The following is a 57,671-nucleotide window of genomic DNA, read 5'->3' on the forward strand; positions in this document are numbered from 1 at the left end:
TTCCAGATCATCTGCCTGCAGCAGGGATTTTAGAATCTGAAAATATTTTCGTCATGTCCGAAACTCGGGCTGCAAATCAAGATATCAGGCCAATGAAGGTACTGATTTTGAATTTGATGCCCAATAAAATCGAGACCGAAACCCAGCTTCTACGCCTCTTGGGCAACACGCCCTTGCAGGTAGATGTGGATTTACTGCGTATCCACGATAAAGAGTCGAAACACACCTCAATCGATCATATGAACACCTTCTACCGTGATTTTGAGGATGTGCGCCATAAAAACTACGACGGCCTGATCATCACGGGCGCGCCGTTAGGGCAAATTGATTTTGAGGATGTGACTTACTGGGACCATATTCGTGAAATCATCGATTGGTCACAGCAGCATGTAACCTCAGTGCTCTTTCTTTGCTGGGCAGCCCATGCGGGGCTTTACCATCTCTATGGATTAAATCGTAAAATCCTGCAGCAAAAGCGTTCTGGCGTATTTGTCCACCGCCGTACCTGCCAGCATTTCCCGCTGCTGCGCGGATTCGATGATGAGTTCTTTGCGCCGCATTCGCGCTTTGCCGAGATGGATATCGAGGAGCTTAAGCGACACCCTGAACTACAGGTGCTGGCAGAGTCTGAGGAAGCAGGAGCCTATTTAGTCCTCAGTCGCAATAATCGCAACCTATTTGTAATGGGCCACCCTGAGTATCAAAAATCCACCCTAAACGATGAATATCATCGGGATTTGGCGCAGGGATTAAATCCAAATGTGCCGCAAAACTATTATCGTAATGACGATCCCAAGGCCGATGCCATTGCCCGTTGGCACAGCCATGGCAGTTTGTTGGTCAGTAATTGGCTTAACTATTACGTTTACCAATTAACGCCTTACGACCTGAGTGATATGACGGCGATGACACCATGGGAATCGCAGTAGGGACGTTGTTTTAGTTTGTCAGGCATTGACGGTTTCTTAAGCTCAATGCCTGTCGAATCACCTTGCTAAGCTGTTTCTATTTGCTTGAATCATTTGAACTGACTAGGGCGTGGTGACGTTTCAGGGGTATTTTTGCAGCAATGTGGCTGGCGTTTATGCAAGGCAAAGTCAGTGCTGTGTAGTTATTCTACATAAACGGACGATAACGCAGCAGAAACGCCAGCTAAATGCTGCCCGAAGGGTTCGTCTGGCAAGCCCTTGCGCTTACTTTCTGTCGTAAGCGCCGCTCGTCATTTGAGTCGAATAACGATACATCATTCCTCGTTCCGCGAGCACTAGCTTGCCAGAACGAACAAAATTCAATCTCGAAACGTCAACACGCCCTAATAAATTTACCATTCGTTTAGCTACTGTTTGCTCGCCTGTTTACCTCATTTGTCTTTAGTGTTGTTCATCATCTGCTGGTAAGGTTTTGTTCCCGCTGCAAGGCTAGCGCTTTTAGTAGGTCACTTCCTCCTCGTTACCATTTCAAATGCCGTTAAAGTCTCTCGACTGTAAATTCTGACTGACAATTCTTGTGTGTTTTTCTCGACACATTAGACCAAGGAATACTTGCTTTACGTTCGCGTAAACGTCAGAGTGGTTTCATTGTCATTATTTATCCGCCGCTGGCGAGTGTTACCGCCAAGGCACCTTTAGCTTGGAGTCCCCATGAGTACTGAACAATTTAACCAAGAGATCGTTATTGTTGCCGCTAAACGCACCCCAATGGGTGGCTTTCAAGGCAGTTTGTCTGGCGTAACGTCTCCGAGCTTAGCGGCCACCGCCATCAAAGCCCTGTTAGCCGATACCCAAGTTGCGCCTGACAAGGTCGATGAAGTGTTAATGGGCTGCGTATTACCCGCGGGTTTAGGCCAAGCGCCAGCACGCCAAGCAACCTTAGGTGCCGGTTTACCCCTGTCTGTAGGCACAACGACCGTAAACAAAGTCTGTGGCTCTGGGATGAAAACCGTGATGCTTGCCCACGATTTACTTAAAGCGGGTAGTGCAAAGCTGGTAATTGCCGGTGGCATGGAAAGCATGAGCCAAGCGCCTTACTTGCTAGATAAAGCCCGCGGCGGCATGCGTATGGGCCATGGCAAGGTATTAGATCATATGTTCCTCGACGGTTTAGAAGATGCCTACACCGGCGGCGCCATGGGCACATTCGCCCAAAAAACCGCCGATGAATTTGGTATCACTCGCGATCAAATGGATGCGTTTGCTTTAAGCTCACTGGAAAAAGCCAACGCGGCCATTCAATCTGGCGCCTTCAAAGCGGAGATTGTGCCCGTAACGGTAAGCGATCGCCGTGGTGATGTGACTATCGATACCGATGAGCAGCCAGGTAACGCTCGCCCTGAAAAAATCCCTGCACTGCGCCCCGCCTTTGCTAGAGACGGCACTATTACAGCGGCAAACTCCAGCTCGATTTCCGATGGTGCAGCGGTGCTGATGCTAACTACGCGCGCCAACGCCGAGCAGTTAGGCTTAGCAGTGCTCGCCACCATCAAGGGCCACACAACCCATGCGCAGGAGCCTGCACTCTTTACCACCGCACCCGTTGGCGCGATGGCAAAACTGTTAAGCAATGTGGGCTGGTCAAAGGATCAGGTTGATCTGTTCGAAATCAACGAAGCCTTTGCCATGGTGACTATGCTGGCCGTTTCTGAATTAGGTTTAGACATGGCAAAAGTGAACGTGAACGGTGGCGCCTGCGCCTTAGGTCATCCTATCGGTTGCTCGGGCGCGCGTTTACTGGTGACTTTAATTCATGCACTTAAGGCCCGTGGGCTTAAGCGCGGCGTAGCTTCACTCTGTATCGGTGGCGGTGAAGCGACAGCTATGGCTATCGAAGTCTAAGCAAAGGCTTAATCGCTAATAACGGCTAAATCAACAAGACCAAGACTGAGCTGGCAAGGGCAAACATCCCATCGAGGATACTCATAATATCGCACCGCCAGCTCGACCCTAAACAAGGAAAGGATTGCAACATGACCACACAAGTTAAGCATTACATTGATGGCGAATTCACCACAGGCACTGGTACATCACAAATCGTGGTGACCAATCCTGCCAATAACGCGCCGATTGCCGTTATTAATAGCGCCACGGCCGATGAAGTCCATGCGGCCATCGCCAGTGCCAAGGCGGCATTTAAAACGTGGAAAGAAGTACCTGTGTCTGAGCGTGCCCGTGTCATGTTGCGCTACCAACACCTACTTAAAGAACATCACGATGAGTTAGCGACCATCCTTGCCCATGAAACCGGTAAAACCTTTGAAGATGCCAAGGGCGATGTCTGGCGCGGAATTGAAGTGGCAGAACATGCCTGCAACATTGCCTCATTACTGATGGGTGAAACCGTTGAAAACGTTGCGCGCTCTATCGATACCTACAGCTACACTCAGCCTCTTGGTGTGTGTGCGGGCATCACGCCGTTTAACTTCCCTGCGATGATCCCGTTGTGGATGTTCCCACTGGCGATTGCCTGCGGTAATACTTTTATCCTTAAGCCATCTGAGCAAGACCCAATGACGCCGCAGCGTTTAGTTGAGCTATTTGTCGAAGCGGGCGCGCCAAAGGGCGTATTGCAACTGATCCATGGTGATAAAACGGCGGTAGATATTCTGCTGGCAGACCCTGCGGTAAAAGCCATTTCCTTCGTCGGCTCTGTGGCTGTAGGTCAATACATCTACAAAACCGGTACCGATAACTTAAAACGCGTACAAGCCTTTGCTGGGGCGAAAAACCACTGCGTGATTATGCCTGATGCGAATAAGCAGCAAGTGATCAACAACCTAGTGGGCGCATCTGTCGGCGCGGCGGGTCAACGCTGTATGGCGATTTCAGTCGCGGTATTTGTCGGCGCGGCTAAAGAGTGGATCCCTGAGCTCAAAGAAGCGCTGGCGAAGGTTCGCCCAGGTTTATGGCACGATAAAGAAGCCGGTTACGGTCCGCTGATCAGCCCAGCCGCCAAAGCGCGCGTGCTCAAACTTATCGCCCAAGGTAAGGAAGAGGGCGCAGAGTGTTTACTCGATGGCAGCGATTTTACTGTGGCAGGTTTCGAGTCAGGCAACTGGGTAGGACCGACCATGTTCACTAAGGTCACGACCGATATGAGCATCTACAAAGAAGAAATCTTTGGCCCAGTGCTCTGCTGTATGGAGTCTGATTCATTAGAAGATGCCATCGAACTCGTTAACGCCAGCCCCTACGGTAACGGTACCTCTATCTTTACCGCCAGCGGCGCCGCGGCGCGTAAATATCAACACGAAATCGAAGTCGGCCAAGTCGGTATCAACGTGCCAATCCCTGTGCCATTACCTTTCTTCTCGTTCACGGGTTGGAAGGGCAGTTTCTACGGCGACCAACACGCTTACGGTAAGCAAGCGGTACGTTTCTACACTGAAACTAAGACCATTACCTCTCGCTGGTTCGAGTCGGACATTGCGGTGGCAGCTGGCCCTAATATGAGCATTAACTTGCGCTAAGCGGTTTAAAAAACAGTTTAAACGCATTGTGAAACAGCAGGTTATTCAGTCTAAACGTGGCGCAGTTGGCGCCCATTGATGATAAGCCTGCTGATAAATTCACTGTGTATCACGCCAAGATATTTACGAAAGAAATGGCCAAAGAGTCATAGGAGAGCCAAATGGATTTTAATTTCAACGAAGACCAACGCCAATTTGCCGATCTGGCTCGCCAGTTCGCGGCGGATGAACTCGCCCCCTTTGCCGCCAAATGGGACGAAGAACATCATTTCCCTAAGGATGTGATCCAAAAAGCCGGTGAGCTGGGCTTCTGCTCCCTGTATTCCCCCGAATCGGAAGGCGGTATGGGGTTATCGCGCTTAGATGCCTCGATTATTTTCGAAGAGCTGGCAAAGGGCTGTACAGCCACCACCGCCATGCTGACCATTCATAATATGGCTACTTGGATGGTCACCACTTGGGGTACAGAGACTTTGCGTCAAGCTTGGTCTGAGCCTTTGACAACGGGCCAAATGTTAGCGTCTTACTGCTTAACAGAACCTGGCGCTGGCTCGGATGCGGCATCTTTGCAAACCAAAGCGGTGCGTGATGGTGATGAATACGTGGTATCTGGCTCGAAGATGTTTATCTCGGGCGCGGGCGCAACTGAATTGCTGGTGGTGATGTGCCGCACGGGTCAAGCTGGGCCAAAGGGGATTTCGGCGATTGCCATTCCTGCCGACAGTGAAGGCATTATCTATGGTAAGGCCGAAGATAAGATGGGCTGGAACGCGCAGCCGACGCGCTTAGTTACCTTTGATAACGTGCGTGTGCCGGTTGCAAATCTGCTTGGTGAAGAAGGCCAAGGCTTTACCTTTGCGATGAAAGGCTTAGACGGTGGCCGTATCAATATCGCTACTTGCTCTGTCGGTACGGCGCAGGCGGCTCTAGAGCGTGCAACCCAGTATATGAACGAACGCCAGCAATTTGGTAAGCCACTGGCCGCTTTCCAAGCGCTGCAATTTAAGCTGGCCGATATGGCGACCGAATTAGTGGCCGCGCGTCAAATGGTGCGTCTGGCCGCCTTTAAACTCGACAGTGGTGACCCAGAAGCCACCGCCTATTGTGCGATGGCGAAGCGCTTTGCTACTGATGTGGGTTTTCAAGTTTGCGATGCGGCGCTGCAAATTCATGGCGGATATGGTTATATCAGGGAGTATCCGTTAGAGCGTCACTTCCGTGATGTTCGTGTACACCAGATTTTAGAGGGCACTAACGAAATTATGCGCCTCATTATCGCCCGTCGTTTACTCGACGAAAATGCCGGACAAATCCTTTAAGCTGCCCTAATAGGACTGTAGGATTTGGCGATAATCGATTGGAAATATAAGGGAGCCGAAACAGATGGACTATTTAGTTGAGCGAATTGAAGGCCATACGGCCATTCTGACCATGAACAATCCGCCGGCCAATACTTGGACCGCCCAGAGTTTGCAGGCGCTTAAAGCCAAAGTGCTGGAACTCAATGCCAACAATGACATTTACGCGCTGGTGTTAACTGGCGAGGGCAACAAGTTTTTCTCCGCGGGTGCCGATTTAAAACTGTTTAGCGACGGTGATAAGGGCAATGCGGCGAGCATGGCAAAACACTTTGGCGAAGCATTTGAAACCCTAAGCCAGTTCCGCGGCGTGTCGATTGCCGCCATTAACGGTTATGCCATGGGCGGCGGCTTAGAAGTCGCACTGGCCTGTGATATTCGTATTGCCGAAACCCAAGCCGTGATGGCGCTGCCTGAGGCCACCGTTGGCCTGTTGCCCTGTGCGGGTGGTACCCAAAACCTCACTGCTTTGGTGGGCGAAGGTTGGGCGAAGCGGATGATCCTCTGCGGTGAGCGGGTGAATGCCGCCCAAGCGCTGAATTTGCGTCTAGTCGAGGAAGTGGTTGAAACGGGTGAAGCCTTAAATGCGGCGATAGCGCTAGCTGCCAAAGTGGCCAATCAGAGCCCAAGCAGTGTCACTGCCTGTAAGACACTTATCCAAGCGGGGCGTCAAATGCCGCGTAGCCAAGCCTTACCAATAGAGCGTGAACTGTTTGTCGGTTTGTTCGATACTGAAGATCAGGCCGAAGGCGTAAACGCGTTTTTGGAAAAACGTAAAGCTGATTGGAAGAACCGCTAATGACAAACTTAGTAGATAAGGCTGCACACTCGTTCGCCACTCAACATGTGGTTTTTCAAACTTTAGCCACCGCCTCGGGCAAATTAGTTGGGGTGGTGACGCTCAATGTTGAAAAAGCCCTCAACGCCTTGGATCTTGATATGGTTCGGGCCATGACGGTGCAGCTCAATTTGTGGAAAAAAGATCCGTTAATCGCCTGTGTGGTACTGGATGGCAGCGGAGAAAAGGCGTTTTGTGCGGGTGGCGATGTGCGGGCGTTATATCACGCCTCTGTTGCCGCTCAGGGACAAGTGACTGAGGTCGCTAAAGTATTCTTTGAAGAAGAATATCGTCTCGATTATCTACTGCATACCTTTGGTAAACCTGTGCTGGTATGGGGTGATGGCATAGTGATGGGCGGTGGTCTGGGCCTGATGGCTGGTGCCAGCCACAAAGTAGTGACAGAAACCTCCCGAATCGCCATGCCTGAAGTCACCATCGGGCTTTATCCCGATGTGGGCGGCAGCTATTTCCTCAACCGCATGCCGGGCAAAATGGGGCTGTTTTTAGGCTTAACCGCCTATCAAATGAACGCCGCCGATGCCTGTTACGTTGGCCTTGCCGATCATTATCTAAATCGTGACGACAAAGAGCTGATGTTCGATGCCATGGCGACCCTCGATTGGAGTGACTCGCCTGCACTTAATCATCAACGACTCGATTCGATGATCAACGAACTGTCGAACCAAGTGGACATCCCTAAGGGCGATAGTTTACTTGCCGAGAGCCAAGAGATTATCGATAGGCTGATGGCGGGCAGTTTGACGGATATTGTCAGCCGTATGTCGAGCTTACGCACTGAAGAAGCGTGGTTAAATAAAGCCTGCGCGACTATGCTCGCGGGCAGCCCGATCAGTTGGCATTTGGCGTATATCCAAAGCCAGCTAGGTACCAAACTTAGTCTAGCGCAATGTTTTAAATGGGAATTAACCGTTAGCGTCAATGTTTGTGCTAAGGGCGATTTCAGTGAAGGCGTACGGGCACTGTTGATTGATAAAGACAAACAGCCCAAATGGCAATTTGCCGATGTGCAATCCGTGCCAAACCGCGTTATCGAGGACATGCTGACCTCACCTTGGGGAGAAGAACATCCCTTAAGCCAATTAAGCTAAGCCAATCGATGGCAGGTAAAGCAAGCGCTTTGCCTGCCATTTTTATCTGGAATAACAACTATCTGGAATAATAAAAGACACCAGAACACAGGAGTGATGGCATGAGTACAGTAGCATTTATCGGTTTAGGTAATATGGGCGGCCCAATGGCGGCCAATTTATTAAAAGCGGGCATGACGGTACGTGTCTTCGACTTAGTGCCAGCCGCCATGCAAGCCTTGGCCGACCAAGGCGCATTAGTGTCGAGCACGGCATGCGGCGCAGCGGCAGGCGCCAATGTGGTGATCACTATGCTGCCTGCGGGTAAGCATGTCAGAAACTTATACTTAGGAAATAAAAGTGCAGGAAATGGTAGCGAGAAAGGTCTACTCGACGTCGTCGCTGGTGATACCTTGCTGATTGATTGCTCGACCATTGATGCCCAAAGCGCTCAATTGGTGGCGGCCGAAGCGGCTAAGAGTGGTATCGAATTTATCGATGCGCCAGTATCCGGTGGTACCGCAGGCGCGGCGGCAGGCACCTTGACCTTTATCTGTGGTGGCTCGGACATCGCCTTTGAGCGCGCGCAACCTGTACTCAATGCCATGGGTAAGAATATCTTCCATGCGGGCGGTCCAGGCGCTGGGCAAATTGCTAAAATCTGCAATAACATGCTGTTATCTGTGCTGATGGTCGGTACATCTGAAGCCCTGCAAATGGGGATAGACCATGGTCTCGACCCTAAAGTGCTGTCGGACATTATGAAGGTCAGCAGCGGCGGTAACTGGACGCTTGAAAAGTACAACCCTTGCCCGGGTGTGATGGAGAATGTGCCTTCTTCTAAGGGCTATCAGGGCGGCTTTATGGTAGATTTGATGGTTAAAGATCTCGGCCTCTCCCAAGAAGCCGCATTATTGAGCAATTCGAGTACACCCATGGGCTCACTCGCGCGCAGCTTGTATGTGAATCATGCACGACAAGGCAATGGTCGCCGAGATTTCTCCAGTATTTTTGAACAATTTGCACCACTTAAGAAATAGACATTAAAAACAAGGGATAACCAGATGGATTTAAAAGATAAGGTTGTCGTCATCACTGGCGGCGCGGGTGGTTTAGGCTTAGCGATGGCGCATAATTTTGCGCAGGCGGGTGCTAAGTTGGCACTTATCGATGTGGATCAAGAAAAGTTAGAACGCGCCTGTGCCGATTTAGGCTCATCCACCGAAGTCCAAGGTTATGCGTTAGATATTACCGATGAAGAAGACGTGGTCGCGGGTTTTGCCTATATATTGGAAGACTTTGGCAAAATCAACGTGTTAGTCAATAATGCCGGCATTCTACGTGATGGCATGTTAGTCAAAGCCAAAGACGGTAAGGTGACAGATCGTATGTCATTCGACCAATTCCAATCGGTGATCAATGTTAACCTTACTGGTACATTCCTCTGTGGCCGTGAAGCGGCTGCCGCAATGATTGAATCGGGACAAGCTGGGGTGATTGTTAACATTTCTAGTCTTGCCAAAGCAGGCAACGTGGGACAATCCAACTATGCGGCCTCCAAAGCGGGTGTGGCGGCGATGTCTGTCGGTTGGGCAAAAGAGCTGGCCCGTTACAATATCCGTAGCGCAGCGGTAGCACCGGGGGTGATTGCGACCGAAATGACGGCGGCGATGAAGCCAGAAGCATTAGAGCGTTTAGAGAAGCTCGTACCCGTTGGTCGTTTAGGTCAAGCGGAGGAAATAGCCTCCACCGTACGCTTTATTATTGAAAACGATTATGTAAATGGTCGTGTCTTTGAAGTGGATGGCGGTATTCGCTTGTAAGAGATTATCTTATTGATAATCAACAAAACCGAGCGTTTGCTCGGTTTTTTGTTGGAGAAAGACAGCACTAGTTTTGACACATTTAGTTCAATGGAATGATCGATGGGAGTTGACATTTAAGGGCTATCCTTCAACAATCGCACTCCTCTTTTTTTACATAACTTTACATGGGCGTGTTGACGTTTCGAGATTAGATTTTGTTCGCTCTGGCAAGCACGTGCTCGCGAAACGAGGAATGATGTGTAGTTATTCTACTCAAATGACGAGTGACAAAGAGCAAGTGCTTGCCAGACGAACCCTTCGGACAGCATTTGGCTGACGTTTCTGCTGCGTTATCGTCCGTTTATGTAGAATAACTACACTGCACGGACTTTGTCTTGCATAAACGCCAGCCAAATTGCTGCAAAAATAACCCTGAAACGTCAACACGCCCATATAGGGTTGACATTATGGTGTTGGAGTTGAATATCTGAATGTCATGGCAGGATAAGGCTCTATGGCTTGAAAAAATCACCAAACGCATGATGTTAATTGTCGGTGCCTTAGGTGTACTAGTGATCTACGGCGGCTTCTTTTTTCTCCTCTTCAGTGGTCGTTCGGTCGCGGTGATCCCATGGTTTTTTTTACTTTCACCTTGGATTTGTATTTATTGTGGCTTGACGCAAGAACAACAGACTAATGTACTGAAATGGTTTATTAAAAAAGTTAAAAAATAAGCCCTTAAGGGCATTTGCATCGCTTTCGTTTCGATTTTGGCTTGTTTAGTTTGCAAACTTGGGGAATACAATGGGTTTAGGACGCTATCTTCCACATCTGCTGAGTGCGGCTTTGTTGCTACTCTGCGGATGTGAGCGTACGGATACACATGCTCAACCCGCCAAGGAAAACGGCGAAATTAAAGTTGCCCCCTATGGTAGCTGGCAATCACCTTTGTCTGCGACAGATGTCTTTAAACAAACCGATGATATTGCAGAATTACAAAGCGTAGGTAATGCGATTTATTTTGCCGAATCGAGTGGGCGCGACCAAGGTAAGGTGGGCATCAAGCGCCTCGACGGCCTTGGTAAAGTCACTCAAGTGGTGTTGCCGGATTTTAATGTTAAATCCACTGTGCATGAATATGGCGGTGCAGCGTTTTTGGGTATAGGCAAGAGCCTCTTTGCCACCAAAATGCAGGATCAGCTGTTTTACCGTTTTGCCCCTAACCAGCCGCCTTTGCCGTTAACCCCCAATGGCACGCGCCATGCTGATTGCGTGGCTTATCCTAAGGGCTCACGAATTATCTGCGTGCGTGAAGATCATCGTCAGGGAGGGGAACCGAAAGCGAGCCTAGTGACCATTAATCTTAACTTTGCTGGTGAAGGCGATACCTTTGTCTCGGGACATGACTTTATTTCTTCCCCGGCCATTTCACCCGATAACACCCAACTGGCGTGGATCACATGGGAACATCCTTATATGCCGTGGGATAACAGCGTGCTGTGGCTTGGGGAGCTTGACCGCAAAGGCCAATTAAAAAATGTTCGCAAGGTAAGTACACCGCAGGCGTCTTCAGTGGCTCAGCCTTTGTTTGGCCCTGACGGAAAATTATATGTGGTCTCCGATCTTAGTAATTGGTGGAACATTTATCGCGTCACTCCAAGTTACACTTTAGAGCCCGTGTTGAGTAAAAATGCCGAGTTTGCTGTGCCCGATTGGCGTTTAGGTAACCATAATTATGCCTTTGAAAATGCAACAACTTTGATTGCTAGTTATGTTGAAGGCAATCGAGCGGCATTACTGCGCATTCACTTAGATTCGGGATTAACTGAATCCCTTGCAATTGATTTTGCAGAGATCACTCAAGTGGTGAAGGGTGAAGACGGTGTATATTTTGTTGGTGCAAAGGCGACGCCAGAGAAAGGCATTTACCGGGTGGTTGGCCGCGGTACCGAACTTGTGTATGCGCCAGCACTCGCCAATTTAAATCCTAACTATGTGTCACGGGCGAAAAATATTGCCTTCGCAACGGGCAAAGACCAGCAGGCCTACGGTTATTTTTATGGTCCCGTCAATCCCAAATTCGTGCCGCCCCATGATACCCGTCCGCCGCTGATTGTGATGTTACATGGTGGGCCGACATCAAGGGCGAGTTTAGCCTATCGCAGTGAGATCCAATTTTGGACTAGCCGCGGTTTTGCGGTGTTAGATTTAAATTTCCGTGGCAGCAGTGGCTTTGGTCGAGCCTATCGTCAAAGCCTGTACGGTAAATGGGGGGAAAGCGATGTTGAAGATGCGGTCAATGCCGCTAAATACTTAGTGGCTAAGGGATGGGTCGATGCGAATAAGCTGGCCATTCGCGGGATCAGTGCGGGAGGGTTGACCGTGATGTCATCCTTAGCTTTTTATAATGTATTCCAAGCGGGTGTAAGCTATGAAGGCATCAGCGATGTTGAACAGCTTGCTAAGAGCACCCATAAATTTGAGTCGGGCTATCTGGATCAATTAATCGGGCCATATCCTGAAAATACAGACAGATACCGTGAGTTATCGCCACTAAATCATTTAGATGGGTTAAATGAGCCGTTGCTGATTTTCCAAAGTTTAAGAAACAAAATTGTCCCTACGTCGCAGTCACGGCAAATTTATGATGCCCTTAAAGCTAAAGGCGTACCGACGGCCTATATCGATTATGGCGATGATTCTGACGAAGGGCGCACCCCAGAACATAAGGCAGCGGGATTAGAAACTGAGTTAGCCTTTTATGGGCAAGTGTTTAAGTTTACTCCTGCGGGTAAATTGCCTCCATTAATACTCGATAATGCAAACGCATTAACGCCATAATATTAAAAGCAAAAGCCTACTCTTCAGTAGGCTTTTGTCTTTGGCGTAAGCCAAATGGTGTTTAATGTTGATGATTAAGGCTGTTAATAATGGTGCAGTGGGGCTGCTCACCGCCTTGGCACTCACTCACCATTTGTTGTAACTGGCTGCGTAGATTTTGTAACTTACTGATTTGCAACTCTACATAAGCCAAATGGTTGCGGGTCAGTTGTTTAACATCCTCGGCATTACGGCTGTCGTTATTACGTAAATCGAGTAGGAGTTTACAATCCTCTAGGCTAAAGCCTAAGTCGCGGCATTGGTGTACAAATTTCAGCGATTCAATATCCCGATGGCGATACACCCTGTATCCAGCGTCGTTACGTTCTGCGCAAACGAGGCCGATATCGTGGTAGTAGCGTATGCTTTTAACGCTTAACCCTGTGTGCTTTGCCACTTCGCCTATTTTCATCCTGACCTCGGTCATTATCAGTTCTAAATACTCGTGCAGACAAGTGTGATACTTGCCACAAAAACACCCTTGACTCTCCCGTGATGGGAGACTTTATCTTAGCTCCATAGCAGTTAAGTTCAAGTGAGGGATCTTCTATGTCTCAAATAAAACTCTACGTCGCCAATATGAATTGCGCAGGTTGTGTGGCCAAAATTGAAAAGGCTTTTGCGGCCGAGTCGAATGTGAGTGCCCGTATTAATCTGGCCGATAAACAAGTGACTGTGGATAGCAAGATAAGCCCTGATGCAGCCCTCGCTGTGATGGATAAGGCGGGCTTTCCCGCACAGTTGATTGTGGATGCTAAGGCGGCGGCCGAGGAAAAGCGGGTCGAAGATGCGGCGGAATATAAATTGCGGATGCGCCAAGCTGTGGCTGCACTTGCTGTCGGTATCCCCATGATGTTATGGGGATTACTGGGTGGCGAGATGATGATTAATCGCCCCAGCATGCAGTTAGGTTGGGGCATAATGGGTTTAATCACGCTGGCTCTTTTAGTCGGTACGGGTCGCCACTTCTATCAGGGTATGTGGCGCGCGCTTAAGGCCAAAACCACCAATATGGATACCTTAATCGTGTTAGGCACCAGCACTGCATGGTTATATTCAATGGTGGTGGTACTTATTCCGAGTGCATTCCCAATGGATACTCGCCACGTGTACTTTGAGGCGAGCGTGATGATCTTAGGCTTAATTAACTTAGGCCATGCCCTTGAATTAAAAGCGCGCGGTAAGACCAGTGAAGCGGTGCAACGTTTACTTGGGCTGCAATCCTCAAGGGCGATTCGTATTGGCGACAATGGTGATGAAGAGGTTGAGATAAGCCAGCTTAAATTAGGCGATAAACTCAGACTTCGCCCAGGCGACAGGGTCGCACTCGATGGCGTGGTGGAGTCGGGTCAGTCTCTACTCGATGAGGCCATGTTGACGGGGGAACCTATTCCTGTGCCTAAGCATGTTGGCGATAATCTCAGCGCGGGCACAGTCAATGGTAACGGCAGTTTAGTCTATCGGGTTAGTGCTGGGCAGCGGGATACGCGCCTTGCCAAAATCATTGCGCTGGTACAGGAAGCACAAACCTCTAAGATGCCGATTGGTCGTCTGGCCGATAACATTTCGGCGGTGTTTGTGCCAACGGTCGTGGTCATCGCCTTACTCGCTGCGGCGGTTTGGTATGTTGTTGGGCCAGAACCCGCGCTCAGTCATGCGCTTGTGGTACTCACCAGCGTGCTGATCATCGCCTGTCCCTGCGCCTTAGGGTTAGCCACACCTATGTCTATCATAGTGTCCGTTGGCCGCGCCGCTCAAATGGGTGTATTGGTAAAAAATGGTGAAGCACTACAAAGCGCCAGCAAGGTCGATTGTGTGGTGCTGGATAAAACCGGCACAGTGACTCTTGGCAAACCCCAAGTTACCGATATCCATTGGGTTGAGGACAATGACCAAGCTACTAAAGGCCAAGCGCTCAGTGATGAAGACAAGCGCGCACTCCTTGGCGCTATCGCCAGTCTTGAGCAGCATTCAGAGCATCCGCTGGCCAGCGCAATGGTCAGCTATGTTAAGCAAGCATCGATTCCATTGCCCGCAACCGAGATTTTTACTAATCATCAAGGTAAGGGCATAGAAGGGCGAGTCGATGGCGCCGACTTTTTAGTGGGGAATCAAGCCTTAATGGCGGCATTTGATGTGTCGTCAGAGGAGGGGGTGACAGGCAGCAGCTCAGGTTTTACGGTAGAAGCCGCCGCGCAATTTGCCAAACAGGGTAAAACACCGATTTATGTCGCCAAGGCGGGTAAGTTAGTGGCTACTATCGCGATTGCCGACCCGATAAAAGCCGATGCGAAAGAAGCGATTAGTGCAATACGCTCACAGGGTATCCGTGTGGTGCTGCTGACGGGGGATAATCCACAAACAGCCCAAGCTGTTGCGGAGCAAGTCGGTATCGAGGAAGTCATTGCTGGCGTATTACCTGAACAAAAGCAGCAGCATATTAAAGCCTTACAACAGCAAGGGCACGTGGTTGCCATGGTCGGTGATGGCATTAACGATGCGCCCGCCCTGATGAGCGCCGATGTCGGGATCGCCATGGGATCGGGCACAGAGGTGGCGATCGAAAGCGCGGATATGACACTGCTGTCCCATCAGCTGATAGTGATTGCTAACTTATTAGCGCTCTCCCGTGCCACCATGACCAATATTAAACAGAACCTATTTGGTGCCTTTATTTACAACAGTATCGGTATTCCAGTCGCGGCTGGGGTGCTGTATCCGCTGACGGGGATGCTGCTAAGCCCTGTGATCGCAGGGGCCGCAATGGCATTGTCTTCCTTAACCGTGGTCACCAATGCGAACCGCTTAAGGCAGCAAAAACTGTAAGTCAATAACATCGTCCCATATGCAAGTGAGTGAGCGAACATGCCCAATACCGTCCATTTCGTTGGGCTGTATTGGGGATTTGGGGTTCATTTGGTTGTCATCCAATGGGATTATCTTGAGTCTTACTTGCAAAAATGCAGGTTAAATAAACAGTTATCCTTGGGTAAAATGTGTCAGAACAGCTTAAGCATTCGCAGCTAACCGGGCCTTTTTAGTTGATAATTTAGCCCAAACTGCTATAGTGCAACGTTTATTTTTGCCCCCTCAGGTTGGACACCTCGGTTTTAGCAAATAGGTTTATACTTAGTTGCCCTGCCAGACGTCCGGCCAACCTAACTCGATTTGGAAGTTCATTTTGATCACTACAGCGAATATCACCATGCAGTTTGGCGCTAAGCCACTGTTTGAAAACATCTCAGTTAAATTTGGCGGCGGTAACCGTTACGGTCTTATCGGTGCGAACGGCTGCGGTAAATCAACCTTCATGAAGATCCTTTGCGGTGATCTAGAGCCGAGCAGCGGTAACGTATCTTTAGACGTCAATGAGCGTCTGGGTAAGTTGAGCCAGAACCAATTCGGTTACGAGGAATACACGCTGATTGACACAGTGATCATGGGCCACCGTGAGCTGTGGAAGGTCAAGCAAGAGCGTGACCGTATCTATTCTTTGCCAGAGATGAGCGAAGAAGACGGCATTGCCGTGGCAAACCTTGAAATGGAATTTGCTGAAATGGATGGTTACACCGCCGAATCTCGCGCTGGTGAACTGCTACTTGGTGTGGGTATCGGTATCGAAAGCCATTTCGGTCTAATGTCTGAAATTGCTCCAGGTTTAAAACTGCGGGTGTTATTGGCGCAAGCCCTGTTCTCGGACCCTGATGTACTGCTGCTCGACGAACCCACCAACAACTTGGACATCGACACCATCCGTTGGTTACAGGACGTCTTGAACCAACGCGACAGCACCATGATCATCATTTCGCACGACCGTTACTTCTTAAACTCAGTCTGTACCCATATGGCGGACTTAGACTACGGTGAACTGCGTGTTTACCCTGGTAACTACGACGAATATATGCAAGCTGCGACTCAGGCCCGTGAGCGTCTGCTGGCCGATAACGCCAAGAAGAAAGCACAAATCTCTGAGCTGCAAACCTTCGTGGCGCGCTTCTCTGCCAACGCCTCTAAGGCAAAACAAGCAACTTCTCGTGCGCGTCAAATCGATAAGATCAAGCTGGATGAGGTTAAAGCCTCTAGCCGTGTTAACCCCTTCATTCGTTTCGATCAGGAAAAGAAACTGTTCCGTAACGCTTTAGTGGTTGAGAATTTGGCTAAAGGTTACGACACCCCCCTGTTTAAAGACTTAAACCTAATTGTCGAAGTGGGCGAGCGTATCGCTATCCTCGGTGAGAACGGTGTAGGTAAAACCACGTTACTGCGTACTTTAATCCATGATATTCCACAGGATGAAGGCCATATCCAATGGTCTGAAAACAGCAATATCGGTTACTACGCGCAGGATCATGAGTCTGATTTTGAAAACGATATGACCCTCTTCGAGTGGATGAGCCAATGGCGTAAACCTGAAGATGATGACCAAGCGGTGCGTGGTATTTTAGGCCGTATGCTGTTTAGCGCCGACGATATTAAAAAGTCTGTAAAGGTGCTGTCGGGTGGTGAAAAGGGCCGTATGTTATTTGGCAAGCTCATTATGCAAAAGCCAAATATCCTGATGCTCGACGAACCGACCAACCACATGGACATGGAATCGATCGAATCCTTAAACAACGCGCTGGAAAAATACGAAGGCACGCTGTTGTTTGTGAGTCACGACCGTGCATTCGTATCGTCACTGGCAAACCGTATCCTTGAAATCACGCCAAATGGTGTGAATGACTTCAAGGGCACCTACGATGAGTTCCTTGCTAGCAAGGGCATCGAAGGCTAATCAGTTACTTTAAGTATTAAATTGCCTTACGTGTTTACAAACCCTGTTTGAATAAAACGCCGCTCAAATTGAGCGGCGTTTTTGTTGCTGGCTTTTAGCTTGAGTATTGCCCTTGAGTGTTTGCGCTTGGATGAGCAGTTATGGCGTCACCTCGGTTTTTTGATCGACATAAATCAAGCTGTTGGTATCAAAACCGCGGGCGCTCGCCATCTCGACAAATTGCTGAATTACCTCGGGGGATACCGTTGGGGTTCTTGCCAATAACCATAAATAATCCGTATCCGGCCCCGAGATAAAGGCGTATTGGTAATTTTGCTGGTCGAGTCCAAACACCACATAGGCGCCATAAAATGGCCCAAAGAAGGAGACTTTTAAGTAAGCTTCGTTCTCTCCATTCACAAAATAGGCTTTACCTTCAGCCTCTTTCCATTCCTGTTTAGCTGTGGAGTAGCCCCGATTAATCACTTTAACACCACCATCGGGCTTAAGGCTGTATTCGGCGGTGACTTGGGTTAATCCGCGCTCGAAGGAGTGGTCAAGCCTCGCAATCTCGTACCATTTGCCTAAATAGCGGTCGAGTTCAAAATCCTTAACGGGTTCGACGTAGTTGGGCATGCCTAGGCAGCCAGTAAGGACTAACACACTGATCATTAAGAGTAGTTTTTTCAAGTGATGCTCCTATGCAACTGATTGAGTCTATCTTTTAGTCATGAGGGCAAACCAATGTTTCTTTTGTACTTTTTAGCGCTTTACGTTGACTCTGCCACCCCTGAGCTATGCCTGCAAGTATAATTAGCGCCACGCCCATCAATTGCTGTGTAGTTAAGGCTTCACTAAACAGCCACCACGCCAGCACGACCACCACAACAGGTTCCACATAGGATAGTGTGCCATAGGTTACCGAGGGCAGTTGGTTTAGGGCTTTTACTGCAAATAAAATCGCTAAAAATCCCGGCAAAAATCCAATCGCTAGCAGCCAAGTCAACTGATTAAGGCTTGGTACTAATGGCGTCGTTAACATTAAGGGAAGTAAACATAACGCGCCAACACTTAACTGGACTAGGGTGCTTTGGTAGGGCGAGGCCGCGCTGGGTTTTCGGTTGATTAAGATAAAGCCACTATAAGTGATGAGCGCAAGAAACGAATAAAAATATCCCAATATTTCAGAATCATATAGCGACTGGCTCGATGTGACTGGCAACATTAATATAAAGCCTATTAAGGCAAGGACCACACTGACGATACTGAATCGGTTGAGCCTTTCATTAAAAACAAAGTGGGCAAAGAGTGACGTTACCACAGGCGCAAGGTAGATAATCATGATCACGGTTGCCATTTGGGTGTATTCAATGGCCTCGATATAAAAAGCCATAAATCCCGCGAGCATAGCACCATTAATCAAGGTGCGTTTACTGGGCCTATGGCGGATCTGGTCTCTTTTACCTGTTAACAGCATATATGCGGTTAAAAACAGCGCACCCAGTAATAGCCGATAAAAGGTGATATGTTCAGCAGGCAGGGCGGCAAAACGTGCGAATACGCCAATGGTGCCCATCAAGCTTGCTGCCAGCAGAGCAAGCACTATGGCCAGTGTCGGTGGCGGGGTCATGTATCACCTTTTAATACCGATAATTCAACGATTAAGGGGTTGAGTTTGCCTTAAAAACTCAGCCTTATCGAGTGCTATTGTAAGCACTTTGCAGGCATGGGGTACCAACGATGGTTGCAGAGCCTATCGCGCAAAGATTGATAACTTGACTGCGCTAGCAAGTTCAACCGCCTGCTAAATAATCGACTTACGCGAGCGGAAATGATTTAACGGATCTTGGCAATAGCTGGCCTTTACCTGCTGTAACAATGGATAGTTTTTCCCAAAATAACGGGCGGTAGGGATGGTATTATCTTTAAAATTAATAAAGGCGCCTGAGCTGTTGGCAATAGTGGCATCGCGGCAGCTGTCAATCCAATCAAGTGCTCTGTTTACCCGGGTATAAACAGGGTTGGCCTGCATCAGCACTTGTTCTTGTAGTTCGTTGTTCCACCATGCCTGATACTGAACAATATAGGCGTGGTCTTTAAAGGCAAATGCACTTTGAGTTTTTTGGCTATCACTTAGTTTGCGGTAAAAGTCGCCAGTAATCGCGCTTAAGGTAACATAGGTAAATAAACCTAATTGCCGATTATCCTCAATCAGTTGTGATGAGGTTAGGCTTTCAATCAATGCAATATGCCCTTGTTTTAATCCCTGTGAATGGGCAAAGCGTGATGTCACCTTATGGGGCGCAGGACGAAGCAGATCCTGTGCGTGTTGGCGCTGGTTTTTGTAGAGTTGTATATCCTTATCGTTAATCAGTTCCGTCATTCTATGGTTCAAGATGGGTTGCAAATCCTGAATGGTTTCGCGATTCCAGCTTTCCATTAATTCATCGCCATAGGCTTGCGTTAAGCCGCCCATGGCATCAATTTGTACTCTGCTTGGCTTTAAACTGACGTCGCTAAATTGGGTTTTGATAAAGTGCGCAAGGCTGGCGGGATTTCCTTCCCAATAGCCATACATAATGCAGTTATGCTTGGCAAACATCGGATCTTCAGTTTCTGTAACACTGCTCGCTAAGGGGCGTTTTTGCTCTTCGACTATCGCGGATTTGGCCTGAATTTTAAGATTAGTGCCCAGTAAGCAAGGCAAATTATCCGCCAGAATAATCTGCTCCCAACGTTCCAATAATCCTAAGGTCGGGGTGGTTTGCTGCAGTTGTTGGCTGTCCTGAAGATAGGGATTCCATTCTAGTTCGAATTTGAGCAGGCTTGGGGGGAGAGCAAAGGTTTGTACAAAAAAACGGGTGACAATACCGTAACTTAAACCGCCTCCACCTTTTAATGCCCAGAGCAATTCGGGTTTATTAGCCGCCGATACAACTTGGGTTTCACCAACGCCTAAGACAATTTCTGCTTGGACTAAACCTTCGCAGCACATGCCGTATTTGCGACACCAAGGCCCCCAACCACCTCCCATAATAAAGCCTGCCAACGCATGGGAAGCGCTAGTACTATGGGGCAACATTAAGCCTTTTTGGGCGAGATAGCTGGTTAATCTTCCTATTGTGCAGCCGGGCTCTACGGCCACAATACCGCTGATGGGGTCGAGTTCGATGTCATTCATCAATTCGAGATCGAGCACTATGCTATTGGTTTCGCCGCTTTCGCCTTCGTGATCATGGCCGCCGGAGCGCACGCTAATGGCAAGGTGATAGTCAACCGCTGTTTTATAAACGATTTTAATGTCTTGGCGGCTGCGGCATTTAATTATCGCGAGTGGTTTTTTTTGCAAGCGGCGATTAAAAAGTTGGCAGGCTTTTTCGTAAGCCAGCATCTGTTGGCCCGTACTCACCCAAAAATCTTGCTCGGCGTAGTATTGGCCATCGGTAATGATATTTTCGCTGGGAATGTGGCTGCGTACCTCGTTAATAAAACGCATAAAATGTGTGACTTGACGGGTAACTACATTCTCACTGATTCGAATTTCAGCTGTGAGTCGGCTGGATGTTGATTGGCTTATAAAACAATCAAATTCAAGCTCATTACTTAGTTGTAGCTTAATGTGTGAGCGATTGGGCGTGAGGGATTTTAAAATATCAAAGCTAAGGGTAATGTCGGTACTTTCTTCTGAATGATAATTAGCCTGGTAAATAAAGTGTGGCCAGTGGCCAAAATTGGACTCAATAATATAGGCGCAACGTTCATGGGCGGGAATAGTATGGGGTAACTGTTTTTTAAAGTTGTTAGTGTTTAAGTTCTGCTTATTAAAGTTATAGTCAGTGTCGTTAAAAATAACCAGCATGACCTCTTGTCTTGTTGAACAGTCAGGATGAAAACTGGTACTTGGTTTAATTTGATTTTTGGGGTAAATATAAAGGTTGTTATCAGTCAGCGTTATTTGGTGTTGTGGTTGTAAATAATAATCTAAAATTTGATGTTTGGTTAAGCACTGTTCAATAAGGTTGATATTAACTATTTCACCGTCGAATAACGTTGATGTCTCATTCGTAAGCTTTAATTTTCTATAGTCGCTTAGTGGTATTGAATGTTGCTGTAGATGAATTTCTTCACCATCGATATAACAGGTTAATTCATGATATTGGTAGGTGATGGATAATAAATGCCAATAGCCATCATTTAAATTGCCTAGAGTTGAAATGGTTTCAATCTGTAACAGTTGGCTATTTACTAGGGTTTCGATATGACCGAGGGCATTGATATTAATTATAAAGCCAGTGTTATTTGTTTGACTATAATATTGAAAGACTACACCGCCTTGATGTGTTTTGACCCAAGCTTGAAAGGTAAATACATTTAGTGTTCCTGCATCCTGCACTAAGGTTTTTACCAAATTATGTTTATGTGCAGTCTTTTGAGTCAACTCCGTAGGTTGAGTGCTTAATAGTGCTTGAGTCATTTGGGGCGGTTTCATTGGTAACATCCTTGTTTTATTCCATTTTCTTAAATTCTGTCCTGTGCGATAAAAGGCCTATAGCGAGGTATTTATCCGGTCACGACCATCGGCTTTGGCGCGATAAAGCGCGGTATCAGCGGCGCACACCATGGCGAGTGAAGTTCGGAACTGGCCATTGACTTCACTGGCAATCCCTTGGCTAGCACTTATAGAGACATAATCCCTGAGCCCTTGGTCGGTAAAGCGAATATTATTAATCCCTTGCTGGATTTTTTGCGCTATGGTCAGCGCCATTTTGGCATTGTGATTAGGCAGGATCAGTGCAAATTCTTCGCCGCCATAACGGGCTGCAAGACCGATTTCGATAGGCACAATGGTGGCGATCACTTTGGCAATTTTTCTAAGGCATTCATCACCTTGGATATGACCAAACTGATCATTAAACACCTTAAAATAATCCACATCGATAATGACTACGCTGATGGGGCGTAGTTTGGCGGTGCATTCTTCCCAGTGCTGTTGCAGCATTTCATCAAAATAGCGACGGTTTGCCAGTTGGGTGAGGGAGTCGGTGGCGGCCAATTTACGCAGTTTTTGGTTTTCTGCTTTATGGTGAGTTAAATCGTGCATCACCATCACAAACACAGGTTCATGGCTGGGAATATAAGAGATAGACAATTCAACATCTTTGGCCTTACCAGAGGCGCAGATCAGTGTGGTTTCCTGCGCAGGGTGCTGCACGGGTTGACCACAGTTGGTGCCTAGTTGCACATCGTGGCTCAGGAGATTGTCATAGCGCGCTTGATGATGTTCGGTCAAAAAATTGCGCCAATCTTGGCCCTTTAAAGTCGCTTGTGGGCAATCGAGCAGCTCGGTACTGCGTTGGTTGCACGAACGGATGAAGCCGTTGGCACTTACTAAGATTAACGGCTCGGTTAAATGTTGAATAAAGAGTTCAATGGTCTCGAGGGAAGAATGCTCGAAAAAGTTCAGCGGTAGCTCGGCACTCTTTGCATGCTGAGTTGTGGGCAATGCAGTATCATCGACAATGGATAAGGCGGGTTGTTGGCGTACCAGTTTCGGTGAGTTTGTCATTGTTATCTTTCTCCGTGAACTTTAATCATCTGCGCTAGGCGCTTTTCTGAGGATGACTTTATTCTGGTGGAAGAAAAGATACCTTCTGCTTACCTTCTGGTATAATTTATTGATTTTAAATGTTTTAAATTTTACCTTCTGAGTCGTTTTATCTGCGATTAGGAGCCTGGTTGGCTGGGTGCTTGCTTTCATCTCGCAAAATTTGGGCTAAACAGCCCCTAATCTGAAGCCTCAAGATTGAGTCGAATATTTGTTGTTGGGGCAATTTAAAGCAGTGTAAGTCCATTAATTTGCTCGGGATGTAGTGCTTGGCTATGGGATTTTCCTCGACACCATTTACCGCCTTGCTTGTGCTTAAATGCGCACATCGCATCCCATCGACCGCTTACACCACTATACTGGCGACGAAACTCCTTGGCTGAAAGTAACCAGGCATCGGATTCAATCCCTAACTCATTAAGCAACTTAGGTCGTAGGTTATCGATAAAGCCCTTTTTATCATGGCGAATCGCGCGGCCAGTCCAATCGATAAGCTCAAGATAATCGGCAAAATGGAAGGGGATACCCGTTTGCTGATGGAGATGTGTTGCACCATCAAATTTTGCAAGGGATTTATGAGGTAATGGTTGAGTGTTATCTACAGGGGGTTGGGTTGACAGTGGTGTAAGGCTGTTAGGGGAAAGTGCATTCAGGCGTTCTTGAATCGATGTAAAATCAGAGGATTGCAAAGAGTTGGCAATGCCAGCTCGAATAGGATTTAAATCGACATACATCATGCAGGCTAGTAAGGCTTGCTCATCTAGCAAAGCTTGGGATTTAAAACGACCTTCCCAGAAGGCGCCTTTGCACTCATCTTCTCGATTGGCTTTACGGGCAATCTCTTCATTTAGGCAGCGCATAAACCAAGAGATACTACTCAATCGCTCTTGCCACTCGGCAATTAATGCATCGAGCAACATGTGTTCTCCTTCGATTAATGCATCACCATTCATATACTTAGTTGCAATGGCATGGCCTTTGGTGATTTGATACCAGCGACTGATAATGTCTTTTGGCGTTAACGATTTAGCCTTGTCGACATCTATTTTAAGCACTAAATGATAGTGATTGCTCATCACCGCATAGGCGCAAATGTCGATACAAAAGATGGTGGATAATGCTTTGATTTTATCGACAATCCAACCACGTCGATGCTCATAACTGCGCCCTGAGAGTTTGTCCTCACCACACAAAAAAGCCCTTCTGACACAGCGATTTATCACATGATAGAAGGGGGTTGTATTGGCATCGATAAGCATTCTTCTGGCCGAGGTCATCACTCGCTCCAAACAGACAAGGTGAAGATAATCTAAAGACTAGTAGAAGAGGGGACAAAGCACAAAAAGATATGGCTGTCCCCACTTATTTTTATTGGTCGATGTGTGTTTGCTGGCCAAACAAGGCCAAAATGTGATAGACCTCGGTGGCGGTCAAGGGGGCAGAGAGTAACTGTTTATCAAAACTGATATTTTGGCCCTGTGCAAGCCCAGTGATGCTGTCGAGGAATAGCGGTAAGTTACCTGCTAAGGCGTCCAGTGGTGACGGTGCATTGAGCAGTTGCTGTAAATCGGCAGGGGTTTTCACTGGTGCAAGGGCTTGGTCGATTTCAACTTGAGTCGCGGCTTGAGCGGTTAAGGATGCGGTGATTAGAGCTAGTGTTATCAGAGTGTTTTTCATTATAATTCCATTTAAATTCAATTGGTTTTATGTATTTAAGTATGATTGTTGGGCTAGTAAAAAGGGACAGGGTTAGCTGTCCCAAGCTATCTTAGCGAATTAGGCTGTAGACCTCAGTTTTTAGGATGATTGATAACTTGCGGATCTGGGCTTAACACAAGTAAGGTATTTGTTGTATTACTTAATACAAATTGGAACTTAGTGGTACCAGGGGTTCTATCGAGGTCAACGAATTGCACTAACATACCATCGCTGCTGATGGTGACTGCATCAACAATTTCATCGAACGGGGTCACAAAACCTACACCGACAAATTTTAGCCCTTTACCGGTTTGGTCATTGAGTAGGTAAGTTACAGTACCCGCTTGAGTGATGGTGACATCACCTGGGCACTGCTGACCGTTTGCATCGGTATAGATAAATACAGGTTCTCCATTTTCTAGGGTGACATTCACTTTAATAAATTGTGCAAAGCCTTGTGGTGCCGTCATGTTTATTTTCCTTCTGTGGTTAGAATCGAATATTTTTAATATCTTTTTTTTCTAAAAAAAGAATAAGTTCTTTATGTGTATCAAGTTCCCCTAAACAATCTAGCGATTTTGCATAGGAAATCATAAATATTGGGTCTTTGTTTTTTTCAGTAAAAGGCTTTATTTGTTGTTTTACCTTTTTACATAACTCGATGCTGTAAGGTGATTGGCCAAGTTTTTTATAGATACTAGCTTGTAGTAACTCACTTATAGCAAGGTTTGCTATGTAGGTGATTTCTTGATTAAAATCGTTTACTAATTCTCTATATGATTCGGTTGCTAATTTTGCATGTTGCAGACTCTCATTTAAGTTCCCAATATTTAGCATGAGTTTTGCTTCGGATAAGAAGATTTTTGCAGAGATATCTTTGTATGTTAAGGACTTGACCAATAAAGATTTGTCATCAAAATTGATGTTAGTTGATTTTTCAATTTCCAAATATTGGCTTTTACTTGTGCTTAATTCAAGAAGTTGTGAATAAGAATAATATTTTAATCTTTTCCAACGCTCATTTTCAGGGTCTTGTTTAAATGCAAACTCAATAGTAGCAAGTCCCAAAGAGGCTTTATTCAACGCTTCTGTTAGGCGACCTTGATGACTTAAAAGTGTGGCGATGTTTTGATAACTTCCTGTGAGCCTATCGAGCAAATAAGGTTGTTTTTCAAGATTTTTGGTTGCCAAGGTTTTTTGTATTTCCTCATGGATTTGGATAGCCGTATTTATATCTCCTTGTGATACAGCTGCGCTGGCTAACCAAGATCGGGTATCGGCTACATCCGCAATCAGTTGACTATCCTCTGGTGCTTTTGCCAAGGCGAGCAATTTAAGCCTTAATGATTCCTCAAAATCTTGCTGCGCGTTAGCAAATTCCTGTTGGTTCATGGAAACAGAACCCAGCGAGTTATGGGCATAGGACAGCTCCATCAGCGCATCTTTATCCTCAGGCGCTAGGGTATACATGGTTTGGCTATAGGCTAAATACTGCTCGAAATAGGGGCGTGTGGCGGCCCAATCACTGACATCATATTTAAGCTGACCCAACCAGAAGGCATTGGCGCCTAAGGTTTTTAGCAGGGCTAAGTTTTCTGGCTGCAACTTAAGCAGCGGCAGCATTTTTTCCTGCGCGGCGAGTAGGGCGCTGCGGGCTTCATCGATTTTATTGCGTGAATAGGCGACTTCGCCCATGGCCTCTAAAGTTTGTCCATGCTGGAAGCGGGCGTCGAAGCTTAAGTACTTCTCATCGTCTTGGCTGGAGAAATCCGTGAAATATTCCAATGCCTTATTGCTGATCCCGTCGAGTAAGTCCATCCGGCCGATGCCGCGCATCTTATCGGCGAAGTCACCCACCATAAACCCGAGCAGATCTTCGGCGGCGAGGCGTTTTTGCTGGGCAAGTTTTTCGGCTTCTATACTGCGAACGCTCATAATGACCGAGGTTAAGGTGAGTACGCACAGCAGGGCGACTGTGATGCGCCTCGTCCAGCATAGGATTGTGGCGTGTTTGCTGGAGGCGGCAATAAAGTCGGTTTCCCGCTCGTCTAAGTCAAATAAGGGGTTTTGCCTAAGGCTTTGTGCCTCTTTTAAGGGTTTACCCTCGGCCAATAAGTAGGCGCTGTGTTTGGCTTCGCTTAGCCAGCGCTGGGATAAATGCTGTAGTCGGCTTTTAATACTGAGGCTGTCGTTATGTTCGCTAATCCAAGCGGTTGCCCTTGGCCAGCGGCGCAGCAGGGCTTCGTGGGCAATGCTAAAACAGGGCTCACCATTTTGCAGGTGGGACACAAATAAGCGGCTATCGACCATGGCTTGCACTAGGGCGGTTTCGGCCGTGCTTTGCAACTGCGACCAGCGGGCGGTGCGGCTGGTGATGGACTTTTCATCCTCGCGCAGGGTGACTAACAGGGATAAAATCCGCGGCAGACTGGCCTTTTCGGCATCGCTTAAATGGGAGATGGCCTGCTCGGCATTTTTACCGATAGCGCCTTCGATACCGCCCAAGGTGCGATAAACAGAGACCAATAGTTTGTCATCGTCGTTGCGTTGTAAATACAGCGCCTGCAAGGTGTATTGCAGCATAGGCAGCGCGTCTGGGTTGCTGGCAGCATCGCTACAGAGCATTTCATCGAGCGGCATGGCGGTGTCGTTATCGATTTCCCAAGTTAAATTGGCGGCAACGGCTGGCAGGCGGATCATCTGCAACAGCTCGGTGCGAGTGGGCGGCGCTAAGTCGAAATGGGCGCCGCGCGCTTTGCCCGCCATCAGGCTGGGGTAATTGACCAGCAACGGATAAAAGTCGTTACGACAAGCACTTAAAATTAACACCGCATGGGAAGTGGCAAGGCGCTCTAATAGCTCGATAAAAGCGCTGCGCTCGGCGTCGCTAAACAGCGGCGATGATAATAAGACTTCTAATCGGTCGATAAATAAGGCAAAGCGAGGTGTAGCATAGGTGTGATTCTTAAGGCTTTGTTTACATATTTCGATAATGCTCTGCGGATCTTGCTCAAGCTTGGCGGCAAGCGTATCGGCGCTCATTCCCTCAAATACTGGGGTGTCGTTTAGCTCCCAGTCGAGCATGGCACTGGCCAGATCGGTGAGCAGTTGTCCTTTGCTGACATCGGCAAAATCGAGGCTGCTGTAGGCCACAACTCCAACACCATTAAAGCCATTGGCGGCCATAAGGTTAGGCAATACACCAGCATTGATTAAGGAGGATTTACCGCTACCACTGGGGCCCAAAATTAAGCAGAAGGCTCGGCCAAACTGGATTTGTTGGCTAATGCGATTTAACAGCGTGCTAATTTGCTCGCTGCGGCCGAAGAACACGTCGGCATAGTTGGCGCTGTAGGCTTGCAGGCCCGGAAACGGCGAGCCGCCTTGCCAAGTCTGTGGCGTGGCGCTGGCCTCGTGGCCGACGGGAAAGCGAACCTCGGCTAAGGTGCGATAGCCACGTTTGCGAATGGTCTCAATGTAACGGGATTCGGTGGCGCTATCGCCAAGAGCACGACGTAACTGGTTGATAATCTTGTGCAGCGGGTTATCACCGGTATCTACCCCCGGCCAGCAATGGCTGACAATTTCGTCGCTGCTGACTACTTCACCGGCGTTTTGGCAGAGAAACAACAATACATCCATCGCCTTAGGTTCAAGTTGTTTAACTTGTTTACCAAGGAGCAGGCTGTTGGCGCTGGGATTGACTTGCCATTCACCAAAAAAAAATGTGCTGTCACTCATAGGATTTCCATTGCTTGAGCATCGACTAAGGCGGGGGGATCGCGGTGCCGTTAGCCATTGTTATTTTTATATTCCATTTGCATATTTTGCGATGGGGTTTTGCCTCAAAACATTGGCATTATGCCTAGACTATTTGTTATTTAAAAGCAGTAAGCTTTTATAATCAATGTAAATTTTATCTTGAAATTGTGACAGCATTTTGTACTGAGACCCATGTGTTGTCACAGGGTTGGGGGATTGCGCGATAATTGTACTTTCGCTAGGGTAAACGCTTGGCTCGGCTGCATTAACTCGGATGACGGGTAAAAAAAAAGAGTGCCCAAGGTGGGCACTCAAAGCGGTTGGGAAGGGAGAAATGGGTTAAATTGAGTTAGCGCGTAAGCACCAGTGCGTTGGCCTGAAAACTTAACCGTGCCATTTGCCCTTGGTCTTGCAGCTCTAGCTCGTTGAGTTCAAAGGGTGGTTGCAGACCGGATGCTTGGATAAGTTTGGGGTCAAACATCAGCTTAAGTTTGGGGGATTCGGGCGTTAACCAAGTCGCCGCTTGGGTGCGCATGATCGCCACTTTTTGGCCCTCGGCATTGGTGCCCGTTAGCACGCCACTAAGGCCAAAGCGTCCCGCCTCGGCGACAGTTAGCTCAAAGTTGACTTGATTCGGCACGCCTTTGTCCCAGATGGTCAATACTTCGGGCTTGATACTGGCCGAGTTCACATAGGACTTAAAGGCGGTTTTCACCGTGCGCTGCACTGGGCGGCCATCAACCTGAGTCTGGACTGTGACTTCGATTTCACTCAGCCCGGCATTGCTGCTGGCAAGGGGCAAGTCTGCGGGCACTAAAGCCTGCCATTCATCCCCCTGTTTCACCATGGTCAGCGCTTGCTCTGTGCCATCGGCTTGTTTGAGTTTGGCCTGAGGTGCAAATTGATTATTGCTTTGGCTTAAATTGAGTTTTATCCCAACCGTTTGGGCATCAGCCGCAATCGCGCTGGGCGCCTTGATGCTCAGTTGATAGGGCGAGCCTTTTTCCTTCACGTTGACCAAATAGTTGGCCTTAGCGACCAAGGTCTGGCTGACTTGCAGGCGATATTCTCCGGCTGTGGCCTTTTCTGACATTTGTAGCGCGCTGGAGTCATCGGCGAGTCCTGCGCTGGCTAAGGCGTCGGCGCTCACCAGCGATTTAACCAAAGATTCAGTCGCTTGTGGGCTGTTGGCGTTTTTGCCCTGCGGCGTTTGACCCATCCGCTGAATTTGCACTCGCTCGGGGGCGACCGCCTCGGCATGCATTAAGGCACCACTACTAACATCACCACGGGGCGCAATCCGCACTAAACTGCCTGCTTGGCTTAAGTTAAGCTGCACGCCGGCATTAAGCTCAGCGCCGGTGACATTGAGCCAATATTCATCACTTTGGCTTGCTTGCTCGAGTGCGGGCGTGCTGGCGTGATATTCACCATAAAGTGGGGTGATAAAGCTGACATAATCGGTACTGGTATTAATCGGCGCGAGGGTTGGCGAGGCGATATGGGTATCGACTATGTCGCTATCTGTTGGCGCTGATAAGGTTACGCCCTTGGCATACAGTGGGCTGGCTTCTTTTTGCGGCTCAGGCGTAGTCGATTCATCCTGACAGGCCGTGAGCAAGCCACCTAAGATAATGAGGCTGACAAGTTTGCTTAGGTTGCGAAATGTAAAAGGTGGCATAGTGGGCTCCTTAAATATGATTGCGGATCAGCGTGTCTAAATTAAAGCAAGCACGGCGACTTTGCTGATGGCTAAGCGGCTCTTGGCCCCGAGTTTTTTGTTTATCGGTAAACCAGACTGTGCCTGCGGCTTTTTGGGAGCTGCAATTTAAGAAGCCGTCGGAGCAGCTATCGAGCCAGTTTTGGGTAGTCTCGAGAGCGACCTGATATTGATAGCCTGCACAGTAACTGTCGCTGTCCCAAATGGCGGAATCCACATCCGAGCCGACAACCACTTCAAAGGGTTTACCTAAACTCGGGCGACCGGCGGTGCCAAAGAGCCATGTGTTGTTGTAGTTTGCCATCCAGCCGACTTGTTGCTGTTTGACTGCATTACTGCCATAACCTAAGAGCCAGCCTAGGGTGGTTTCGAATACATTGCCTTGATTGACTGCATCGGCCAGCGGCGTGCCGCCACTCGATGGCGCGAGGGCGATGACTCTGGAGGTGGCGTTAATCACCGCAGGATAACGGCTGTCCCATGTGGGGTTGGATAAAATCCAGCGCACCACATTACCGCCATTGGAATGGGTTAACAGGATTAAATCATCAATATTTTTTGCTTGGATAAAGCTATTGAGCTGAGTGGCGAGGCAACCCGCAGCGGTTTCTTCCCACATATATTGGTCAAAGTCGCAGTTAATCACGGTGTAGTTATTGGGGACGGGGATCCCTTGGCGCACCGAATTTACAAACTCCGATGTCCAATAGTCGGCTAAGGCATTGGTTTGTTTTCCGGTTCCGTGGACAAAGGCAATACCTGTTGCGGCAAACACAACGGGGCTGACAGCTAACAGACCCAAGAGCATTAAGGTGGTTTTTATCTTCATGGGCGTTTCTCATCTCTTAGTGATTGAGCGCGGCCTTACAATGCATTGCAATCGTGAACGTTAATCCGGTGTCTGTGCCGATTAACGTTAAGTTGCACTCTGGTGCAAGGCAATTTTATGCTGGTTTTAAGGAATGCTGCGCAGTAAAACCACTGGGAGTAAAAGTTTACAAGCTGAGTGACCTTGCTATGGCAGGCAGGGTAGACTCTTACTCTGGCTTATTAACCTAGCCGCAACATTTTTGGCTGGCAAGTAAAAATTCATCATATAATTTAATGACATAGCGACAATCTTTTGACTTTGTTTTAATATGGTCTAAATGAAAGCTAATTGATTGATCAGTAACTGCTAATAAAACGTATGGCGTATTTTGCCGTTTGAATTAGCAGGCATGGCTCAAAAATGAATTTTACGTTAACGTTTCGAACTCTTGAGCGTTCGATCGTGTTTTCACACTTATAGGGAGGCGCCTTTGGCCATCACACAACAGGAAATGAGCCGCTGTTTAACCGATCTAAATTGCCGCAGTAATTTTTCGGTGAAGAGCATTACCGAATATATGTTGCCAGGCACGAAGGAAGCCTTTTATCTGCATATGGAGGGCAAAACGCCGCAACTGATTATTCGCCCGGCGTTTGAGATATTTTCGGGTGAATTTACCTCCTTAGCTGGCGTGCATGCTAAGTATGACTATTACCACAGTGCGGAAATGACGCGATTTCCCAAACGCTTACATAAAAGCCTTAACGAAACCCACTATGGATTGGCCTTTAGTTTTGATTCCATTGAGGCGGCGCAGCAATTTATTGAGCGCTTAAGTACTATCGTTAAAGGGGCATGACGCGCTTAAGCAATAAACTAAAGTGATGAACTTAAGCTTTAAACCTCGGGTTTAAGTATTTAGGTTAAATTCCTCAATTTGAATCAAAATGAGGAATTTAACTGCTGCCTTTTCAAACAGCTTTTCAGTATATTCATCAGTAGAAGAATTCTGCTGGAGCTTGTTATGCCGCTCACTCCGACTCGCCCTAGAGGTGTAATCCCCTTTACTGCTCAACTCGAACACTTACAGGCTGCGGGTCGCCCCAAAGGCAATTCTGATGCGCGGCAACGGCTGATCACCGCCGTAGTCATTCTTTTCAGTGAACGAAGTTATCAAACTGTTTCTACAAGAGAAATCGCTCGAAAGGCCGAAGTGGATGCCGCGCTTATCCGCTATTATTTTGGCTCTAAGGCGGGATTATTTGAGCAAATGGTGCGGGAAACCCTCGCGCCTGTTCTCACGCGTTTAGGCGAAATCTCAACGACTCAGGCTCCGAATACGATTGGTGAATTGATGCAAACCTACTATCGGGTAATGGCGCCCAATCCAGGGTTACCGAGGTTGATTATTCGCGTGTTGCAAGAAGGCGATGGCACTGAAGCCTATCGGATCATGTTGTCGGTGTTTGAGCAAGTGTTATCCCTCTCACGCCAGTGGCTTGAATCGACATTAGTCAACGCAGGCCTATTAAAGGAAGGGCTCGATCCCAATTTGGTACGCCTGAGTTTTGTCAGTTTAATGGTGTTTCCACTTATCGCGCCGCCCGTGTTAATTCGCCAGTTTGGTCTTTTAACCACCCAAGAAACTGATTTGCAACGTTTAGCACTGCACAATATGCAGGTGTTTACCGAGGGCGTATTGCGATTGCCAAGGAGTGAGTCATGAGTTTATCCAAGGGGTTAGCAGCTGGTAAAAGCGCGCTGTTGCACAAAGAATATGGCGCAAACATCACCGTGGTGATCATGTTTGCGGCTGCATTGCTTCTGCTGGTGGGCTGTGGTGATGAATCCCCCCGAGTGCTGGGCACGGTTGAGCGCGACAGGTTAACGCTCACTGCGCCCGTGGGGGAGTTAATTCATAAGATCAATGTGGTCGAAGGGCAGCAGGTAAAGGCGGGCGAGGTTTTGCTTGAACTCGATAGTACGGCCATTAATGCTCGGCTTGCACAGCGCCAAGCGGAGCTAAAACAAGCACAGGCCAAATTCGATGAGGCTGTGACAGGTGCGCGCTTGGAAGACATAGATAAAGCCCGCGCCGTGCTCAATGGTGCCAATGCCAGCGTGAAAGAGGCGCAGCAGAGTTTTGAGCGTACGCAACGGTTATTTAAGACTAAGGTGCTCAGCCAAGCGGATTTAGATGCGGCGCGCGCAGCAAAGGATACCAGCCTTGCTAAGCAGGCCGAAGCTGAGCAGAGCTTAAGATTACTGCAAAACGGCACTCGCAGTGAGCAGGTCGAGCAGGCTAGATCGGCCGTGGATGCGGCAATCGCAGCCGTGGCGCTGGAGCAAAAAGCTCTGTCGGATTTAAGCCTTGTCGCGGCACAGGCTGCGACGGTCGATACCTTACCTTGGCGGGTGGGGGATAGGGTGGCCGCAGGGAGCCAACTCATTGGTTTATTGGCGAGCGAGCGCCCCTTTGTGCGGGTGTATCTGCCTGCAACTTGGCTCGATAGGGTCAAGGCGGGCAGTCATGTGGACATTTTAGTCGATGGTCACGCAGCACCAATTGCAGGCACAGTGCGCAATATCCGCAGCCAGCCCGCTTATACCCCTTTTTATGCGTTAAACGAGCGCGATAGAGCAAGACTGATGTATCTGACCGATATTGATATTGCCGAAGAAGGGCAGAGTTTAGCCACGGGAATGCCCCTAGAGGTGCGATTGCCATGAATGCAGCATTTGCCATCGAAACCCATGGAATGACCCGCGCCTTTGGTGGCGTAAATGCGGTGGAAAATCTCGATTTAGCCATTTCTAAGGGCACCATTTATGGATTTTTAGGCCCTAATGGCTGCGGCAAATCAACCTCCATCCGAATGCTCACTGGGCTGCTCAGTCCCACCTCGGGGGATATTCGGGTGTTGGGTGAAACCTTGCCCGGCGCCGAGGAAAAACTGCGCCGCCGTATTGGTTATATGACGCAAAAATTCTCCCTCTACGATAATTTATCGGTGCGGGAAAACCTTGAATTTGTCGCGCAAATTTATGGGCTTAACCGCCGAGCATCAAAGCTGCGAATAGCCGAGTTAGTCACGCTATACGATTTAGTCGGCCGCGAGAAACAAATGGCGGGCTCCATGAGTGGCGGCCAGAAACAGCGTCTAGCCTTGGCCGCTGCGACTTTACATCACCCCGAGCTGTTATTCCTTGATGAGCCAACATCGGCGGTCGACCCTGAAAATCGCCGTGAATTTTGGGAGCGATTATTCGATCTCTGTGCCCAAGGCACCACGATTTTAGTCTCGACCCACTATATGGATGAAGCCGAGCGCTGCCATGGTTTAGCGATTTTAGAGAAGGGGATAAAACGTGCCGACGGCTCGCCGCAACAATTGATGGCGGCCATGGGCGCTAGGGTGGTTGAAGTCTCTGGCGACGATTTACGCACACTAAAACAATCGCTGCTAAGCGACCCCAACATATTATCGGCGGCGCAGATTGGCAGTCGTTTACGGGTATTAGTGCAAAGTTCTATTGAAGATCCGCTGGCTTGGTTAAGCCCGCAGGTGGCGGGGCGGGCACTGACAGAAGTTCGTCCCAGTCTTGAGGATGTGTTTGTGACCTGCACGGGCGGGCGGGCGCAGTTATCACCTGCAATCCTTGGCCATGTTGTGCAAGGGGAGGCCAAACATGCTACGTAGAATTTGGGCGGTTGTGGTCAAAGAACTGCGGCAGTTATCGCGGGATCGCATGACCTTCGGCATGATAGTGATGATCCCCTTAGTGCAGTTAATGCTGTTTGGTTATGCCATCAATACCGATGCACGTCATTTGCCGGCAGGCTTAGTGAATTTAAGTGATTCATCCTACAGTCGAGCCTTAGTCCAGGCGGTTGAGGCGACGCAAGTGGTCGATTTTAAACGCAGTTATTCGAGTGCAGCACAGGCGGAGGCGGCCATTACGCGGGGCGAAGTGAAAGCCGTGTTGTATTTAGGGGCCGATCTGGATGAGCGTTTAGTACGCCATCCAGCCTTTGCGGGGCAGGCCTATTTTGCCGAGCCTGTTGGCCAGTGGCTGGTGGATGGCTCGGATACCGTGGTGGCATCGACCATTCGCAGTTTAAGGCAAATGCCGCTGGATGATATTGCTGGCAGGGTGCTCAAATCGAATCCACCCAGTTTTGAGGTGGTGCAGTATTTTAACCCCGAGCAGCGCTCGGTGGTGAATATTGTCCCTGGCTTATTGGGGGTAATTTTGACTATGACCATGGTGATGTTTACATCGGCCGCGATAGTGCGCGAGCGTGAGCAGGGCAATATGGAATTTTTAATCACCACACCCGTACGGCCGCTGGAGTTGATGCTGGGTAAGATAACGCCTTATGTATTAGTGGGTTTTGTACAGGTGACGATCATTTTATCCGCGGGACATCTATTATTTGATGTGCCTATCCGAGGCGGGATCGACTCTATTGCCCTTGCCGCGATGTTGTTTATTTGTGCCAGTTTAACCTTAGGTTTGGTGATCTCGACCATAGCCAAAACCCAGCTGCAATCGATGCAAATGACGGTATTTATCCTCTTACCCTCGATTCTGTTATCTGGCTTTATGTTCCCCTATGAGGCCATGCCCGCGGCGGCGCAGTGGATTGCCGAGGCCTTACCAGCAACGCACTTTATGCGCATGTCCCGTGCGATTGTGCTGCGGGATGCCCAGGTGAGCGATTTGCAATTTGATGCGCTGTGGATGATAGGTTTTACCTGTTTAGGATTGCTGGTGGCGAGCTTGCGCTTTTCCAAACGTTTGGATTAGCTGGTGACAATGGGAGTTTAAATGGCGTGCGGACTCACGCTTTAGGCGTGAGTTTTGATTTAACGCAAAGTATGCGTAAAGATTTGGACTAAGTAGTTGAAATGGATATTAGTTACTTTAGAACTCGCTTACACTGCTGCTAACAAAATGTTCCTTTTATGTGACGGCTTAGCGTATCCCTTAGCTCGAAACGTGTAGAGCGATATGTGTAAATCGATACGTGAGGTTATCAGCTCAGTAAATGTGAAGGCCTATCTGGCTGACCAGCGCGATGCGTATTAATGTTGCATCCCACGTAAAAGGAATGGGGATTAGCTTAGTGAAGGAATTCTGTATGCCTGCGATTGTGTGTCAAAGTGCCCTCGAAGCGGTTTCGTTAATCCGAAGTGGTGAAACACTCTGGACCCATTCCATGGGGGCAACCCCAAAAGTGTTATTAGATGCGCTGGCAAAACATGCGCTCACTCTCGATAATATTACGTTATTACAGTTGCATACCGAAGGTGCTGAATCTTTAAGTCATCCCGATTTGCGTGGTCATTTGCGCCATCGCTGTTTTTTCGGTGGGGTACCTACAAGGCCGTTATTGCAAAGTGGCGATGCCGATTATGTGCCGATTTTCCTCTCGGAAGTGCCCAAACTGTTTCGTAGCGGCGAGCAAAAAATTGATACCGCGATTATCCAAGTGTCGCCGCCCGATAAACACGGCATGTGTTCCTTAGGCATTTCGGTTGAGGCGACTTTAGCCGCTTGCCAAGTGGCGGGCAAGATCATCGCCCATATCAATCCACAAATGCCGCGCACCCATGGCGATGGCTTTATCCATATCGATCGTTTTGCCGCTGTGTATGAGCAAAGCGCCAGTTTGCCTATCCATTCCTTTGCCACTGGCGATGCCGTGAGTTTGGCCATAGGTCGGCATGTGGCCGAATTAGTCCGCGATGGTGATTGTTTGCAGATGGGCATTGGCGCGATTCCCGATGCGGTGTTGTCCTGTTTGACTGGCCACAAGGACTTAGGTGTTCACACTGAGTTATTTTCAGACGGGATTTTGCAATTGGTTGAAAAGGGCGTGATTAACAACAGTAAAAAACGCTTTTATCCTGGAAAACTGGTGACCGGTTTCGCCCTAGGTAGCCAGAAGTTATACGACTATGTGGATGATAATCCAGCGGTTATCTTTATGGATATCGAGCAAGTCAACGACACGTCTATTATCCGTAAAAACCCCAATGTAATGGCGATTAACTCGGCGCTGCAGGTCGACCTTTCTGGCCAAGTTTGCGCCGATTCGATAGGCACTAAGATTTATTCGGGCGTGGGTGGCCAGATGGACTTTATCCGTGGCGCGGGTTTGTCCGAAGGCGGCCGCTCTGTGATTGCACTGCCTAGCACTGCGGCGGCGGGGCGTATTTCTCGTATCGCTAGCGTGTTATCTCCTGGAGCTGGCGTTGTGACCACCCGTGCCCATGTGCATTACATAGTGACCGAATATGGCGCGGCAAACCTGCGTGGTAGCTCCCTGCGCGAGCGGGCACAGGCCTTGATTAATATCGCCCATCCGGATTTTCGTGAGCAACTGAGTCGCGATGCCTTTGAAGTATGGGGATTAAATTTATAGCTCATAAAATCATGGTGTTATGTCTTGGTTATGAGTTTGCCGTTGAGTTGGTTGCTGAGATGCTGGTCGCATGTGCTATTCACCGTGATGAAGCTATTTCCCCATGCACTCTGCGAGTAATTTAATAAAAAACTCGCTACCTTTACGCTCACAAAACTGAATATTGCGCTCGGGGATCGATTCAGGGTCGTTGTAGTTAGCCAGGGCTAACTCCATACTGGCCTCGCGAATAATATGCAGGGTTGGATAGGGCGCGCGGTTGGTAAAATTGGCGGCCGAGTCCTGTGGTTCATCCTCGAAGCAATAGTCAGGATGAAAATGCGCGAGCTGATACACGCCTTCATAGTCGTTGTCGAACAAGGCGTCATTCGCCATATCAACGAGATCGAGGTAAGTATAAAAGCCCTCAAAACCCCGCGGCAGAATAAACAGTGTGGTTTCGTGCTCTGGGTGGGCATCTAGGTATTGGCATTCTTCAATCAAGGCCTTAAGCACTAGCTTGACTTTGGTTTGTTCAACAACGAGATAGCGAATACTGCCACGCTCCACCTCACGTCTGGCGAAGGGGCAAATATTGTATTTCATGATCACTTTTTTCACCCAGTTATCGGTTTGTTGAGTGATCAGATCTATCTCATTCATGCTAATGCTTAACTCGTGTTGACCAAAATTAGGGGGCGATCATAGGGATGATAGACGCCACAAGCAAGACAGCCATAGTGATATTGAAGATCTTCTGCTGGCGTTCGTTTTTCAAAATACGTTTAAGTGCCACACCAAACCCAAGCCAAACCACGGCGCAGGGAAAAGCCACACATAAAAACACTGTGGCAATAGTGACAACTTGGGGTGTGAGATCCTGTTGTACAGAGGTGAAAGTGGCTATCGCGCCTACCGCCATAATCCAGCCTTTAGGGTTAACCCATTGAAATGCTGCGGCTTGCAAAAAGCTAAAGGGTTTAGCGATGCTTTTTCCCTCCATTTTGCTACTGCTGTTGGCAATCAGCCAAGACAGGTACAGAAGATACACAATCCCAATCACCTTAATGACTTGGTGAATAATGGGATAAGCTTGGAATACAGTGCTTAGTCCTAAGCCGATGGCGAGGATCATAGTGGGAAAACCAAGACTTATGCCCATCAGATGCGGAATACTGCGTTTAACGCCAAAGTTAACTCCAGAAGTCATCAACATAATATTGTTAGGCCCTGGGGTGATCCCCGACGAGAAGGCAAACAATGCGATAGCGAGTATTAACTCCATAGATAATTTTCACACCTTATTTATTGTTGTTTTTAGCATTGTGAGTCGGGATATTCCCCGATTGTTGCGCTATGACTATGCAAGTAGCAGTCGCTAGGCGAGGCATTCTAGCGGGTAAATGGTGCTGCGCCTATACACAGTTCGGGCTTTATAAAGTAACAAATCATAACGAATTGGGAAGAGGCGAATGCCCAGATACAACTTAGCTTTGACGCTTGTAGATAACAACGTTTTAACACTATGATGTATATCGACTTTCAGTCTTGGAAATAATAACTATCCTTAAGCTTCAAAAATAATAGCAATAAGGGAATGAGTATGAACTTACCGCAAACCATATGGCGTGTAATGACGTTGCTGATTTTTGGCCTAGTAGGACTCACGGCCTGTGTGACTGTTGAAGATTCGCAACCGCTGCGAACCACAGTGGTGACTTCGGGGGATTTGAGTCAATTACCGCCCCGTGCTATGACCTACACTTGGCATCCAACAGTGCAGAAGATCTTTGTTGATGACAGGCTCAATCAACAGCAAGTCCTACAACATATGCAAGAGACGCTTAAAAAAGTACTGTTGACTAAGGGTTATCGCTGGGTTGAAGATCCGCTATTAGCTGATTTTCAAGTGGGTTTTGGGATTGTGATGGGTACGCAAATATCGGATGAGCAGATATTAGCCGTGGCTGGTTTAGTACCTGGGTTATCAAACCAAGGCGTTGATCCTAAAAAATACGATAAAGGTTCCGTGCTGATTAGCTTTTTTAAACCGACAGGAATAGTCGGTCAGCCTTATGAGATGGTATGGCGAGTTCTTGCCCAAGGATTTGCCAATATTAAGGATATGGATGAAGTGAGAGCCCGCTTCGATGTGTTAATCGATGAAATGCTGTCATCGCTACCCGTCACCCAAGCGGTGAAATAGGGGGCTATAAGCCCATATCCCTAGTTAATGCTCTGGACTAGGGATATGGGTATTGAGGAATTCCTTTATAAAATCAAAATCATCCACATTCATTTCGCTAGTCGTGAAGTACACTTGGCGGTGAGTATTGGCAAAGTTGATAGTTAAGCTACGTGTGCCTTTGTATTTTGTGTATTTTGCACTGGTAATTTCATCCAATGGAACAAACTGTTGCTTCATATCAAAACCTTGAAATTCGGCATCGTAGACATGAAAAATAAGGCCTTCTTGATAGATATCAATATAATAGCCATCAAACCCCGCTTCGGCTAGTTTACGCTGTTCATGTTTAGCGGCTTTACCCAGTCTGATCGTTTCAGAAATGATGAAATAGACGAAGAAAATTGCTATAAAAACGAATAACACGACAATAACAGTAAATCCTATATCCCATGGTTCTGCCCATAGGGATGCCGTGAGTTCCTTCCAGGGGCCGCATGCTACTATCAACGGAAGTATCCAAAGCAAAATTATTCCAGATTGCTTATCACGTAATTTTTGTTGGAAGGCACAGCGACGGATAAAATTTTGAGGTCCTTGTTTCATAAAAATATTCCATATAAAGATTATTTTACCTTGGGGAAAGCTGTAGCCGTTTTCATCTATACGGATACAAGGCTTAAGTTCTTCGGGGTAATAATGTGATTACGGTAATCAATCGGCCTAGGCGCTGACACTGCTTCAATGCTTTAGTATGGCTATGTCGAGGTTTCAGTCTAAGCATGTTGATGTTCACTATAAGCGTGTTGATAGCCATGACAGCTAGCAAAACGCTTAGTTTTATGAAAATTAAACTATATTAGTCAGTTAACGCTACGCTCACTTCATAGGCGGTAAATTTACGGATATTAATTACGCCGGTATCAAAGAGTAAATATTGGCCCTTAATGCCCTGTAAAATCCCGCTGACCACGGCTTCTTTATCAAAGTTATGCGAGGTGATTTTTTTCGGGAATACCTCAATTGGATAATGAATCGTTTGAATATTTTCCTGCAGTCGCTCGATGCTGTAATCGCCTTTTTGCATACCAATTTCATGCAGCTTAGCTTCGATGTGTGGGATAAGCTCTGCCGCCTTAGCCTGTAGGTCGATATCGTCCGCATGGCCTTTCAGCATGGCTTGCCAGTGGGTTTTATCGTTGATGAGCTTGGCTAATTCCACTTCTACTAAACCTGATATTTGTCGTGTCGCCACTTTAAAAATCGGTAAACCTTGAGTTGCGCCCTGATCTATCCAGCGGGTTGGCAGTTGAGTGTGGCGGGTGATGCCGACTTTGATACCCGAAGTATTCGATAGATAAACATAATGCGGCACAAAACAATGGCTTTGCGCCCACTCTGGCTCGCGGCAAGTACCTTGGTCAAAGTGACAGGTTTCGGGCTTCATGATGCACATATCGCAGCTGGCGAGCTTTTGCATACACACAAAGCAATGGCCCTGCGAATAGCTTTTTTTGGTCTTTTTACCGCAGTTACAGCAGAAGATGTTACCCGTGTGGGTAAGGGTTAGCGGCTTGCCGATTAAGGGATTCAGTGGCAGCAACTCTTCACCAACCACCAGTTGATACTGTACTTGTTGCGCCTCATCTAAGTGTGCGCGCAACTTTTTTAGCGTTCCTAACATAGGTGTTCCTAGTGTTTATTATGTCACTGTCGAGCGGGGAGATTAGGTCTTGGCCTAAAAATGTGGGCAAGGATTATAGTTTTTTCTTTTTGCGTAACCATTTGTAAATTAAAGTAACTATGCCAGAGACAAGTAACACAATTGGTAAGTACACGATAATGCTCATAAACTGAGTTTGATATTCGTTAGCAAGTTTACTGTGACTAATCACATAGCCAAAACCGACTAAAGGGGTTATCCACATCACAGAGCTGATGAAGTTTATCACTAAAAAGCGGCTCCATGAGACGCCCGTAGCACCAATAATATAGGGGTAAATGGTGCGTACAAACGGGATGTAACGCGCGACGAGTAAAGTTAGTATTCCATATTTATCAATGAGATGAAGTGCTTTTTGCTGATGTTTGTCATCTATGTGTGATAACAGCTTGTGGTACATTTGTGTATGTCCAAGGAAATAGCCCTGCAAATAGCCCATTGCTGTACCAATAAATGTCGCCAGCATTAACAGTGGTACTATCCCCATGTGAAGAACATCTTGATATATCAATACTCCGGTGAGTATGAGTAGTGTATCTCCGGGTAAAAAAGCGGTCGGGATGAAGCCATTTTCCATCACCAAGAAACATAAAATCACCGCGCTGACCATTAACGTCACATTTGGGTTTGATAATACCGCTAAATCATTATGGATCATGGCTTGCGCGAGTTGATATAACTGATCCATACGCACTACTCCTTGGGATAGGTGATTGAAATGGAGGATATAGCGCTATTGTCGTTTGAAACGGTGTGCTCCGAACACTAAATCTGCTATGCCCTTTGGCAGGTTGAAGTTTATCAAAGCATCCTGATTAGGAAAGAGATGACTTCATTAAACTTTGTTGATTTTGCTGCTAAAATGCTCAATGAGTGGTTGATTATTTTAGTTTTATCTTAAGACGTCTCAGTTCATCCCCCTGTTATATCGTGTTCGCGAGCTTTAAAAAGTGGCTTATAAGGTGTTTATCTAGCATGTTTAAAAGCATATCGTCATAAATATAGCATGTTAGACGTAGCAACTATTTCTTATTACTAGGGCGTGTTGACGTTTCTGGGGTATTTTTGCAGCAATTTGGCTTACCGTTTATGCAAAGCAAAGTCCGTACGGTGTCGTTATTCTACATAAACGGACGATAACGCAGCAGAAACGGTGAGCCAAATGCTGCCCGAAGGGTTCGTCTGGCAAGCCCTTGCGCTTACTTTCTGTCATAAGAGCCGCTCGTCATTTGAGTAGAATAACGACACATCATTCCTCGTTTCGCGAGCACAAACTTACCAGGACGAACAAAATCTCATCTCGAAATGTCAACACGCCCTAATCACATGGCGCTGTTTAGCCTGCAACTAGCGGGTTAATTTATCTAAAACTAAATCATCGCCTAGGGCATAGAGTGATTGCACCAGTTGCTCCTCTTGGGCCAATTCGGTTAAGCCTAACCCTATGGTGGCCCGAAAGAGTGCAATACCTGTGTGGCCTGCGGTTTCAAATTGGCTGCTAAATTGCTCGATATTGATGCCAAGGGTGGTGATCCGATTGGAGATATCTAGCACCAGCCCTGGTCTATCGTAGGAGACCAAGCTGTAGCTGAGTCGCCTAATGGGTTTAAGTGCAATTGAGGTTTTAGCATAGGTGAGTGTGAGGCCGTCGATACACTCTAACGCTTCAATCAGCTCATCTATGCGCATAGATGGCACTTCGAGTAACAATATAGCGGCAAAAATACCATCAATATGACGTAGCTCTGAATCTAACCAGTTGCCGCCATGGCGACTCACAGCATGGGCAATCTGCTCCACTAATCCTTTTCTATCAGGTGCTTGCAGTGTGATTAAGTATCGTAGCATGGCGACTGACTCCTATTTTTTGTAAAAGGCACCTGTTTTACAACGGGGTGTAACACAACTGTCATCTTTGCGTCATATAATTCATCGCACTTAGAATGAAGGGTGTTGTTATTGCTCAGTTTACGCTCGAACAGTGTAAGCATAGCATTTCGCAATTCCTAGCGAAAAAACTCACAGGCTTTAATAATAGAGGTTCTTAATGGAAAGTCAGGTCATTCAACCTGGTTCTGCGCCGCACAGTATGCTGAAAGGCGGACGTTCAAGTCGCAGGGCATTTAAGGATAAAGCGGCTCAAATTGGGGTCACGATTGGCGGCACTATGGTGTTTGTCGCTTTATTGTTGATCTTCTTCTATTTGCTGTACGTGATTAAACCCATTTTCGACAGCGCAGATGTGACTCCAGTAAAAAGCGTGAGTTATCAACATGCTGAAGTCGCGACCCTGATGGTCGGTGCCGATGAGCAAAATGAGGTTATGTACCGTGTGGCCGTTGATGGCCAAGTGGATTTTTATACCGTTGCCGATGGCAGCTTACTTTCTAGTTTTACCCCGCCATTGCCTGCAGATGTGAGCGTGACCAGCGCTGCGGTTGCCGCGCCGAGTGAGCAACGCTTTGCACTTGGTTTGAGTAATGGCCAAGCCCTTATTGTGGGGATTGAGTTTGGCTTAAGCTATCCCAATAACAAACGCCTTATCACTCCTAAATTACGCTACAGTGCAGGTGAAACGCCGATCACGATTGATGAATCTGGCAGCGCAATCCAGCATTTAGCCTTTAGCTTTAGTAGCGATAAAATCACCTTTGCCTATCAGGATAACAATGGTACTTGGCGTTTAAGCCGTCTCGAAGGTCAAGAAAACATGATGACCGAAGAGATTGAGTGGACAACAACAAGTTCGCTGCTCCCCGATGCGCCTAAAAAAGCCGCGCACCAATTGATGACGCCAGATCAACGTCAACTGATGCTGCAGATGGGCAACAAGGTGTTTATCTACAATATTCGCGATGCTGAAAATGTTGATTTAATCCAAGTTATCGACGCTGAAAAGGACAAGTCTAAGGTTAACAATATTGCCTTACTTGCCGGTGCGAGCTCGATTCTGGTGAGTTATGACACAGGCGTGGTCACGCAATACTTCCAAGTGAATGGTCCTAAAGGCCGTTTATACCAAGAGATCCGTGAGTTTAGCGATTTAGCGCCAGTCGCCTCCATTGCTGCTGAGTTTTACCGCAAAAGTTTTGCGGTGGTCAGTCCCGAGGGCGAGTTATCGCTGCTATACACCACCAGTGAACGCGAATTGTTTGATAAAACCTTTGACCTTAAAAACCCGGGAGCCATGGGCTTTAGCCCTCGCTCTAATAGCTTAGTGGTTGAAGCAAACAATAAACTCAATATCTTCCAAGTCGAAAACTCCCACCCCGAAGTGTCTTGGAGTGCGCTATGGAACAAGGTCTGGTACGAAGGCTATCCAGAACCTCAGTTTGTCTGGCAATCAACCTCAGGTAGTGATGACTTTGAGGCCAAATTAAGCTTGATGCCACTGGCCTTTGGCACTATGAAGGCTGCGCTCTATGCCATGCTGTTTGCTGTGCCATTAGCGATTGCTGGGGCGATTTATACTGCTTACTTTATGTCGCCAAAGGTGCGCGGCATAGTGAAGCCGACCATTGAAATTATGGAAGCCTTACCCACGGTTATCTTAGGTTTCCTCGCGGGTCTGTGGCTAGCACCACTGGTTGAAGAGCACCTGCCGGGCTTATTAATCTTATTGATTTTATTACCAACGGCCATTTTAGTGTCAGCCTATTCTTGGAGCAAATTACCCGGTAAATGGAAACAACGTTTACCTGAAGTGTATCAGGAGCTGATGTTGATCCCTGTGATTTGCTTTGTGGGTTGGTTCTCCTTTGCCATCAGCCCAATGATTGAGGTGGCGCTGTTTGATGGTAACACTCGCCAATTTATCACTAACGAATTAGGTATCACCTTCGATCAACGCAACGCGCTGGTGGTCGGTATCGCCATGGGCTTTGCGGTGATTCCAACGATTTTCTCGATAGCGGAAGATGCGATTTTCTCTGTGCCACGCCATTTATCGAACGGCAGTTTGGCGCTCGGTGCAACCCCTTGGCAAACCTTAACTCGCGTTGTGCTGTTGACTGCCAGCCCAGGGATTTTCTCTGCGGTGATGATGGGCCTTGGCCGCGCGGTAGGTGAAACCATGATTGTACTGATGGCCACAGGTAATACCGCCATTATGGAATGGAGTGTGTTTGAAGGTATGCGAACGCTGGCAGCTAACATTGCGGTAGAAATGCCTGAATCGGCAATTGGCAGCTCACACTATCGTGTGCTGTTCCTCGCGGCCTTTGTTCTGTTCGTATTTACCTTCTTCTTTAACACGGTTGCCGAAGTGGTTAGACAACGTCTGCGTGACCGCTATAGCTCGCTGTAATGGAGATAACATAATGATACTAAATACTATTTCGCCAGTGACCTTGAGAGGTTTGTGCAATGGGTAAGTGGGTAAAATCAGGCTCGCCATGGATTTGGATGACAGGCGGCGCGGTGAGCATCAGTTTGATTGCAGTATTAGGCTTGTTACTGCTGATTGCATGGCGCGGATTAAGTTACTTTTGGCCTACGACAATTTATCAATGGGAACTGGAAGACAGCTCGGGTGTACGTTCAACCTTAATCGGTGAAATCTACGATAGGGAAGAAGTACCCACTGAGCGTTTAATTGCCGCGGGTCATGTGTTTAAACAGCAACCCGATGAGTTTGTTACACGTTACTTAGTGAAAACGGGTAACCGTGAGTTTGTCGGCTTAGATTTTCGTTGGATATTAGCGACTGACATTATTAGCCGCTCCGAGCCTAGCGATGTTGCCAAACTAGAACGAACCAAGAACGGTAACTTTTATGGTTATCCTGTGGCCGTGATTGAAGATGGTAAACGCCTAGATTTGGTTGATGATGCCATTGAATCCTCTCTAATGGATCATATCCACCGTGCGGTTGAGTTGTCTGATAAGGCGCTGAAATTACAGAAACAAGATATCGGTGCAATCAACTATGAAATTGAGCGTTTGCGTTTAAAGGAACGCCGTTATGAACTCGATGGAGAGTTGACCGATTCCCGCAAGCTTGAGTTGGCAGCAGCAAAAGACGCACTGCAGAAAGATTATTTAGTACTTGAAAAACAACTCTTTGCTCTGCGTGATGAGGCTGCCCGTGACTCTGTGGTTGTGCGTGATATGCGCGGCGTCGAGGTTGAACTTAAGCTTGATTCCGTGTTGGACGTAACCTATGTGAATCACTTAGGCGTTATCGGCAAAGTCAGTCATTGGTTTATTGGCTTAGGTCGTTTCCTTATGGATGACCCCCGTGAAGCCAACACTGAAGGCGGTGTTTTCCCAGCGATTTTTGGTACCGTGTTTATGGTGCTGTTGATGGCGATAATCGTGACGCCATTTGGTGTTGTTGCAGCCATTTACCTACACGAATATGCCAAAAAAGGTCCGATTACTAAGATGATCCGCATCGCGGTAATCAACTTAGCCGGTGTACCTTCAATTGTGTACGGGGTATTTGGTTTAGGATTCTTCGTGTACATGATGGGCGGTTCAATCGACCAACTATTTTACGCTGAAGCCTTGCCATCACCGACCTTTGGTTCGCCTGGGGTGATTTGGTCGGCGCTGACATTAGCGATCCTGACACTGCCAGTGGTGATTGTATCGACCGAAGAAGGTTTAAGCCGTATTCCGAGCGCAGTACGTCAGGGCAGTTTGGCGCTGGGTGCAACTAAGGCTGAAACCCTGTGGCGGATTGTGATCCCAATGGCAAGCCCTGCGATTATGACAGGCTTGATTTTAGCCGTAGCTCGCGCTGCGGGTGAAGTGGCACCGTTAATGCTGGTGGGTGTGGTGAAATTAGCACCGACATTGCCATTAGACTTTAACTTCCCGTTTGTGCATTTAGAACGTAAATTCATGCACTTAGGGTTCCATATTTATGATGTGGGCTTCCAGAGTCCTAACGTTGAAGCGGCACGTCCTCTGGTATACGCCACCTCCTTTTTGCTGGTAACAGTGATTATGGCACTGAACTTAACCGCAATTAGTGTGCGTAACCACTTACGTGAAAAATATCGTTCGCTTGAGCATTAATCAGCGATTATCCTGAAAGTATTAGGACTGAATATGATTTCTATAGATTCGACAGCCATGAAAACCAATAATTTTGACTTAGCAAATTTGAGCCAGGACGATACCGCACTCGAGATCCGCAACTTAGATCTACGCTATGGCGATAAGCAAGCGTTGTTTAATGTGTCAATGAAGATCCCAAAAAAGCAAGTGACTGCCTTTATCGGCCCCAGTGGTTGCGGTAAATCTACCCTGCTGCGTTGCATTAATCGTATGAATGATCTGGTGGATAACTGCCATATCGACGGCGAAATTTTGCTACACGGTCAGAATATTTATGACAAGAGAATTGACGTAGCGGCACTGCGCCGCAACGTGGGAATGGTGTTCCAGCGTCCAAACCCGTTTCCTAAGTCAATTTACGAAAACGTAGTGTATGGCCTGCGTTTGCAGGGGATTAATAACCGTCGTGAGCTTGATGAAGCGGCTGAACGCTCACTGCGCGGCGCGGCAATTTGGGACGAAGTGAAAGACCGTCTTCACGATAATGCCTTTGGCTTATCAGGCGGTCAGCAGCAACGTCTGGTCATCGCTCGTGCGATAGCCATCGAGCCAGAAGTATTACTGCTCGACGAACCGACCTCTGCCCTTGACCCGATTTCAACCTTAACCATTGAAGAGCTGATAACCGAGCTGAAAACCAAGTACACAGTGGTTATCGTTACTCACAACATGCAACAGGCGGCGCGGGTATCGGATCAAACCGCCTTTATGTATATGGGTGAGTTGGTGGAATATGCTGATACCAATACCATTTTTACTACGCCGAAAAAACGTAAAACCGAAGATTACATTACCGGACGTTACGGTTAATCACCTTGCGATTGGCAGCGATAAAGTGATTGATGGACGATTAACCACATAAATGCCACCGCCTAGAAATGAGCGTTAAACATTGCAAACTTCATCTAGGCGTTGATACAGTTGAGTAAAAGGTTGGCCAAATGGAAAATATGAATTTAAACAAACATATCTCTGGGCAATTTAACGCCGAGTTAGAAGATATTCGTAACCGCGTACTCGCCATGGGTGGCTTGGTTGAGCGCCAGTTAGAGCAGGCTATTGATGCGTTAAGTACTTTAGATGCTGAATTAGCACAAAAGGTGATCTTGGGTGACCATAAAGTCAACGGGATGGAAGTCTCGATTGACGAAGAATGCACCCGCATTATCGCCAAGCGTCAGCCCGCTGCGAGCGACTTGCGGATGATCATTGCGATTTCAAAATCCATTGCTGATCTTGAGCGCATCGGTGACGCCTGTGTACGTATTGCCAAGGCAGCATTAGATAAGCGTTTGAATAATCAGCAGCCGTTATTAGTCAGCATTGAAAATATGGGCCGCCATGCGATTCGTATGCTGCACGCAACGCTCGATGCTTTAGCGCGTATGGATGCTGAGTCCGCGCTGGAACTTCACAAAGAAGATGCCAAGCTCGACCGTGAATACGAGGGCATTATCCGTCAACTAATGACCTATATGATGGAAGATCCACGCTCAATCCCTGACGTTTTAGACGTACTTTGGGCTGCCCGTGCGGTTGAGCGTGTAGGCGATCGTTGTAAAAATATCTGTGAATACATTATTTACTATGTGAAAGGTAAAGACGTTCGCCATACTTCCTACGAAGATATGGAAAAGGATATGAAGAGCTAAACGCCTTTTACTACAAGGGTTTATCCTCAAACGCTCTGCCTAATCCGCAGAGCGTTTTTGTTTAAGGGGATAAATGGGAAGAGGGTACTTGAGTAGACGGCAAGTAGGTTGGTGAGTTTGTTCGCTATGAGGATGGACGAGCCATGGTATTTGCTCAACGACACGCAGCAAGTCCTTCCTTGGATGCTCGACCGCCCAGTCTGATGTGAATGGATTCACGAATGCTGCGATGGCATGGATGCCAAAGAGCGGCCATGGGGCGGACGGTCGTCTCGCTAATCACCATGGCTCACCTGCTTAGCATCGTTGTTGGCTGTAGGTTTCAAAGAGACACAGCATGCTTTGGGACAAATGCATGCTATGTTTTGCGCGAAATTATCTCCATTTCGGATAAACAAAAATAATCCTAAACGCTGAGTCGTGAGCAACTTAAGGATGTAACGCTTGGCGCCATCGAATTGGACGAGTGACTTGTGGTGAATATGAGCTTGATTGGTTGAGGAATCAGTTTGTGGCGTTGAGATGGCTAATGAACGATTGGGTGAATTTAGCGAGTTAATTCGCTCCTGAATCGATGTAAAATCAGAGGATTGCAAAGAATCGGCAATGCCTGCTCTGATTGGATTTAAATCGACATACATCATGCACGCGAGCAAGGCTTGCTCATCTAACAGTGCTTGCGATTTAAATCGGCCTTCCCAAAAGGCGCCTTTACACTCATCTTCACGATTGGCCTTGCGGGCAATTTCTTCATTTAAACAGCGCATAAACCAAGAAATACTGCTTAATCGCTCATGCCATTCGGTAATTAACTCATCCAGTAATATGCGTTCACCGTCGATTAATGTATCTCCATTCATATACTTAGTCGCGACAGCATGGCCTTTAGTAATTTGGCACCAACGGCTGATAATGTCTTTTTGCGTTAACGATTTGGCCTTATCGACATCTATTTTAAGGACTAAATGATAGTGATTGTTCATCACCGCGTAAGCGCAAATATCGATACAAAATATCGCAGACAAGGCTTTGATTTTATCAACAATCCAGCCACGTCGATGCTCGTAACTACGCCCCGAAAGCTTATCCTCACCGCACAAAAAAGCCCTTCTAACACAGCGATTTATCACATGATAGAAGGGTGTTGCATTAGCATCAATTAGCTGTCTTCTGGCCGAAGTCATAGCAAACTCCACACAGACAAAATCAGGATAATTTAAAGCCTAGGTGAAGGTGCTGAAAAACACAAAAAGATATGGCTGTCCCTGCTATTCATAGTCCCTGCTATTCATAGTCCCTGCTATTCATATTTAAGCCTTGTAACGTCTTAGTATTTATGCGCTGCACTGTTTGCAGGGCATAAATCGCTTGTTGGACTTAGTCGCTGTAACATCCGTGCCAATTGGTTTAAATGATGCTATAGGAATTTGCTTTTTTGCGGTAGCAGTTTTTTATACAGTTTAATGGGTAATCACTTGATATTGTTTTAGCTTTCTCATTCTTTTACGCTTATTTTTGCTGATGAATCGCTATCTAACGACTCAAAACGCCAAGGAATACACCTCCCCTCGGAGTTGCCGCAGGGCGAATAGACAAATTGCGTGAGTCTCGCCATGGATGGCGAACTAGCTTTCGCAGGTGCAGGGACGCATCCTTCGGAAGCGATAGCAAATTTGTCAATGAGCACAAGGAGCTTTCAACTCCGTTGGGGCGTCTTGGAGCATCCAAGGAGGATAGGACGAGCAGTCCTCCTTGGTCGGGTGTGGGGTGAAGCCCCACGACTTTGATTTTGATTAAAGCGTTGAAGCTACAAAAAAGAAGGAATACATAACTTCTAAGTCAAACCATCAACTTTTCTATAAGCAGAGCTTTACATGGCCTATTGCGTTTTTGAGCTGCGAAACACACTTTGGGGCAAAAAGCTTTTAGCTAGATGAACAGTTCAATGGTCGTAAAGATTGTCATTGTTGCAACTGTGACCGTTGGCGGCATGGATGCCGCCGTCGAGCCCTCAGGGATGAGTTTATGGCGTGTCACTGGTGAAATAGCTTGCCAAACACGGTGGTCAGTTTAAGCCAGTTATCATGGGTTATAAATCCGTCCATATATTCTTTAATAAATAACACTATCGACTTGTTTTGACTCGCTAAGTAGGAAAAACCGCTATAGCACTGAGCACCAGTGCGAGCGGTATCAGCGTGATGATGGCAAGGGTACCTAAACAGCCAGATAACTGCTTTTGTCGTGCTAAATTTTCGGCTTCACTCATTTGTTTAACTGCCTGCTCTACATCTGCTTTTCGTTTTTCGAGTAACTCTGCAGAGGCGATAACCAGTTCTTGAGAGTCAGCAGGAACTTTCTCGGTTACTAGGGCGAGTTCACCTTTGAAGGCGTGTACCATATAGCGATAATTACCTTTTGAGAAAGTGTCCTTCTCAAAGCTGACATTAAGTACTGCATTGCACCCACAATGCTTTGCAAGCTGTTCTAAATGACGTCTTCCTTCGCTGGGGTCTTTAAAAAAGCGGGTCGTAATGGGATAGCTAACAAGCACTGTGCCGTTTTTAGGGTGGCGGTCTTTAGTGGTAAAAAAGTCAACTAATCGATCCCTGATAAAGACTTCGGGTAAACTGATCGCTTTGGCGGCTAGGCCTTTAGGTGTGGGCGTTGGATCAAAATCGACCATACTGCCTTTGACTAACTGCCTTCATCTTTCTTGTCTAATAGCTCAGAAAAATGCAAAAAATAGCTTTCACCATCATCGCCTTGGATAAACCCATACTTTTTAGCGGCAAGGTATGAGACAACTTTTCCTTTCAAAACATTAGCCTATATAAATTGATGCTCAGCCGAGTATTATGTTACTTGCCTAGCGTTATAAATGAAAAATATTATAAATCAGATAGATAATCAGATAAACGATCTGAATTTATCTGCAACACGGCACATAGACCATGTCTTCGAATCTTGGATCGTCATAGGCATCTGCGTGGGAAAGGTGTCCATCAAAAGCCCCAATTTTATTGACGGTCAATCCTTGTTTAAACACGATTTGTAAACCGTGCTCGGGCTCCCAATCGCAGTGGCAAGTAAGGGAGATATACACGGCGTTATCCCCATGGGCGCGGCGTGACACCATTAATTCGTCGCCAAACTCAATATGGCGCCATACTTGGTTCGGGTTAGGAATATCAATATATTCTTCGCTCGCAGGCGTAATATATGCGCAGCAATCTTGATAATATTGGTAAATCGCGTCCTGAGCTTGCTCGAGTGCGGTATGGTCTAGGGCGAGAAAATGTTGTACCGCAGTATGAAAATCCTCCACCTGTGGGTCGGTTTCGTACTCTTCTAAGATAAACTCAAATTTACCGCTTAGCGCATTGATCTCAATGGGTTGGCTTTTAAGCCAGCCATCATAGGGATCAACTTCAAGCAAACCTAGGATGGGTATTGTTATCATCTTATCATTCCGTTTATTGTTGACTTCATTGGCTAGCTGTTGGTGAAGATTATCGTTGTAAAACAATAAGCTATAGTGTTTCTATTCTGAAATAAGGTTATCCGTGCCGATTAAAAATGATTGGATTAGGCGCTACTGCGTGCAGGCCGGCAGATATTCGGATAGTTCTAATAGATTCAAATCGAGGTCGCGGATATAGACGGAGTTGATGCGGCCTGTGGCGCCGGTGCGCAGGACTGGGCCTTCAATAATTTCAACCTCAAGGGCGTTTAAGTGGCTGACCACTTCTTCAATGTTATGGCTAACTACAAAGCAAAGATCGGCACTGCCGGGCGTAGCAAGGTTGGCCTTAGGTTCAAATTCGGCGCCTGCTTGGTGAAGATTGATTTTTTGATCGCCAAAACTTAAGGCGATACGGCCCTGACCAAATACGGACTTTTTCATCCCTAGCACGCGTTGATAAAAGTCGACGCTTGCCTCGATATCTTTCACGGTTAACACTAAATGGTCTAGACGGGTCACGCGCATATTCTCTCCCTCGATGCCGTAGCGGTTTGTTATTAGGGCGTGTTGACGTTTCATGGTTATTTTTGCAGCAATTTTGCTGGCTTTTATGCAAGGCAAAGTCCGTGCAGTGTAGTTATTCTACATAAACGGACGATAACGCAGCAGAAACGCCAGCCAAATGCTGCCCGAAGGGTTCGTCTGGCAAGCCCTTGCTCTTTGTCACTCGTCATTTGAGTAGAATAACTACACATCATTCCTCGTTTCGCGAGCACGTACTTGCCAGAACGAACAAAATCTAATCTCGAAACGTCAACACGCCCTAATGTTCTGCGCCTTACCTTACATCAAGTGCTGGTACAAAAGTGACGCTGTGGTAGCATTTAACGCGCTTTTTTGCGTAAATATTTTATGCCTTTTTTTATCCCATTGGATTTGATGAGATTGTAATGAAGAAAACCTTAGCCCGTGGCTTAATGAATCTACTCCCTATGGCCTTAAGCCTGTGGTTGTTTTGGTCATTGTTTGTATCGTTAGATGGTTTAGGGATTTTTATTTTAGCGTTGGTAGGGATTAACCAACATTTTGTCGGCGCGGGCTTTCTCTTAGTCGTGGCCATTGTGTTTGCGGTGGGCTTGCTATTTTCAGTGAGTCCGATTGTTTGGCTCTATGGCTGGATTGAGCGTCAATTAATGCGTTTTCCGCTGTTTAAATCTGTCTATGGCAGTATCCGTGATATCGCTTCTTTAATGAACCGTGAGGGCAAACCCAATACTCAGCAAACCGTGTTGGTTAAGCAGGCCAATGGTGGCTATGTGGTGGGCTTTATTATGACGGATACGCCGCCACAGCCGTTGCTCGATGCGTTGCCAGAGGGAGATTGGGTGCCGGTTTTATTCCAATTAAGTTATCAAATGGCGGGCGTAACGAGCCTCGTCAATCGGGATGATTTGATTTTAGTGGATTGGTCATTTGAAGAGGCGATGCGGTTTAATTTAACGGCGGGGATCTCGCAAACGCCGGGCGCGGCAACGGTAAAAACTAAAGTTGAATAAGTTGGTTTTGGTTTTTTGTGTCAAATAGAGGTATTTTTGTGATACAATCCGATGGCGATTTAATAGGTCGCCATTTTTTATGCTGATTCAATGATTATTGTTTAGCATTATCTGTGTTTCTGTTAAGCGGTTTTTCGACAGTTTGTGGTCTCTGTTCGAACGCGTCTTAATAGAGCTTAAGCAAGGCCGAGTCGATATTTGCTACAGGTTAACCGTTAGCCGCTAATCGCGCTTTGCATTCCTCACTCTCGATATCACCTATATCGAACCGCTTATATGCATTATGTCGCCATTGAGGTTAAACCACGGCTCCGACGTTATGGTATGGCTGATTGTTGTTTTTATGGGCGTTCCCGTCTCCAAGAAAGCCGCCGCGATAGCATGACTTTATGCGGTCAAGCGGGTTTATCGAGCGGTTTGTTCGCCGACTTTGCTATTGAGCAAAACGGTTGAGCAAACAAGGTTGGTGGAGAAGAGTTATCAATATGAGTATGACATCACAAGGTATTGCCGACCGCGAGCCCTTGTCATGGATTATTTGTGCGTTTTTAACCTGACCACATACTAGCCGAGGCTAGGGTTACCTATGTATTGCGCTATCTCTTCAACATCGAAGGGATGTTAATAGGGAACTGGCTAGAACAAGGGAGTTTTATGTCTATCAAGTCGAGTATTAATCCACCAGTGTTTTATTCGTCGGTGTTTTTTATCACATTTATGGTGATGATCTGCGCTATCTGGCCCACTGAGGCTAATCTGTTCTTCAAATCTATGCAGTCTTGGATAGAGTCTAAAGCAGGCTGGTTATATATCCTTGGCGTGGCGATTTTTTTGATTTTTATTATTTTTGTGATGGTCAGTCGCTTTGGCGATATAAAACTTGGCCCAGACCATTCCGTGCCCGACTATAGCTACAAGAGCTGGATTGCGATGCTGTTTTCAGCGGGGATGGGCATTGGGTTGATGTTCTTCGGCGTTGCCGAGCCTGTGATGCATTATCTCGCGCCGCCCGATGCAACGCCTGAGAGTTTGGCTGCAGCCAAAGAGGCCATGAAGATCACTTTCTTCCATTGGGGCATACATGCTTGGGCCATATATGGCGTAGTCGCCCTGAGTTTGGCTTATTTTGCCTATCGGCATAAGTTGCCCTTGTTACCCCGCAGCGCACTCTATCCCTTAATCGGTGAGCGTATTCATGGTCCGATTGGCCACTGTGTCGATACCTTTGCTGTATTGGGGACTATGTTTGGGGTAGCGACTTCCCTAGGGTTTGGGGTGTTACAGGTTAACTCGGGCCTTAGTTATTTATTTGATAAGCTACCCAATAACACCACGGTACAAGTATCGCTGATTATTGGCATTACCTTACTCGCTACTTTGTCGGTATTTTCAGGGCTCGATAAAGGGGTGAAGCGCTTAAGTGAGCTTAATCTTGGTTTAGCGCTACTGCTTTTGCTGATTGTGTTGCTCCTTGGGCCTACGGTGATGTTACTTCAAGCTTTTGTGCAAAATACCGGCAGTTACCTGAGTGATATCGTTAATAAAACCTTTAATCTCTACGCCTATCAGCACAAGGAAGACTGGCTTGGCGGCTGGACCTTGCTCTATTGGGGCTGGTGGATTTCTTGGTCGCCATTTGTAGGCACTTTTATTGCGCGAGTGAGTCGCGGCCGTACTATCCGTGAGTTTTTAATCGGAATTCTATTTGTGCCTTCAGCGTTAACTTTCCTGTGGATGACGGTATTTGGTAACTCTGCCATCGATGCCATCATGAATCACGGCGCGACTTACTTGAGTGATGCGGTCAATACCAACGTCCCTGTGGCCTTATTCGTCTTTTTTGAACATATGCCATTCCCTAATTTATTGTCTGGTTTAGGGATTTGTTTAGTGGTCACGTTTTTTGTGACCTCATCGGACTCAGGCTCCTTAGTGATTGATAACCTGACATCGGGGGGCGATAACAATGCCCCTGTCTGGCAACGGGTGTTTTGGGCACTGTTGCAAGGTGTAGTGGCCTCGGTATTGCTGTTAGCGGGCGGCTTACAGGCGCTACAGACTGCGGCCATAGCCAGTGCGATGCCATTTTTATGTGTGATGCTGCTAATGTGTTTGGGGTTGTATAAGGCGCTTAAGGACGATTGGTTGAAGATTAACAGCGTGCAGCTCCATACCACCAGTGTGCAATATGCTAAGACCAATATCAGCTGGGAGAAACGTATCGAGGTGCTAGTGTCGCATCCCACCGAAGATGAGGCGCGTATCTTCCTTAATAATGTGGCAACGCCAGCGTTATCTAAGGTATGTCAGCAATTTATGACTAGAGGCCTGACGGCAGATTTAGAATATCTTGACGGTAAAGTACGCCTAGTTATTAGCAATGAAGTCCATCAACCCTTTGTTTACGGTGTGCGAATGCGCTGTTTTGAAATCGTCAATCCTGTTGGTGAAGAGTTGGAGCAGGGTAATAACTTATATTATCGCGCCGAAGTGTATTTAGAGCAGGGCGGCCAGCACTACGATGTGATGGGCTATACCGAAGAGCAGCTTTTGGCGGATGTAGTTACCCAATATGAGAAATACCTGCACTATTTGCACCTATCTAATGCCGATCAAGGCCACGTTGCCTAAAGGCTTTTGACGGCAAGAATATTGCCCCAAGCGATAACACGGATTATCCTTGGGGCAATTTTTTAGGGGCAATCAGTTAGGTGTGAGCATGTCAGCAAATCAAGGTCAGAGTAAATTAGATCAAGTTTTAGCCCAAGAGCGCGAATACCGCGCTAAACGTGAGGGGGGCTATCGCGAGCAGGCGCTTAAATTGTATCCTTGGATTTGTGGCCGTTGTACCCGCGAATTTACCCCAAAAAACTTAAGTGAGCTGACCGTTCACCATAGAGATCATAACCACGATAACAACCCGTCCGATGGCTCCAACTGGGAGTTATTGTGCCTTTACTGCCATGATAATGAGCATTCACGCTTTGAAGAACTGATCCGCTACGGTAGCACCACCGAAACCAAACAAGCCGCTGCCACCTATAATCCCTTTGCCGATTTAAAGGCGATGATGAAAAAGTAGCGATAAAAGTAAAAAGCCTGAAATTTTCAGGCTTTTTGCGCTAAACGAGCTTCGGCTTCGAGCCATTTGGCGCGGCTTAAGATCTGTTTATTGTCGTCGCCTTCGAAATGGGCTTTGCGGGCAGCGAGTTTGTCGATGATGGCGTCTTGCTCTGCGTCACTGGCATCACGCCAGGCAACGATTTCATCAATATGGCGAAAACAGCCCATGCAATAATCTTCATCATTTAAGCCGCAGCGGGCAACGCAGGGGGAACGCATAGTCATCCTCTAAAACCGTGTTTTTAATATGGTGCTCAATGAGTAAGGTGAGTTATCAGCTTAATGGGCACTCGGGTCTAGGCACAAATTGCACCGATGGTAGCAGCTTTAAGCGCCATTTGGGCAGTGATATTAGACAGATATTAGCAAAGCCTTAATCGTATAGGCTCAAGGCCATTGTGTGTTCAACTTGAGCGGTTCTCAAAGTTAATCGATTCCTAGGGCGTGTTAACAAAGATGAGTGGTAAAAATCAGCGTGCATCAAATTAACGATCACAATCTAGATAGACTGGCAGCCCAATTTATCCAATTAGATAAATTACTTGAGCAGGGCCGCGCGCTATGGCAAGTGCGTGCCTTTGAGGCGAAATCATTGCCTTGGCAGGCGCAATTTCCGACTTTAGCGACAACCCTTTGGGCGCTCGATGATGCTGTGCTCGATGCCTTGGATGCCGAGCAATCGGCGTTAGTCGATGCCTTATCTCC

At 47.3% G+C, this 57,671-nt stretch carries 49 protein-coding genes and 1 pseudogene (2 of these 50 running past the window's edge); 27 read left to right on the forward strand and 23 right to left on the reverse strand.

Features of this window, described 5'->3' with window-relative positions; translation table 11 throughout:
* The 10 genes from metA to H9J30_RS07765 all read left to right on the forward strand — a co-directional run.
* On the forward strand, positions 1–929 hold the 3' portion of the coding sequence (gene metA / locus H9J30_RS07720) for a homoserine O-acetyltransferase MetA (protein ID WP_240130486.1). 13 nt of this gene lie to the left of the window's left edge; the window shows 929 of its 942 coding nt (coding positions 14–942); its start codon lies beyond the left edge, outside the window; its stop codon occupies positions 927–929.
* A gap of 711 nt (positions 930–1,640) precedes the next feature.
* Positions 1,641–2,831, forward strand: a complete 1,191-nt coding sequence (locus H9J30_RS07725) for a thiolase family protein (RefSeq protein ID WP_240130487.1) — start codon at positions 1,641–1,643, stop codon at positions 2,829–2,831.
* A 131-nt stretch (positions 2,832–2,962) separates the two neighbouring features.
* The gene (locus tag H9J30_RS07730) at positions 2,963–4,462 is read left to right on the forward strand and encodes a CoA-acylating methylmalonate-semialdehyde dehydrogenase (protein WP_240130488.1); all 1,500 of its coding nucleotides are present in this window, start codon (positions 2,963–2,965) and stop codon (positions 4,460–4,462) included.
* Between the two features lie 161 nt (positions 4,463–4,623).
* A complete protein-coding gene (locus H9J30_RS07735) occupies positions 4,624–5,781 on the forward strand; it encodes an acyl-CoA dehydrogenase family protein (protein ID WP_240130489.1) in 1,158 nt (385 codons plus the stop codon).
* A gap of 64 nt (positions 5,782–5,845) precedes the next feature.
* Positions 5,846–6,619 carry an enoyl-CoA hydratase gene (locus tag H9J30_RS07740; RefSeq protein ID WP_240130490.1) on the forward strand — a complete coding sequence of 258 codons (774 nt, stop codon included), beginning with the start codon at positions 5,846–5,848 and terminating at the stop codon, positions 6,617–6,619.
* Positions 6,619–7,770 carry an enoyl-CoA hydratase/isomerase family protein gene (locus tag H9J30_RS07745; protein WP_240130491.1) on the forward strand — a complete coding sequence of 384 codons (1,152 nt, stop codon included), beginning with the start codon at positions 6,619–6,621 and terminating at the stop codon, positions 7,768–7,770. The genes H9J30_RS07740 and H9J30_RS07745 overlap by 1 nt, the downstream gene beginning before the upstream one ends.
* Positions 7,771–7,871: 101 nt before the next feature.
* On the forward strand, positions 7,872–8,789 hold the full coding sequence (mmsB, locus tag H9J30_RS07750) for a 3-hydroxyisobutyrate dehydrogenase (RefSeq protein WP_240130492.1): 918 nt from the start codon (positions 7,872–7,874) through the stop codon (positions 8,787–8,789).
* Between the two features lie 24 nt (positions 8,790–8,813).
* Positions 8,814–9,572, forward strand: coding sequence for an SDR family oxidoreductase (locus H9J30_RS07755; RefSeq protein ID WP_055647775.1), 759 nt, complete (start codon positions 8,814–8,816; stop codon positions 9,570–9,572).
* 473 nt (positions 9,573–10,045) lie between these two features.
* Positions 10,046–10,288 carry a hypothetical protein gene (locus tag H9J30_RS07760; RefSeq protein WP_240130493.1) on the forward strand — a complete coding sequence of 81 codons (243 nt, stop codon included), beginning with the start codon at positions 10,046–10,048 and terminating at the stop codon, positions 10,286–10,288.
* Between the two features lie 70 nt (positions 10,289–10,358).
* Entirely contained in the window at positions 10,359–12,395 is a 2,037-nt protein-coding gene (locus H9J30_RS07765; RefSeq protein WP_240130494.1) for a S9 family peptidase, read from the forward strand.
* A 61-nt stretch (positions 12,396–12,456) separates the two neighbouring features.
* Here the strand turns inward: H9J30_RS07765 and H9J30_RS07770 are convergent, their stop codons facing one another.
* The gene (locus H9J30_RS07770; RefSeq protein WP_011071836.1) at positions 12,457–12,846 is read right to left on the reverse strand and encodes a Cu(I)-responsive transcriptional regulator; all 390 of its coding nucleotides are present in this window, start codon (positions 12,844–12,846) and stop codon (positions 12,457–12,459) included.
* A 137-nt stretch (positions 12,847–12,983) separates the two neighbouring features.
* Between H9J30_RS07770 and H9J30_RS07775 the strand changes: the two genes are divergently transcribed.
* Together H9J30_RS07775 and H9J30_RS07780 are read left to right on the forward strand one after the other, a co-directional pair.
* Positions 12,984–15,260, forward strand: a complete 2,277-nt coding sequence (locus H9J30_RS07775; RefSeq protein ID WP_240130495.1) for a heavy metal translocating P-type ATPase — start codon at positions 12,984–12,986, stop codon at positions 15,258–15,260.
* 355 nt (positions 15,261–15,615) lie between these two features.
* Positions 15,616–17,208 carry an ABC-F family ATPase gene (locus tag H9J30_RS07780; RefSeq protein WP_011071838.1) on the forward strand — a complete coding sequence of 531 codons (1,593 nt, stop codon included), beginning with the start codon at positions 15,616–15,618 and terminating at the stop codon, positions 17,206–17,208.
* A gap of 138 nt (positions 17,209–17,346) precedes the next feature.
* Here the strand turns inward: H9J30_RS07780 and H9J30_RS07785 are convergent, their stop codons facing one another.
* The 10 genes from H9J30_RS07785 to H9J30_RS07830 form a co-directional block, all read right to left on the reverse strand.
* Entirely contained in the window at positions 17,347–17,877 is a 531-nt protein-coding gene (locus H9J30_RS07785; RefSeq protein WP_240130496.1) for a lipocalin family protein, read from the reverse strand.
* A 34-nt stretch (positions 17,878–17,911) separates the two neighbouring features.
* Positions 17,912–18,817: a DMT family transporter gene (locus tag H9J30_RS07790; protein ID WP_240130497.1), complete on the reverse strand. Its 906-nt coding sequence runs from the start codon at positions 18,815–18,817 to the stop codon at positions 17,912–17,914.
* A gap of 174 nt (positions 18,818–18,991) precedes the next feature.
* Positions 18,992–21,676, reverse strand: coding sequence for an FAD-binding protein (locus H9J30_RS07795; RefSeq protein WP_240130498.1), 2,685 nt, complete (start codon positions 21,674–21,676; stop codon positions 18,992–18,994).
* A gap of 57 nt (positions 21,677–21,733) precedes the next feature.
* On the reverse strand, positions 21,734–22,753 hold the full coding sequence (locus H9J30_RS07800) for a sensor domain-containing diguanylate cyclase (RefSeq protein ID WP_240130499.1): 1,020 nt from the start codon (positions 22,751–22,753) through the stop codon (positions 21,734–21,736).
* A gap of 266 nt (positions 22,754–23,019) precedes the next feature.
* Entirely contained in the window at positions 23,020–24,069 is a 1,050-nt protein-coding gene (locus tag H9J30_RS07805; protein ID WP_240130500.1) for a transposase, read from the reverse strand.
* Positions 24,070–24,160: 91 nt separating this feature from the next.
* Positions 24,161–24,469 (reverse strand): hypothetical protein, encoded by a 309-nt coding sequence (locus tag H9J30_RS07810; protein ID WP_240130501.1) that lies wholly within the window; start codon positions 24,467–24,469, stop codon positions 24,161–24,163.
* 113 nt (positions 24,470–24,582) lie between these two features.
* On the reverse strand, positions 24,583–24,960 hold the full coding sequence (locus H9J30_RS07815; RefSeq protein WP_240130502.1) for a DP-EP family protein: 378 nt from the start codon (positions 24,958–24,960) through the stop codon (positions 24,583–24,585).
* A 19-nt stretch (positions 24,961–24,979) separates the two neighbouring features.
* Positions 24,980–28,231: an nSTAND1 domain-containing NTPase gene (locus H9J30_RS07820; RefSeq protein WP_240130503.1), complete on the reverse strand. Its 3,252-nt coding sequence runs from the start codon at positions 28,229–28,231 to the stop codon at positions 24,980–24,982.
* A 370-nt stretch (positions 28,232–28,601) separates the two neighbouring features.
* Complete coding sequence (locus H9J30_RS07825; protein WP_240130504.1) at positions 28,602–29,933, reverse strand: DUF4785 domain-containing protein; 1,332 nt, start codon at positions 29,931–29,933, stop codon at positions 28,602–28,604.
* 10 nt (positions 29,934–29,943) lie between these two features.
* A complete protein-coding gene (locus H9J30_RS07830; protein WP_240130505.1) occupies positions 29,944–30,801 on the reverse strand; it encodes a lipase family protein in 858 nt (285 codons plus the stop codon).
* A gap of 493 nt (positions 30,802–31,294) precedes the next feature.
* On the opposite strand from H9J30_RS07830, the gene H9J30_RS07835 reads away from it, so the two are divergent.
* The 6 genes from H9J30_RS07835 to H9J30_RS07860 all read left to right on the forward strand — a co-directional run bounded on the left by H9J30_RS07835 (position 31,295) and on the right by H9J30_RS07860 (position 37,216).
* The gene (locus tag H9J30_RS07835) at positions 31,295–31,642 is read left to right on the forward strand and encodes a hypothetical protein (RefSeq protein WP_240130632.1); all 348 of its coding nucleotides are present in this window, start codon (positions 31,295–31,297) and stop codon (positions 31,640–31,642) included.
* Between the two features lie 165 nt (positions 31,643–31,807).
* The gene (locus H9J30_RS07840) at positions 31,808–32,509 is read left to right on the forward strand and encodes a TetR/AcrR family transcriptional regulator (protein WP_240130506.1); all 702 of its coding nucleotides are present in this window, start codon (positions 31,808–31,810) and stop codon (positions 32,507–32,509) included.
* A 77-nt stretch (positions 32,510–32,586) separates the two neighbouring features.
* Positions 32,587–33,513, forward strand: coding sequence for an HlyD family secretion protein (locus tag H9J30_RS07845; protein WP_240130633.1), 927 nt, complete (start codon positions 32,587–32,589; stop codon positions 33,511–33,513).
* Positions 33,510–34,484: an ABC transporter ATP-binding protein gene (locus H9J30_RS07850; RefSeq protein WP_240130507.1), complete on the forward strand. Its 975-nt coding sequence runs from the start codon at positions 33,510–33,512 to the stop codon at positions 34,482–34,484. The genes H9J30_RS07845 and H9J30_RS07850 overlap by 4 nt, the downstream gene beginning before the upstream one ends.
* Complete coding sequence (locus H9J30_RS07855) at positions 34,474–35,595, forward strand: ABC transporter permease (protein WP_240130508.1); 1,122 nt, start codon at positions 34,474–34,476, stop codon at positions 35,593–35,595. The genes H9J30_RS07850 and H9J30_RS07855 overlap by 11 nt, the downstream gene beginning before the upstream one ends.
* Before the next feature lie 334 nt (positions 35,596–35,929).
* Positions 35,930–37,216 (forward strand): acetyl-CoA hydrolase/transferase family protein, encoded by a 1,287-nt coding sequence (locus H9J30_RS07860; protein ID WP_240130634.1) that lies wholly within the window; start codon positions 35,930–35,932, stop codon positions 37,214–37,216.
* 93 nt (positions 37,217–37,309) lie between these two features.
* On the opposite strand, the gene H9J30_RS07865 is transcribed toward H9J30_RS07860, so the two are convergent.
* The gene (locus H9J30_RS07865; protein ID WP_240130509.1) at positions 37,310–37,858 is read right to left on the reverse strand and encodes a DUF1415 domain-containing protein; all 549 of its coding nucleotides are present in this window, start codon (positions 37,856–37,858) and stop codon (positions 37,310–37,312) included.
* Between the two features lie 28 nt (positions 37,859–37,886).
* Entirely contained in the window at positions 37,887–38,480 is a 594-nt protein-coding gene (locus H9J30_RS07870) for a LysE family translocator (protein ID WP_240130510.1), read from the reverse strand.
* A gap of 318 nt (positions 38,481–38,798) precedes the next feature.
* Between H9J30_RS07870 and H9J30_RS07875 the strand changes: the two genes are divergently transcribed.
* Positions 38,799–39,401, forward strand: coding sequence for a DUF4136 domain-containing protein (locus H9J30_RS07875; protein WP_240130511.1), 603 nt, complete (start codon positions 38,799–38,801; stop codon positions 39,399–39,401).
* Positions 39,402–39,425: 24 nt separating this feature from the next.
* Here the strand turns inward: H9J30_RS07875 and H9J30_RS07880 are convergent, their stop codons facing one another.
* The 4 genes from H9J30_RS07880 to H9J30_RS07895 all read right to left on the reverse strand — a co-directional run bounded on the left by H9J30_RS07880 (position 39,426) and on the right by H9J30_RS07895 (position 42,951).
* Positions 39,426–39,986 carry a hypothetical protein gene (locus tag H9J30_RS07880; RefSeq protein ID WP_240130512.1) on the reverse strand — a complete coding sequence of 187 codons (561 nt, stop codon included), beginning with the start codon at positions 39,984–39,986 and terminating at the stop codon, positions 39,426–39,428.
* A gap of 253 nt (positions 39,987–40,239) precedes the next feature.
* Positions 40,240–41,064: a DUF2797 domain-containing protein gene (locus H9J30_RS07885; RefSeq protein WP_240130513.1), complete on the reverse strand. Its 825-nt coding sequence runs from the start codon at positions 41,062–41,064 to the stop codon at positions 40,240–40,242.
* Positions 41,065–41,137: 73 nt separating this feature from the next.
* Positions 41,138–41,791 carry a DedA family protein gene (locus H9J30_RS07890; RefSeq protein ID WP_240130514.1) on the reverse strand — a complete coding sequence of 218 codons (654 nt, stop codon included), beginning with the start codon at positions 41,789–41,791 and terminating at the stop codon, positions 41,138–41,140.
* A 659-nt stretch (positions 41,792–42,450) separates the two neighbouring features.
* Complete coding sequence (locus tag H9J30_RS07895; protein ID WP_240130515.1) at positions 42,451–42,951, reverse strand: glycine cleavage system transcriptional repressor; 501 nt, start codon at positions 42,949–42,951, stop codon at positions 42,451–42,453.
* 199 nt (positions 42,952–43,150) lie between these two features.
* On the opposite strand from H9J30_RS07895, the gene H9J30_RS07900 reads away from it, so the two are divergent.
* From H9J30_RS07900 to phoU, 4 genes are all read left to right on the forward strand, one after another.
* Positions 43,151–45,409 (forward strand): ABC transporter permease subunit, encoded by a 2,259-nt coding sequence (locus H9J30_RS07900; RefSeq protein WP_240130516.1) that lies wholly within the window; start codon positions 43,151–43,153, stop codon positions 45,407–45,409.
* 59 nt (positions 45,410–45,468) lie between these two features.
* Positions 45,469–47,127 carry a phosphate ABC transporter permease PstA gene (pstA, locus tag H9J30_RS07905; protein WP_240130517.1) on the forward strand — a complete coding sequence of 553 codons (1,659 nt, stop codon included), beginning with the start codon at positions 45,469–45,471 and terminating at the stop codon, positions 47,125–47,127.
* A 33-nt stretch (positions 47,128–47,160) separates the two neighbouring features.
* On the forward strand, positions 47,161–47,979 hold the full coding sequence (gene pstB, locus H9J30_RS07910; protein WP_240130518.1) for a phosphate ABC transporter ATP-binding protein PstB: 819 nt from the start codon (positions 47,161–47,163) through the stop codon (positions 47,977–47,979).
* 131 nt (positions 47,980–48,110) lie between these two features.
* The gene (gene phoU, locus H9J30_RS07915; RefSeq protein ID WP_240130519.1) at positions 48,111–48,821 is read left to right on the forward strand and encodes a phosphate signaling complex protein PhoU; all 711 of its coding nucleotides are present in this window, start codon (positions 48,111–48,113) and stop codon (positions 48,819–48,821) included.
* A gap of 547 nt (positions 48,822–49,368) precedes the next feature.
* Here phoU and H9J30_RS07920 read toward each other — a convergent pair.
* The 5 genes and pseudogenes from H9J30_RS07920 to H9J30_RS07940 all read right to left on the reverse strand — a co-directional run.
* Positions 49,369–50,005 (reverse strand): annotated as a pseudogene (locus H9J30_RS07920) (transposase); the annotation flags it as partial.
* A 962-nt stretch (positions 50,006–50,967) separates the two neighbouring features.
* On the reverse strand, positions 50,968–51,507 hold the full coding sequence (locus tag H9J30_RS07925) for a cold shock domain-containing protein (RefSeq protein ID WP_240130520.1): 540 nt from the start codon (positions 51,505–51,507) through the stop codon (positions 50,968–50,970).
* Between the two features lie 11 nt (positions 51,508–51,518).
* Positions 51,519–51,641 (reverse strand): cold-shock protein, encoded by a 123-nt coding sequence (locus tag H9J30_RS07930; RefSeq protein ID WP_240130521.1) that lies wholly within the window; start codon positions 51,639–51,641, stop codon positions 51,519–51,521.
* Between the two features lie 109 nt (positions 51,642–51,750).
* Complete coding sequence (locus tag H9J30_RS07935) at positions 51,751–52,284, reverse strand: DUF6985 domain-containing protein (protein ID WP_240130522.1); 534 nt, start codon at positions 52,282–52,284, stop codon at positions 51,751–51,753.
* A gap of 132 nt (positions 52,285–52,416) precedes the next feature.
* Positions 52,417–52,812 (reverse strand): VOC family protein, encoded by a 396-nt coding sequence (locus tag H9J30_RS07940; RefSeq protein ID WP_240130523.1) that lies wholly within the window; start codon positions 52,810–52,812, stop codon positions 52,417–52,419.
* A 425-nt stretch (positions 52,813–53,237) separates the two neighbouring features.
* On the opposite strand from H9J30_RS07940, the gene H9J30_RS07945 reads away from it, so the two are divergent.
* From H9J30_RS07945 to H9J30_RS07955, 3 genes are all read left to right on the forward strand, one after another.
* Positions 53,238–53,843, forward strand: coding sequence for a DUF502 domain-containing protein (locus H9J30_RS07945; protein ID WP_240130524.1), 606 nt, complete (start codon positions 53,238–53,240; stop codon positions 53,841–53,843).
* 654 nt (positions 53,844–54,497) lie between these two features.
* Positions 54,498–56,474 (forward strand): BCCT family transporter, encoded by a 1,977-nt coding sequence (locus H9J30_RS07950; protein WP_240130525.1) that lies wholly within the window; start codon positions 54,498–54,500, stop codon positions 56,472–56,474.
* 88 nt (positions 56,475–56,562) lie between these two features.
* A complete protein-coding gene (locus H9J30_RS07955) occupies positions 56,563–56,925 on the forward strand; it encodes a YajD family HNH nuclease (protein ID WP_240130526.1) in 363 nt (120 codons plus the stop codon).
* 26 nt (positions 56,926–56,951) lie between these two features.
* Here the strand turns inward: H9J30_RS07955 and H9J30_RS07960 are convergent, their stop codons facing one another.
* Positions 56,952–57,185, reverse strand: a complete 234-nt coding sequence (locus H9J30_RS07960) for a DUF1289 domain-containing protein (RefSeq protein ID WP_240130527.1) — start codon at positions 57,183–57,185, stop codon at positions 56,952–56,954.
* A gap of 265 nt (positions 57,186–57,450) precedes the next feature.
* Here H9J30_RS07960 and H9J30_RS07965 point away from each other — a divergent pair, with 265 nt between their 5' ends.
* On the forward strand, positions 57,451–57,671 hold the 5' end (the start) of the coding sequence (locus H9J30_RS07965; RefSeq protein ID WP_427915902.1) for a methyltransferase. The gene runs 1,102 nt beyond the window's last position; only the first 221 of its 1,323 coding nucleotides appear in the window; its start codon is at positions 57,451–57,453; its stop codon lies off the right edge, out of view.

This window comes from Shewanella cutis, from assembly GCF_022410515.1.
Classification (GTDB): Bacteria; Pseudomonadota; Gammaproteobacteria; order Enterobacterales; family Shewanellaceae; genus Shewanella; species Shewanella cutis.

Excerpts from the sequence above, each read along its gene's own strand:
- H9J30_RS07775 (WP_240130495.1), top strand. The coding sequence starts at position 12,984 with ATGTCTCAAATAAAACTCTACGTCGCCAATATGAATTGCGCAGGTTGT.
- H9J30_RS07735 (WP_240130489.1), top strand. The coding sequence starts at position 4,624 with ATGGATTTTAATTTCAACGAAGACCAACGCCAATTTGCCGATCTGGCT.
- H9J30_RS07870 (WP_240130510.1), bottom strand. The coding sequence starts at position 38,480 with ATGGAGTTAATACTCGCTATCGCATTGTTTGCCTTCTCGTCGGGGATC.
- H9J30_RS07890 (WP_240130514.1), bottom strand. The coding sequence starts at position 41,791 with ATGGATCAGTTATATCAACTCGCGCAAGCCATGATCCATAATGATTTA.
- H9J30_RS07760 (WP_240130493.1), top strand. The coding sequence starts at position 10,046 with ATGTCATGGCAGGATAAGGCTCTATGGCTTGAAAAAATCACCAAACGC.
- H9J30_RS07810 (WP_240130501.1), bottom strand. The coding sequence starts at position 24,469 with ATGAAAAACACTCTGATAACACTAGCTCTAATCACCGCATCCTTAACC.
- H9J30_RS07725 (WP_240130487.1), top strand. The coding sequence starts at position 1,641 with ATGAGTACTGAACAATTTAACCAAGAGATCGTTATTGTTGCCGCTAAA.
- H9J30_RS07875 (WP_240130511.1), top strand. The coding sequence starts at position 38,799 with ATGAACTTACCGCAAACCATATGGCGTGTAATGACGTTGCTGATTTTT.
- H9J30_RS07925 (WP_240130520.1), bottom strand. The coding sequence starts at position 51,507 with ATGGTCGATTTTGATCCAACGCCCACACCTAAAGGCCTAGCCGCCAAA.
- H9J30_RS07815 (WP_240130502.1), bottom strand. The coding sequence starts at position 24,960 with ATGACGGCACCACAAGGCTTTGCACAATTTATTAAAGTGAATGTCACC.
- H9J30_RS07765 (WP_240130494.1), top strand. The coding sequence starts at position 10,359 with ATGGGTTTAGGACGCTATCTTCCACATCTGCTGAGTGCGGCTTTGTTG.
- H9J30_RS07825 (WP_240130504.1), bottom strand. The coding sequence starts at position 29,933 with ATGCCACCTTTTACATTTCGCAACCTAAGCAAACTTGTCAGCCTCATT.
- H9J30_RS07900 (WP_240130516.1), top strand. The coding sequence starts at position 43,151 with ATGGAAAGTCAGGTCATTCAACCTGGTTCTGCGCCGCACAGTATGCTG.
- H9J30_RS07895 (WP_240130515.1), bottom strand. The coding sequence starts at position 42,951 with ATGCTACGATACTTAATCACACTGCAAGCACCTGATAGAAAAGGATTA.
- H9J30_RS07800 (WP_240130499.1), bottom strand. The coding sequence starts at position 22,753 with ATGACAAACTCACCGAAACTGGTACGCCAACAACCCGCCTTATCCATT.
- H9J30_RS07850 (WP_240130507.1), top strand. The coding sequence starts at position 33,510 with ATGAATGCAGCATTTGCCATCGAAACCCATGGAATGACCCGCGCCTTT.
- H9J30_RS07830 (WP_240130505.1), bottom strand. The coding sequence starts at position 30,801 with ATGAAGATAAAAACCACCTTAATGCTCTTGGGTCTGTTAGCTGTCAGC.
- H9J30_RS07940 (WP_240130523.1), bottom strand. The coding sequence starts at position 52,812 with ATGCGCGTGACCCGTCTAGACCATTTAGTGTTAACCGTGAAAGATATC.
- H9J30_RS07835 (WP_240130632.1), top strand. The coding sequence starts at position 31,295 with ATGAGCCGCTGTTTAACCGATCTAAATTGCCGCAGTAATTTTTCGGTG.
- H9J30_RS07880 (WP_240130512.1), bottom strand. The coding sequence starts at position 39,986 with ATGAAACAAGGACCTCAAAATTTTATCCGTCGCTGTGCCTTCCAACAA.
- pstA (WP_240130517.1), top strand. The coding sequence starts at position 45,469 with ATGGGTAAGTGGGTAAAATCAGGCTCGCCATGGATTTGGATGACAGGC.
- H9J30_RS07820 (WP_240130503.1), bottom strand. The coding sequence starts at position 28,231 with ATGAGTGACAGCACATTTTTTTTTGGTGAATGGCAAGTCAATCCCAGC.
- H9J30_RS07795 (WP_240130498.1), bottom strand. The coding sequence starts at position 21,676 with ATGAAACCGCCCCAAATGACTCAAGCACTATTAAGCACTCAACCTACG.
- H9J30_RS07845 (WP_240130633.1), top strand. The coding sequence starts at position 32,587 with ATGTTTGCGGCTGCATTGCTTCTGCTGGTGGGCTGTGGTGATGAATCC.
- H9J30_RS07960 (WP_240130527.1), bottom strand. The coding sequence starts at position 57,185 with ATGCGTTCCCCCTGCGTTGCCCGCTGCGGCTTAAATGATGAAGATTAT.
- H9J30_RS07945 (WP_240130524.1), top strand. The coding sequence starts at position 53,238 with ATGAAGAAAACCTTAGCCCGTGGCTTAATGAATCTACTCCCTATGGCC.
- H9J30_RS07955 (WP_240130526.1), top strand. The coding sequence starts at position 56,563 with ATGTCAGCAAATCAAGGTCAGAGTAAATTAGATCAAGTTTTAGCCCAA.
- mmsB (WP_240130492.1), top strand. The coding sequence starts at position 7,872 with ATGAGTACAGTAGCATTTATCGGTTTAGGTAATATGGGCGGCCCAATG.
- H9J30_RS07950 (WP_240130525.1), top strand. The coding sequence starts at position 54,498 with ATGTCTATCAAGTCGAGTATTAATCCACCAGTGTTTTATTCGTCGGTG.
- H9J30_RS07855 (WP_240130508.1), top strand. The coding sequence starts at position 34,474 with ATGCTACGTAGAATTTGGGCGGTTGTGGTCAAAGAACTGCGGCAGTTA.
- H9J30_RS07805 (WP_240130500.1), bottom strand. The coding sequence starts at position 24,069 with ATGACCTCGGCCAGAAGAATGCTTATCGATGCCAATACAACCCCCTTC.
- H9J30_RS07790 (WP_240130497.1), bottom strand. The coding sequence starts at position 18,817 with ATGACCCCGCCACCGACACTGGCCATAGTGCTTGCTCTGCTGGCAGCA.
- pstB (WP_240130518.1), top strand. The coding sequence starts at position 47,161 with ATGATTTCTATAGATTCGACAGCCATGAAAACCAATAATTTTGACTTA.
- H9J30_RS07840 (WP_240130506.1), top strand. The coding sequence starts at position 31,808 with ATGCCGCTCACTCCGACTCGCCCTAGAGGTGTAATCCCCTTTACTGCT.
- H9J30_RS07740 (WP_240130490.1), top strand. The coding sequence starts at position 5,846 with ATGGACTATTTAGTTGAGCGAATTGAAGGCCATACGGCCATTCTGACC.
- H9J30_RS07865 (WP_240130509.1), bottom strand. The coding sequence starts at position 37,858 with ATGAATGAGATAGATCTGATCACTCAACAAACCGATAACTGGGTGAAA.
- H9J30_RS07770 (WP_011071836.1), bottom strand. The coding sequence starts at position 12,846 with ATGAAAATAGGCGAAGTGGCAAAGCACACAGGGTTAAGCGTTAAAAGC.
- H9J30_RS07730 (WP_240130488.1), top strand. The coding sequence starts at position 2,963 with ATGACCACACAAGTTAAGCATTACATTGATGGCGAATTCACCACAGGC.
- H9J30_RS07755 (WP_055647775.1), top strand. The coding sequence starts at position 8,814 with ATGGATTTAAAAGATAAGGTTGTCGTCATCACTGGCGGCGCGGGTGGT.
- H9J30_RS07885 (WP_240130513.1), bottom strand. The coding sequence starts at position 41,064 with ATGTTAGGAACGCTAAAAAAGTTGCGCGCACACTTAGATGAGGCGCAA.
- phoU (WP_240130519.1), top strand. The coding sequence starts at position 48,111 with ATGGAAAATATGAATTTAAACAAACATATCTCTGGGCAATTTAACGCC.
- H9J30_RS07745 (WP_240130491.1), top strand. The coding sequence starts at position 6,619 with ATGACAAACTTAGTAGATAAGGCTGCACACTCGTTCGCCACTCAACAT.
- H9J30_RS07860 (WP_240130634.1), top strand. The coding sequence starts at position 35,930 with ATGCCTGCGATTGTGTGTCAAAGTGCCCTCGAAGCGGTTTCGTTAATC.
- H9J30_RS07935 (WP_240130522.1), bottom strand. The coding sequence starts at position 52,284 with ATGATAACAATACCCATCCTAGGTTTGCTTGAAGTTGATCCCTATGAT.